At 41.0% G+C, this 57,406-nt stretch carries 60 protein-coding genes (1 of these 60 only partly in view); 24 read left to right on the top strand and 36 right to left on the bottom strand.

Annotation, left to right across the window (positions count from 1 at the left end; all coding sequences use genetic code 11):
* The 3 genes from JWR61_RS11860 to JWR61_RS11850 form a co-directional block, all read right to left on the bottom strand.
* A protein-coding gene (locus tag JWR61_RS11860) for a PAS domain-containing sensor histidine kinase (RefSeq protein WP_301928020.1) crosses the window boundary here: on the bottom strand, positions 1-1,049 show its 5' portion. The gene continues 226 nt to the left of window position 1, outside the view; the window shows 1,049 of its 1,275 coding nt (coding positions 1-1,049); it begins with the start codon at positions 1,047-1,049; its stop codon lies beyond the left edge, outside the window.
* A 44-nt stretch (positions 1,050-1,093) separates the two neighbouring features.
* Positions 1,094-4,060, bottom strand: coding sequence for a chemotaxis protein CheB (locus tag JWR61_RS11855; protein WP_301928019.1), 2,967 nt, complete (start codon positions 4,058-4,060; stop codon positions 1,094-1,096).
* A gap of 242 nt (positions 4,061-4,302) precedes the next feature.
* Positions 4,303-7,164: a hypothetical protein gene (locus JWR61_RS11850; RefSeq protein ID WP_301928018.1), complete on the bottom strand. Its 2,862-nt coding sequence runs from the start codon at positions 7,162-7,164 to the stop codon at positions 4,303-4,305.
* A gap of 527 nt (positions 7,165-7,691) precedes the next feature.
* Between JWR61_RS11850 and JWR61_RS11845 the strand changes: the two genes are divergently transcribed.
* The gene (locus tag JWR61_RS11845) at positions 7,692-8,180 is read left to right on the top strand and encodes a hypothetical protein (RefSeq protein ID WP_301928017.1); all 489 of its coding nucleotides are present in this window, start codon (positions 7,692-7,694) and stop codon (positions 8,178-8,180) included.
* A 29-nt stretch (positions 8,181-8,209) separates the two neighbouring features.
* Positions 8,210-8,596, top strand: coding sequence for a GerW family sporulation protein (locus JWR61_RS11840; protein ID WP_301928016.1), 387 nt, complete (start codon positions 8,210-8,212; stop codon positions 8,594-8,596).
* 75 nt (positions 8,597-8,671) lie between these two features.
* Here the strand turns inward: JWR61_RS11840 and JWR61_RS11835 are convergent, their stop codons facing one another.
* From JWR61_RS11835 to JWR61_RS11815, 5 genes are read right to left on the bottom strand one after another with little or no spacing between them, the layout of a single operon-like run.
* Positions 8,672-9,460, bottom strand: coding sequence for a patatin-like phospholipase family protein (locus JWR61_RS11835; RefSeq protein WP_301928015.1), 789 nt, complete (start codon positions 9,458-9,460; stop codon positions 8,672-8,674).
* Between the two features lie 59 nt (positions 9,461-9,519).
* The gene (locus tag JWR61_RS11830; RefSeq protein WP_301928014.1) at positions 9,520-9,735 is read right to left on the bottom strand and encodes a hypothetical protein; all 216 of its coding nucleotides are present in this window, start codon (positions 9,733-9,735) and stop codon (positions 9,520-9,522) included.
* A 49-nt stretch (positions 9,736-9,784) separates the two neighbouring features.
* Positions 9,785-10,171, bottom strand: a complete 387-nt coding sequence (locus JWR61_RS11825; RefSeq protein WP_301928013.1) for a hypothetical protein — start codon at positions 10,169-10,171, stop codon at positions 9,785-9,787.
* Entirely contained in the window at positions 10,168-10,644 is a 477-nt protein-coding gene (locus JWR61_RS11820; RefSeq protein WP_301928012.1) for a YbhB/YbcL family Raf kinase inhibitor-like protein, read from the bottom strand. The genes JWR61_RS11825 and JWR61_RS11820 overlap by 4 nt, the downstream gene beginning before the upstream one ends.
* A gap of 16 nt (positions 10,645-10,660) precedes the next feature.
* On the bottom strand, positions 10,661-10,846 hold the full coding sequence (locus tag JWR61_RS11815) for a hypothetical protein (RefSeq protein ID WP_301928011.1): 186 nt from the start codon (positions 10,844-10,846) through the stop codon (positions 10,661-10,663).
* A 263-nt stretch (positions 10,847-11,109) separates the two neighbouring features.
* Between JWR61_RS11815 and JWR61_RS11810 the strand changes: the two genes are divergently transcribed.
* On the top strand, positions 11,110-11,634 hold the full coding sequence (locus JWR61_RS11810; RefSeq protein WP_301928010.1) for a ferritin-like domain-containing protein: 525 nt from the start codon (positions 11,110-11,112) through the stop codon (positions 11,632-11,634).
* Between the two features lie 173 nt (positions 11,635-11,807).
* Positions 11,808-12,197 (top strand): hypothetical protein, encoded by a 390-nt coding sequence (locus JWR61_RS11805; protein WP_301928009.1) that lies wholly within the window; start codon positions 11,808-11,810, stop codon positions 12,195-12,197.
* A 38-nt stretch (positions 12,198-12,235) separates the two neighbouring features.
* On the opposite strand, the gene JWR61_RS11800 is transcribed toward JWR61_RS11805, so the two are convergent.
* From JWR61_RS11800 to JWR61_RS11700, 21 genes are all read right to left on the bottom strand, one after another.
* Positions 12,236-13,294 carry a response regulator gene (locus JWR61_RS11800; protein WP_301928008.1) on the bottom strand — a complete coding sequence of 353 codons (1,059 nt, stop codon included), beginning with the start codon at positions 13,292-13,294 and terminating at the stop codon, positions 12,236-12,238.
* 102 nt (positions 13,295-13,396) lie between these two features.
* A complete protein-coding gene (locus JWR61_RS11795) occupies positions 13,397-15,055 on the bottom strand; it encodes a PAS domain S-box protein (RefSeq protein WP_301928007.1) in 1,659 nt (552 codons plus the stop codon).
* A 658-nt stretch (positions 15,056-15,713) separates the two neighbouring features.
* Positions 15,714-16,391 carry an ABC transporter ATP-binding protein gene (locus JWR61_RS11790; protein WP_301928006.1) on the bottom strand — a complete coding sequence of 226 codons (678 nt, stop codon included), beginning with the start codon at positions 16,389-16,391 and terminating at the stop codon, positions 15,714-15,716.
* Between the two features lie 2 nt (positions 16,392-16,393).
* The gene (locus JWR61_RS11785) at positions 16,394-17,653 is read right to left on the bottom strand and encodes an FtsX-like permease family protein (RefSeq protein ID WP_301928005.1); all 1,260 of its coding nucleotides are present in this window, start codon (positions 17,651-17,653) and stop codon (positions 16,394-16,396) included.
* Positions 17,650-18,732, bottom strand: coding sequence for an efflux RND transporter periplasmic adaptor subunit (locus tag JWR61_RS11780; protein ID WP_301928004.1), 1,083 nt, complete (start codon positions 18,730-18,732; stop codon positions 17,650-17,652). The genes JWR61_RS11785 and JWR61_RS11780 overlap by 4 nt, the downstream gene beginning before the upstream one ends.
* Before the next feature lie 172 nt (positions 18,733-18,904).
* Complete coding sequence (locus tag JWR61_RS11775) at positions 18,905-19,978, bottom strand: class I fructose-bisphosphate aldolase (RefSeq protein ID WP_301928003.1); 1,074 nt, start codon at positions 19,976-19,978, stop codon at positions 18,905-18,907.
* Between the two features lie 56 nt (positions 19,979-20,034).
* Positions 20,035-20,970, bottom strand: coding sequence for a 1-phosphofructokinase family hexose kinase (locus JWR61_RS11770; RefSeq protein WP_301928002.1), 936 nt, complete (start codon positions 20,968-20,970; stop codon positions 20,035-20,037).
* 192 nt (positions 20,971-21,162) lie between these two features.
* Positions 21,163-21,618 carry a pyridoxamine 5'-phosphate oxidase family protein gene (locus JWR61_RS11765; protein WP_301928001.1) on the bottom strand — a complete coding sequence of 152 codons (456 nt, stop codon included), beginning with the start codon at positions 21,616-21,618 and terminating at the stop codon, positions 21,163-21,165.
* The gene (locus JWR61_RS11760) at positions 21,615-22,157 is read right to left on the bottom strand and encodes a hypothetical protein (protein ID WP_301928000.1); all 543 of its coding nucleotides are present in this window, start codon (positions 22,155-22,157) and stop codon (positions 21,615-21,617) included. The genes JWR61_RS11765 and JWR61_RS11760 overlap by 4 nt, the downstream gene beginning before the upstream one ends.
* Positions 22,158-22,367: 210 nt before the next feature.
* Positions 22,368-23,378: a metal-dependent hydrolase gene (locus tag JWR61_RS11755; RefSeq protein ID WP_301927999.1), complete on the bottom strand. Its 1,011-nt coding sequence runs from the start codon at positions 23,376-23,378 to the stop codon at positions 22,368-22,370.
* A gap of 360 nt (positions 23,379-23,738) precedes the next feature.
* Positions 23,739-24,578 (bottom strand): universal stress protein, encoded by an 840-nt coding sequence (locus tag JWR61_RS11750; RefSeq protein ID WP_301927998.1) that lies wholly within the window; start codon positions 24,576-24,578, stop codon positions 23,739-23,741.
* Positions 24,579-24,629: 51 nt separating this feature from the next.
* On the bottom strand, positions 24,630-25,469 hold the full coding sequence (locus JWR61_RS11745; RefSeq protein ID WP_301927997.1) for a universal stress protein: 840 nt from the start codon (positions 25,467-25,469) through the stop codon (positions 24,630-24,632).
* An 83-nt stretch (positions 25,470-25,552) separates the two neighbouring features.
* Entirely contained in the window at positions 25,553-26,374 is an 822-nt protein-coding gene (locus tag JWR61_RS11740; RefSeq protein WP_290336440.1) for a hypothetical protein, read from the bottom strand.
* Between the two features lie 273 nt (positions 26,375-26,647).
* Positions 26,648-26,950, bottom strand: coding sequence for a thioredoxin (trxA, locus tag JWR61_RS11735; protein ID WP_301927996.1), 303 nt, complete (start codon positions 26,948-26,950; stop codon positions 26,648-26,650).
* Between the two features lie 353 nt (positions 26,951-27,303).
* Positions 27,304-27,750, bottom strand: coding sequence for a hypothetical protein (locus JWR61_RS11730; RefSeq protein ID WP_301927995.1), 447 nt, complete (start codon positions 27,748-27,750; stop codon positions 27,304-27,306).
* Between the two features lie 289 nt (positions 27,751-28,039).
* Entirely contained in the window at positions 28,040-28,246 is a 207-nt protein-coding gene (locus JWR61_RS11725) for a DUF2892 domain-containing protein (RefSeq protein ID WP_290336437.1), read from the bottom strand.
* 83 nt (positions 28,247-28,329) lie between these two features.
* Positions 28,330-29,070 (bottom strand): SDR family NAD(P)-dependent oxidoreductase, encoded by a 741-nt coding sequence (locus JWR61_RS11720; protein ID WP_301927994.1) that lies wholly within the window; start codon positions 29,068-29,070, stop codon positions 28,330-28,332.
* A 148-nt stretch (positions 29,071-29,218) separates the two neighbouring features.
* Positions 29,219-29,470, bottom strand: coding sequence for a HypC/HybG/HupF family hydrogenase formation chaperone (locus JWR61_RS11715; protein ID WP_301927993.1), 252 nt, complete (start codon positions 29,468-29,470; stop codon positions 29,219-29,221).
* Between the two features lie 31 nt (positions 29,471-29,501).
* Positions 29,502-30,266: a hydrogenase nickel incorporation protein HypB gene (gene hypB, locus JWR61_RS11710; RefSeq protein ID WP_301927992.1), complete on the bottom strand. Its 765-nt coding sequence runs from the start codon at positions 30,264-30,266 to the stop codon at positions 29,502-29,504.
* Positions 30,267-30,295: 29 nt separating this feature from the next.
* Complete coding sequence (locus JWR61_RS11705; RefSeq protein ID WP_301927991.1) at positions 30,296-30,637, bottom strand: hydrogenase maturation nickel metallochaperone HypA; 342 nt, start codon at positions 30,635-30,637, stop codon at positions 30,296-30,298.
* Between the two features lie 2 nt (positions 30,638-30,639).
* Positions 30,640-30,852 carry a hypothetical protein gene (locus tag JWR61_RS11700; protein ID WP_301927990.1) on the bottom strand — a complete coding sequence of 71 codons (213 nt, stop codon included), beginning with the start codon at positions 30,850-30,852 and terminating at the stop codon, positions 30,640-30,642.
* A 178-nt stretch (positions 30,853-31,030) separates the two neighbouring features.
* Here JWR61_RS11700 and JWR61_RS11695 point away from each other — a divergent pair, with 178 nt between their 5' ends.
* The 5 genes from JWR61_RS11695 to JWR61_RS11675 all read left to right on the top strand — a co-directional run bounded on the left by JWR61_RS11695 (position 31,031) and on the right by JWR61_RS11675 (position 35,777).
* A complete protein-coding gene (locus JWR61_RS11695) occupies positions 31,031-32,164 on the top strand; it encodes a hydrogenase small subunit (protein WP_301927989.1) in 1,134 nt (377 codons plus the stop codon).
* 27 nt (positions 32,165-32,191) lie between these two features.
* A complete protein-coding gene (locus JWR61_RS11690; protein ID WP_301927988.1) occupies positions 32,192-32,593 on the top strand; it encodes a PH domain-containing protein in 402 nt (133 codons plus the stop codon).
* A 180-nt stretch (positions 32,594-32,773) separates the two neighbouring features.
* Positions 32,774-34,498, top strand: coding sequence for a nickel-dependent hydrogenase large subunit (locus JWR61_RS11685; RefSeq protein ID WP_301927987.1), 1,725 nt, complete (start codon positions 32,774-32,776; stop codon positions 34,496-34,498).
* A 16-nt stretch (positions 34,499-34,514) separates the two neighbouring features.
* Positions 34,515-35,276 (top strand): Ni/Fe-hydrogenase, b-type cytochrome subunit, encoded by a 762-nt coding sequence (cybH, locus tag JWR61_RS11680; RefSeq protein ID WP_301927986.1) that lies wholly within the window; start codon positions 34,515-34,517, stop codon positions 35,274-35,276.
* Entirely contained in the window at positions 35,277-35,777 is a 501-nt protein-coding gene (locus tag JWR61_RS11675) for a hydrogenase maturation protease (protein WP_301927985.1), read from the top strand.
* Between the two features lie 206 nt (positions 35,778-35,983).
* Here JWR61_RS11675 and JWR61_RS11670 read toward each other — a convergent pair whose 3' ends face one another.
* From JWR61_RS11670 to JWR61_RS11660, 3 genes are all read right to left on the bottom strand, one after another.
* Positions 35,984-37,336 carry an aspartate aminotransferase family protein gene (locus tag JWR61_RS11670; RefSeq protein WP_301927984.1) on the bottom strand — a complete coding sequence of 451 codons (1,353 nt, stop codon included), beginning with the start codon at positions 37,334-37,336 and terminating at the stop codon, positions 35,984-35,986.
* 256 nt (positions 37,337-37,592) lie between these two features.
* The gene (locus tag JWR61_RS11665; protein WP_301927983.1) at positions 37,593-37,802 is read right to left on the bottom strand and encodes a hypothetical protein; all 210 of its coding nucleotides are present in this window, start codon (positions 37,800-37,802) and stop codon (positions 37,593-37,595) included.
* Positions 37,803-37,999: 197 nt separating this feature from the next.
* Complete coding sequence (locus JWR61_RS11660; RefSeq protein ID WP_301927982.1) at positions 38,000-38,647, bottom strand: START domain-containing protein; 648 nt, start codon at positions 38,645-38,647, stop codon at positions 38,000-38,002.
* A gap of 297 nt (positions 38,648-38,944) precedes the next feature.
* Between JWR61_RS11660 and mgtE the strand changes: the two genes are divergently transcribed.
* From mgtE to JWR61_RS11640, 4 genes are all read left to right on the top strand, one after another.
* Complete coding sequence (mgtE, locus tag JWR61_RS11655) at positions 38,945-40,333, top strand: magnesium transporter (protein WP_301927981.1); 1,389 nt, start codon at positions 38,945-38,947, stop codon at positions 40,331-40,333.
* 134 nt (positions 40,334-40,467) lie between these two features.
* The gene (locus JWR61_RS11650) at positions 40,468-41,412 is read left to right on the top strand and encodes a cation diffusion facilitator family transporter (protein ID WP_301927980.1); all 945 of its coding nucleotides are present in this window, start codon (positions 40,468-40,470) and stop codon (positions 41,410-41,412) included.
* 561 nt (positions 41,413-41,973) lie between these two features.
* Complete coding sequence (locus JWR61_RS11645; protein WP_301927979.1) at positions 41,974-42,342, top strand: hypothetical protein; 369 nt, start codon at positions 41,974-41,976, stop codon at positions 42,340-42,342.
* Positions 42,343-42,367: 25 nt separating this feature from the next.
* Positions 42,368-42,718, top strand: coding sequence for a TfoX/Sxy family protein (locus JWR61_RS11640; RefSeq protein ID WP_301927978.1), 351 nt, complete (start codon positions 42,368-42,370; stop codon positions 42,716-42,718).
* An 82-nt stretch (positions 42,719-42,800) separates the two neighbouring features.
* Here the strand turns inward: JWR61_RS11640 and JWR61_RS11635 are convergent, their stop codons facing one another.
* Entirely contained in the window at positions 42,801-43,742 is a 942-nt protein-coding gene (locus JWR61_RS11635; protein ID WP_301927977.1) for a bifunctional UDP-sugar hydrolase/5'-nucleotidase, read from the bottom strand.
* Complete coding sequence (locus tag JWR61_RS11630; RefSeq protein ID WP_301927976.1) at positions 43,732-44,493, bottom strand: 5'-nucleotidase C-terminal domain-containing protein; 762 nt, start codon at positions 44,491-44,493, stop codon at positions 43,732-43,734. Before JWR61_RS11630 ends, JWR61_RS11635 begins: the two co-directional genes overlap by 11 nt.
* Before the next feature lie 239 nt (positions 44,494-44,732).
* Here JWR61_RS11630 and JWR61_RS11625 point away from each other — a divergent pair, with 239 nt between their 5' ends.
* From JWR61_RS11625 to JWR61_RS11590, 8 genes are all read left to right on the top strand, one after another.
* Positions 44,733-45,137 (top strand): VOC family protein, encoded by a 405-nt coding sequence (locus tag JWR61_RS11625; protein WP_301927975.1) that lies wholly within the window; start codon positions 44,733-44,735, stop codon positions 45,135-45,137.
* Positions 45,138-45,651: 514 nt separating this feature from the next.
* On the top strand, positions 45,652-46,020 hold the full coding sequence (locus JWR61_RS11620) for a cupin domain-containing protein (RefSeq protein WP_301927974.1): 369 nt from the start codon (positions 45,652-45,654) through the stop codon (positions 46,018-46,020).
* Between the two features lie 107 nt (positions 46,021-46,127).
* A complete protein-coding gene (locus JWR61_RS11615; protein WP_301927973.1) occupies positions 46,128-46,520 on the top strand; it encodes an STAS/SEC14 domain-containing protein in 393 nt (130 codons plus the stop codon).
* A gap of 133 nt (positions 46,521-46,653) precedes the next feature.
* Positions 46,654-46,941 carry a DUF1330 domain-containing protein gene (locus tag JWR61_RS11610; protein ID WP_301927972.1) on the top strand — a complete coding sequence of 96 codons (288 nt, stop codon included), beginning with the start codon at positions 46,654-46,656 and terminating at the stop codon, positions 46,939-46,941.
* Positions 46,942-47,128: 187 nt separating this feature from the next.
* The gene (locus JWR61_RS11605; protein ID WP_290336411.1) at positions 47,129-47,482 is read left to right on the top strand and encodes a YciI family protein; all 354 of its coding nucleotides are present in this window, start codon (positions 47,129-47,131) and stop codon (positions 47,480-47,482) included.
* Between the two features lie 89 nt (positions 47,483-47,571).
* Positions 47,572-48,807, top strand: a complete 1,236-nt coding sequence (locus JWR61_RS11600; RefSeq protein WP_301927971.1) for an RNA polymerase sigma factor — start codon at positions 47,572-47,574, stop codon at positions 48,805-48,807.
* A gap of 41 nt (positions 48,808-48,848) precedes the next feature.
* On the top strand, positions 48,849-50,594 hold the full coding sequence (locus tag JWR61_RS11595; RefSeq protein ID WP_301927970.1) for an alpha-glucosidase: 1,746 nt from the start codon (positions 48,849-48,851) through the stop codon (positions 50,592-50,594).
* A 120-nt stretch (positions 50,595-50,714) separates the two neighbouring features.
* Positions 50,715-51,602: an energy transducer TonB gene (locus JWR61_RS11590; protein WP_301927969.1), complete on the top strand. Its 888-nt coding sequence runs from the start codon at positions 50,715-50,717 to the stop codon at positions 51,600-51,602.
* 212 nt (positions 51,603-51,814) lie between these two features.
* Here JWR61_RS11590 and ccsA read toward each other — a convergent pair whose 3' ends face one another.
* Positions 51,815-54,331, bottom strand: coding sequence for a cytochrome c biogenesis protein CcsA (gene ccsA / locus JWR61_RS11585; protein WP_301927968.1), 2,517 nt, complete (start codon positions 54,329-54,331; stop codon positions 51,815-51,817).
* 142 nt (positions 54,332-54,473) lie between these two features.
* Positions 54,474-54,881, bottom strand: coding sequence for a cytochrome c maturation protein CcmE (locus JWR61_RS11580; RefSeq protein WP_290336406.1), 408 nt, complete (start codon positions 54,879-54,881; stop codon positions 54,474-54,476).
* Between the two features lie 188 nt (positions 54,882-55,069).
* Here JWR61_RS11580 and JWR61_RS11575 point away from each other — a divergent pair, with 188 nt between their 5' ends.
* From JWR61_RS11575 to JWR61_RS11565, 3 genes are all read left to right on the top strand, one after another.
* Positions 55,070-56,116, top strand: a complete 1,047-nt coding sequence (locus JWR61_RS11575; protein ID WP_301927967.1) for an agmatinase family protein — start codon at positions 55,070-55,072, stop codon at positions 56,114-56,116.
* A gap of 2 nt (positions 56,117-56,118) precedes the next feature.
* A complete protein-coding gene (locus tag JWR61_RS11570; protein WP_301927966.1) occupies positions 56,119-56,646 on the top strand; it encodes a hypothetical protein in 528 nt (175 codons plus the stop codon).
* Positions 56,647-56,769: 123 nt separating this feature from the next.
* Positions 56,770-57,381, top strand: a complete 612-nt coding sequence (locus tag JWR61_RS11565) for a hypothetical protein (RefSeq protein WP_301927965.1) — start codon at positions 56,770-56,772, stop codon at positions 57,379-57,381.
* Positions 57,382-57,406: the final 25 nt, after the last annotated feature.

Genomic DNA, 57,406 nt, shown 5'->3' with positions numbered 1-57,406 from the left:
TCATTATCCGCAAACGCAGTGGTGACTTCTACCGGGCTATCTGCGTGAGAATATTTAAATGCATTGCCTATGATATTCGTGATACAGACTCTCAGCAACTTTGGATCGAGGTAAACCACTTGTTTTTTGTCAGCGTGTTTGTACAACACTGTTTGTCTTCTTATATTGATATCCTCTATTACTCTTGTGGTAAGGCTTACCAGGTCGATATATTCGGGGCTATTGGTGATTGCACCATTTTCAAATTTATCCAGTGAAAGAAAATCCATTAAAATTTCTGTAAGCCCCAGTACAGCAGATTTTATTTTTTGAAAGTGTTTTTTTCTGTTCTTTTCATCATCTGCCTCATTGTATTTTTCAAGCAGTTCTGTAGATAATAAAATGGTAGCGAGCGGTGTGCGGAACTCATGCGAAGCGGTAGAGATAAAGCGTGATTTGAGCTCATTCAATTCTACTTCCTTTGACAGTGCCATTTTCATTTTTAGTTCCTGCTCTTTGCGTTCGGAAATATCATTTACTGTTGACAGAAAATATTTAAAATGATCTTCTTCGTCTTTTACAATGGTACTTGTAATAAGTGCAGGAAATGCAGCACTATCTTTTTTTATAAATTTAACTTCAATTTCCTGCGGCATACCGGAGTCAATAACAAGATTACGGTGCCGGTAAAAGTCATCCTGGCAAATTTCTGAATGCAGAAATACCGAGAAAGGACGACCTGTTGCCCAATTTGTATGTTCTCCCAACAGCTTACATGCCGCGTCATTCAGGTTTAACACGATTCCATTTATATCCAGTATAAAATAGCCCACCGGTGCATACTGAAATAACTCAGCATAATTATCAAGCGATTTTTCGAGTTGCAGCTGGGTTAAGCGTAATTCTTCATTTTGCATTTCCAGTTCAACCTTGTGTACATTCAGTTCGTGTTCAATTTCTAATGGACGTATGCTTTCCGTGCCTGCGCCCGTTACGCCGTACATTAGTTTTTTTTCTGCTTTTTTGCGTAATTCAGTAAGGCCACCCATATTTTTTCTTGCTGCTTTCATTTTCTATCTATTTTTAGAAAATAATATAGTGTACAGTGTTATTTTTACTTTTCATTGATTACCTCTTGCCAAACACCTACAATATAAGCCTTTGTTCCGTTTTCAGCAATAGCGTATCGAACGAAATTAATAAACTGTTTATAGTTCCCGTCGGCACATTTCCACCTGAACTTCATTTCCAGGCTCTGCTTTTTTGTAACGGATGCAAACGCTTCTTTCATTTTTTTTACATCCTCAGGGTGAATCCGGCTGAGCCAAAAATTCGAATTGGCTGTAAATTGTTCTGGTAAAAAGCCGGTAACTTTTTCGCAACTGCTGCCTACAAAAGAAAATTGAATAACCGGGTCGGCAATACAAGTAAACGGCACTGCAGGCAGGTACTCCATAATAAGATTCAAATGTTCATTTGTTTTCTTTAGTTTTTCTTCCACTTTCTTTTCTTCCGTAATTTCTATAAAGGTTACCAGTACCCCTTCAATAATGTTCTCTACCGTGCGGTACGGTATAATGCGCATCTGGTACCACGTGCCGTCTGTTGAGTACACATCTGCTGATTTTACTGCCAGGGTTTTTAGCGATTCTTTTACATCTTCGCTTAGCGTTTTGTATAACAGGTTGTTGGTTAAATGTGCCAGTGGCCGGTCAATGTCTGAAGGTATAAGATTGAATATTTTAGATGCAGAAGGCGTAAATCTTTTTATTTTTAAATCCCTGTCTAAAAATATAGTGGCTACTTCAATGCTGCGCAACAGGTTATTTAAATCATCATTCGATTGAGACAGCTGTTCAATTTTATCCTGCAGTTCATTGTTTACGGTTATCAGTTCTTCATTTACAGATTGCAATTCTTCTCTGGATGTTTCCAGTTCCTCATTGGTGCTTTGCAGTTCTTCGTTGGATGACTGATATTCTTCAGTCGTTATCTGCAGTTCTTCCCGCGAAGCATCCAGGTCATTGATGGCAGACTGCAAATACTCCTGCGTAATTTTTAATTCTTTTTCCAGGTCGCCTGTACCGGCATTATTTTTGGTAAGTTGGCGGGTTTTATGATTTGTTTTTTTCTGGGTTTTTACCGGCGGCTCAAAAACAACCATCAGCATTTCCTGGTCAGCTTCCTTTGAAGGCAGCGGTTTTACCACCAGGTTGATGGTTTTAAAATAGTCATTCACCTTAACTTCTACTTCATTTATATTCCATTCCTTATTATCGCTGCGTACTTTTTTAATAGCTTCTTCCAGTGGAATTTTTAAGCCCTTTTTCGCCATCTTTAAAACATCCAGCCTTGCTTCTCCACCCGGCAAATCCAAAAACTGGCTGGTATTGCCTGAAAAATAAAGTACCTCATTGTTCTTATCAATCGTAACACTTGGTGGCACATAATGATCCATCAGGTACTTTTCAATAACACCGGATACATTTATTTTTTTTACGTTTACAAGGTTTTGCGCCGCAGGGGGAAAAGCGCCTGAACGTGTTTTTGCATATGGCAACTCGTACCCCGCCATGGGCTTGCGAACCACAATATCTTTTGCCTTTTTGAACATTTTATTTTTAGCATCAAAATCCGTAAAAAGATCTCCCTGGTCACCAATGCTTTCAGATGTACCTAAAATTAAAATGCCATCTGTATTTAAACTGTAATGAAAAACAGGAATCAGTTTTTTTTGCAAATCGCTGTTGATATATATCAGCAGGTTACGGCAGGTAATTAAATCCATCTTGGAAAAGGGAGGGTCTTTTATAACGTTGTGGTGCGCAAATACCACCATTTCCCTGATCTCTTTATTTAACTGAAAACCATTTTCTTTCCTGGTAAAAAAACGTGCCAAACGTTCCGGAGAGATTCCAGCCAGGCTGCTTTCCGTATAGGTTCCGCTGCGTGCAAACTCAATGGCGTCCTGGTCTACATCAGATGCGAAAATCATTATTTTGTTGTATTCCTTGTTACGCAGCAAAGCTTCCCTAAACAAAATAGCAAGCGAATAGGCTTCTTCGCCCGTAGAACATCCGCACACCCAAATCCTTATTTGCTGCTTGTGTTTGCACAGCTGAAATAAATAAGGAATGGTCTTCTTCTCAATATTTTCAAACACCACTTTATCCCTGAAAAAAGAAGTAACGCCAATTAAAAAATCTTTAAATAATTTATTTACCTCCCCGGGATTTTTTTCCAGGAAGTTTACATATTCTTCAATTGAATTATGCTGGTTGAGTGCAATTCTTTTTGTAACCCTTCTTACAATGGTGTTGGTCTTGTAGCCAGAAAAATCGCAGCCTGTCTGATTGCGGATCAGCAAATATATTTTGTTCAGTAAGTTGTCTGGCGGAACAGCCATGTCTGTCTTTGTTCCCGGCAACAGGTTCTTCTGTTTTTTTATGTATTTAATAATTTGTGCCGGCATTTTTTCCGGAGCCAGAATATAATCGGCTGTTTTGGCATCAATTGCACTTTTGGGCATGCCGGCAAATTGTGCGGTAACCGGGTCCTGCGCAAAAGTAACACCTCCGGCAGCTTTTACTTCTCTTAAACCGGCGGTGCCCTCGCTGCCCGTTCCGGAAAGTATGATGCCTATGGATTTGTGTCCCTGGTCGCTTGCGAGTGAAGTAAAAAATAAATCAATAGGCCTTCTGACACCTCTTTTTTTTGCCGGTGAGGTTAGTTGCAGACGGCTGTTAAATATGCGGAGATCTTTATTCGGAGGAATGACATACACCGTATTTGGTTCGATTAAATCACCATCTGTTACTTCTGTTACTTTCATTTTTGTATGACCAGTCAGCAGTTCCGTAAGCAGGCTTTTATGTGTAGGATCCAAATGCTGAACAACTACGAAGGCCATACCACTGTTGGCGGGCAAGTGATCGAAAAAAACTTTCATAGCTTCAAGTCCTCCTGCAGATGCGCCTATACCTGCAACAAAGCAATCGTTTTGCTTAACGGCGGCTGTAGTTTTTTGCTTTTGAGACTGCGCTTTTTTGGATGGTGTTTTTTTGGGAATAGTTTTTTTCACAATTAGTGTATTAAATAAGTAGCCGCCGGTAAAACAGCGGAAGCAAAATAAAGCTTATTATTTTGCTGGTGAATCGGACAAAATGAAACCAATATCTGCATAGCAAGTTATTAAAAAATCAAACGGGAAAGTAAATTATCATTTGTAAACAAATGTACCAGTCCGCTTCTGCAATTATGGACACTTTAATAAAAAAGACCGTCCTGTTAAAGACGGTCTTTTTTAAAATCACATCAACTCTTTCAGGGGTTGATCTGCATTATTTTTCCTGACATTTTTTTGTTCCCTATTCTTAAAACATAAAACATGTTGGCAACCTGTTTAGCGGTCATAGTCAATTCAAAGCTTTGGCTGCCTGCTGCTATATAACCCTGGTACACAGTTTTTATTTTTTGTCCCATGAGGTTGTATAGATCAAGGTTACCATTGCCAGACACTTCAGAATTTACCACAAATTTAATCCTGGTACTGAAAGGATTTGGATATGCCTTTACAGAAGTAATCTGTTTAATTTCCGGACTGCTGGTAACCGGTTGTTTTGCTATGCGGGCGCCCTGTGAAGCACCGCAGGTAGCTGCGCCGGATTGGCAACCGTTCAAAGAAACACTTACCTGGTAACCAGAACCGGCAGGTATGTTACTGAAGGTAAATGAATTGCTGTTGGCAGCTGTTACACTGGATGAAGGGGATACACCAGGAATGGAAGCGCCGTTTTTGTCAACGATCGTATACGTAGCTCCGGCTGCCGGATTGTTCACTGTTACCTTGAACGTTACTTCTGTACAGGCAGGTGGCACATAGGTTACATCAGGCGCAGATGGGTTAGCTATGTCTGATACATCCACAGTATTACTGGTGCTGGTGCAGCTGGTAGGTGCAGGTCCGGTGCCAATTACATAATAGCCGGTACCGGTTGGCAAATTTGACCAGGTTAAAGCTGCCCCGGTACCAGCTTTTGGAGACTGCACGGGAGCGTTGGCTGCATTGTACAACTGGTAACTGATGGTATTGTCGCCGGAAGTAGCAGAGCTGACAGTACCAGTGTTTGGAGCAGATACGCAGATTGAACTTCCACTTAACACAAGTGCTGCAGGTGTAACACCAACCACTACGTTTACTGCATTGCTGTTACTTGTACAATTAGTTGGAGCAGGTCCGGTGGCGATTACGTAATAGCCGTTGCCAGTTGGCAAATTCGACCAGGTTAGGGCAGCACCGGTACCTGCTTTCGCGGCTTGTACAGGAGAACTGGTGCCATCATATAACTGGTAACTAACAGTATTATTACCTGAAGCAGATGAACTGATTGTGCCTGTATTAGGTGTAGCTGCGCAGATAGCACTTCCTGTAAGTACCAGCGCCGCCGGATTGGCAACAGTTGTAATATTTACAAGGTTACTGGTTGAACTGCATGTGGCTGAACCCGAGGCTGTGGCTATCACATAGTATCCATTACCAGCTGCAAGACCAGACCATGTTAATGCGCTGCCGGTACCTGTTTTTGCACTCTGTACAGTTGTGTTGGATGAATTATACAACTGGTAACTGATAGAACTGCCTCCTGAAGTACTGGAAGTGATTGTGCCTGTACCGGCTGCAGATGTGCAGATGGCGCTTCCTGTCAATAACAGGGCAGAGGGATTAGCCACAACGGTGATAGTGGCATTGGCACTGCCCGAGCAGCCATTGGTGCCGGTAACGGTATATGTTGCTGTATAGTTGCCGGGCGCAAGTGCGGCGGCATTGAAAGTACTGCCAGATACGTTGGCGCCGCTCCAGGTACCACCTGCGGGCGAACCAGAAAGTGCCACAGTATTGCCGGTACAAACCGATTTGTTATCGGCTGAGACTGTTGGTCCTGCGATGGTAGATAAAACCACATCGTCAGTTACTGTACAGCCAAAGTTGGTTTTTACAGTTAAGCGTATTGTTGCAGGCGCACTGGTAACATGTGCAATGGTAGTTAATGAACTGGCATTGTCAAATGTTGCAGCACCGGATACTACAGACCATGTGGAACTTTGTAGTGCATCGCCGGGGCTGGGTGTGGCTGAACCTGAAAGGCTAAAATTGGTAGTAGCTCCGCCAGAACATACGGACTGATTGACACCGGCATCTGCAACTCCTAAAACAACAGAAACAGGCTGAGGTGTAATGAAGTCGACAATGGTTGCAGTGGGAGACTGTGATTCTTTGGTTTTAATAAAAATAGTTTTTATGCCTAACTCAGTGCAGGGGTCAAAGCTTCCAAGCAAGGCGGTCAAATCTACCGCAGCTTCAGCAAACGTATTTGTTGCATAGGTTGTAGAGCCAAAGGCACCAAAGGCAACGGGTACGCTGGTGGTATTAACCGAAGCAAAAGTAGAACCTGCAGGAATAGAAGCCGTCCGGTCTACATAATCAAAACCTGCCGGCGCTTGTGTTGAAACGGGTACTGCCTGCCAGCGTTCTACAAAGAAGCCGGCGCTGCTTCCACCCTTTGTAAGGGCAAGGGTTAGCACAAAGTCATTTTTTGTACGTCCGCCATCAGGACCACTGGAAACAAATTTTTTTGTCGGGCTGCTTACAATACTCAATGTATCTTGCAGGAATTCAAAATCAATGTAAGCGTCTCCGTTGTTACTGCCCCTATCCGCGGCAACAACTATCCACTGGTGGCCATTGGCACTTTTAGTAAAATGAAAAAGGGCATTGTTGATGTCCACTTTATCACCTACAGGATTGGTAACCCATGTCCATTGATTGGGATTCTGGTCGAACTTTAAGCCGCCTGAAAAATTATTATCACTGCTGCTGGAATAAAGGTCAGTTAAGTGAAAAGTAGTGGCGGTATTAACCGGTAATCCACTCGGGCTTAACAGCACATTACCGCCGGCACCTGTAGGGCCAGGCAACCAGTCGCCGATGCCTGTAGCGGGCGTATTTGCCTGCAGGTTACCTTCAACGGCAAACCCGCCCGTTGGGATAACAACAGGCGCTGTACCAGGCCCCGGCTGGGCTAAACCATGCAAAAAAGAAAAACAAAGTAATAGAAAGACAATACAAAAACTTGTAGCATTGTACCGCTTTAAAAATTGACTGGAAAAAGTGTGAAAGAGGGTCATAAAATTAAAATTTAAAAGATGATAAATAATAAGAATGAATTGATTTATCACAAGAAATTGTAAGATAGAAATGGTTCATTATGGGGTATATAAAAACTTACTTACAAAAGTTGACCTTAAGTATTAATGAGGAGCCGGATGAGCTGTTAGATGGAGTAATTAAGAAGATAGAATGATTCTGGAAATAAGTAAAGCAAAGGCAAAACAAAAAGTAAAAGAAAAAGCAATCGTTTTTTAAGAGGTTACAGATTTAAGTACAATACTATATAAATATTTTTTGATTTACAAGCTTTCTTAAAAATAAAATTGAAAACGAAATGTCCATCAGTAAAGGTTTATAGCAGATTTTGGTGTAATAGCATAGCATTGGATTTTGATGAGGTTTTGCCTCATCCGAAATGTTTTTCAATTAGTTTTTATTATGAACATTGCTTTTGGACAATACCAGAATGTAAACAACTTTGAATCAGCATTTTCGCTGACTGAAATCATTGCGTTCTCTGGTGCGATTGTAAAGCTTTGCAGCAATGTACTGGTTCATCATAATAGCATTGATAGTGTTATTGCTTTGCTGGCTGCTGGTTGTGCCTGTGGTGCTGGAAGTGGATACCTGCGTGCCTTTTGCCAGCATGCGCTGGGGGAAATTTGCCGGCGCTGTAATCTGGTACGATGAAGCATGGAGGTTTAGTTTCAGGATGTTTTTTTTCAAAAAAACAATGCCCTTTTCGGAGATGAAAAGAAGGCCAGGTAAAGCAGCAAAATCAACACATAAAAAAGCAAGGCCCGCGAAAAAAAACAACCTTAAAAAAATAGTTGCCATCATAAAAGCATGTGAAGTAAAGGAATGGCGGCTGGCAATTGATACTGGTGATTTTACATTGAATGGTCAGTTATATGCGCTGAATTTTATACCCCTTTTTTACCATCACCTGTCCATCAATTTTACTGGTGAAAATTATGCATACCTGAAACTGCAGCACCAGCCCTGGAAAATTGTATATGCATTATTGCATTAATTATTGTTAACAATATAAACCGATCTGTTATGGCTTTAAATTTTGAAGACACATTAAAACAGCTTACTGATTTTTTAAAAACAGAAGCTTCCACTCAAACTGTAATAGGACAATCTTTTCAGTTGGGCGAATTTACCTGCCTGCCCATCATCAAATTTGGACTTGGTTTAGGTTATGGTGGTGGCGAAGGACATGGTGGTATGGAAGGCAAAAATAAGGGAGAAGGTACAGGAGTTGGTGGTGGTGCCGGGATGGGTATTGCGCCCATCGGCTTTTTAGTAACCCGGGGCGACCAGATTTCATTCATTTCAACAGAAGCAAAAAAGGGCCTGGGAGCAATGTTTGAAAAAGTGCCCGACCTGCTGGAAAAAATGATGGATAAGAAAAAGAATGGCAAGGAAGTGCCTGTTGCCTGACTACGCGGGCAGCAACCTGGCGGGCAGGTTGCTGCTTTTATTTTTCATGGAAACTAAACAACACAGGTATCCTTTTCAAGCTTCTTTTTTAGCAACTTTTTTTATTGCAGCAAGCAATTCGGCTTTGCACAATGCAGCGGTATTATATCCAATTTCAAATATTTTATCCGCTGGTCTTACATCATACATGTCAAAATCATGTAAAGGAGATTCTATAAAAACGTCACAGTTTTTTTTCTTGCTGTGCACTGCCGATGCAATGGCCATATGGAAACAACGGTCAATGATATTTTTAGCACTCAAAACTGATTTTGTACTGATGTTATCGGTCAGTTTATTTACAGACGAACCAATGATAACATCGCATATTTTTTGAAGCGGTTCGGCAGGAAAATTATTTAGTACACCACCATCTACCAATAACTGGTCACCCATAACTACCGGCTCAAATACTACCGGGATAGAAGCGGATGCAATAACTGCTTCAAACAACTTGCCTGATGAAAGTATTACCGGATCACCTTTTACAAGATCGGTAGCTGCAACAAATAATTTAATTTTTACTGCCTCAAAATCATTGTCAGCGATGGTTGTTTTTAATAATTCATAAAGGGCATGCATGGAAAAGAAACCATTTTTTCGCCACAATAAATTGCTCCAGCCAAAGTAGTTGCTTTTCTTTAATAGTTGCAGAATTTCTTCCGGGCTTTTGCCGGCAGCATACAATGCTCCTGCAATTGCCCCGGCACTTGTGCCTGCAATGGCATGTGGTTTTATACCAAGTTCTTCCAGATATTTAATTACTCCAAGGTGGGCAAAACCCCTGGCTCCTCCGCCCGATAAAACATAACCGATTTTATTCATCCTTACTCAGTTAACAGTACCACCGGCTTAATGGTGTAGTAAAGCATGCTGTAACATAGTTACAGGGTTTTAAAAAATGAATATAGGTGATATTGAGCAGCCAGGAAGCACGGCATACACATTTTTGCATGGCCCAGCACTATTTTTTCGCAAGCATTATCTTTTTCAGACTTTCGGGGATATCCCTGCAGGCACAATGTTTTTTGTGTTCCAGGTGCCAGGCTATGCGGTCTTGCAGGGTTGGATTTTTTGGCATTGGATGCTGCAAATGCCATTTTTTATTGATCGCCATTGTTATTTGTTAATGTGTGGTTTAAGGAATTGCTACACTGCCCACTTTCCTTCCAGCTGGTAAGCCAGTAAAATAATCAACAGGGCAATACCGATGTATAAAAAATGAAGCCAGTTTGCTGCATGTATCAGTATCATTTGTGCAATAATGAATCCGAGTAAAGTGAATCCGCCTGCTATAGCCCAGTGGTAGCGGTTCGCATGACGAAGCAGGTTATAAATTACCGCCGTGATGTTAATGCCGCCGACTGCCAGTGCCAGCACAATGCCCGGAACAAGAAAATTTTTAAAGGGCGTGGGTGTCAGCAGGCTAATTGGTAAATGCATCAGGTCTCCCGTGGGATTGCTGATGAGGAGCAACCCTGAGAAGAGTGCAGTGAGGGCAACAAATGCCAATAGTGAAAATAATATGACTTTCATTTTATTTTTTTATAAATGCCCGTTAATTCGCCAAAAGCAATGATGTGATCGCTCATGGATTTTTCCAGTGCTACCTTTGATGATGCAGGCGGTAAATCAAGCAGCGCATCCAGCGCATACACTTTAAAATAATAATGGTGTGTACCCGCGGGAGGGCAGGGGCCACTATAGTGAACCTGACGGAAATCATTCAATCCCTGTATGCCATGAATTTGGTTTTCTTTCAGGTGATGCGTTACCGGGATATTCCATACCAGCCAATGTACCCATGTGCGCAGCGGAGCATCCGGATCATCCATTATTATTGCCAGGCATTTTGCTTTTTCCGGTATGTGGTCAATATTCAGCGGCGGGCTTACATTGATGCCATCACAGGTATACTGAGCCGGAATGATTGTTTCGTTTAAAAAAGCGGGACTGCTTATTGCAAGCATTTTATAATCGATCGCTTTGGTTGCTTCGCTGTTTATCATGATGGTGTTTTTATTATTACGGTCCTTCCGCAGGTGGCGGAATTTCGTATGGTGGTGTTATAAACGGATCTTCATCCGGGATGATATCAGGGTCTTCTTCAGGAACAGGCAATTCTCCGGGTTCCTGAACAGGCTCTATTTCCGGCCGTTTTTCGGGCAGAGGATTTTCGATGGGTTTACCCGGTTGTCTTTTTATTGGCATCTGTAATTATTTTTATTGGTTAAACGATGGTTGTTGGTTATCATACAAATAGCGTACAAGTTTTATTGAAAACCGGTATCATTATATCCTAAAAGAATATTTTTTTGACCGGTAATACAATGCCAGTTGTCAACTTATATTGTGATTGTTGTCAGTATTTGTAGTTCTTTTTTTCACTGAGCACAATCAATATTTTTATTGATAGCAGTCATTTCTGTGGCTTGTGCTATCAGGTAGTTTTGTTGTAATAAAAAACGTCTGACATGAAAGAAAATATAGCTATCATCAACAACCTGCATCACCTGATGGATTACGATGCCCGTAAATTTATTACTGCAGAAACGGTGCTCAAGAATAGTTTACATAACTGGATCAACACCGCAGGCTCGCTTAAATTAAAAACTGTTTTGCAAAAGTATTTTGACTATGTGCAGCAGCACATACAGAAGATGGAAGAATTTTATAAAGAAGAAGCAATAGTTACGGCAGGCCTTACCAACCGCGTTATGCCAGCCTTTATTGCAGATGCGGAAGAGAAGCTTGAAAATTGCACCGACCCAACAGTAAAAGATGCGTGTTTGCTGGCATGCGTACAGGCAATCAATCACTATAAAATAAGTGCTTACGGCACTGCTGCTGCATTTGCAAATGCCCTTGAGTTGGAAAAACACGCCGTATTTTTCAGGGAAGCAGCAGTAAATGAAAAGCAGATAGATGACCGCCTGTCGCAGCTGGCAGAACACGAAATAAATACCAGTGCAAAAATGCCGGGGGTGTTGCACCAGTAAATGAAATGTTGCGGTTAGTACAGTAAACAGTTGTAGTATTTGCAATTGATCCGATATACTTTAGGCATACAGCAGCACAGGTTTATTAAAACCCACGGCTTTAGGTAAATTGCTGATGGAGGTGTAAAACCAGTTTAAGCATTTTTTAAGTAAATAATTAAACCGGTAAAAAAATGACAGATAAATTTAAACAGGTACAATTTGAGCAGGATACGTGGAAACGTTTACTCGGCTTTATGATGGATGAAAATATTTATCTAAAAAATAGAATTGCAGAAATTCTGAAAGATAATCCCGACAGAAGTTTGCTTGACGATGTTGAAAATTTTCAAAGCCGTTTTATAGTGGAAGATGAAATGATCAGTATACTGCGGAATGATATTGCCCATATTGAAAAGCTTTATGCCGAAGGCGAGACAAGTAATGGAAAATTGATAGCTGAAATTAATAACCGGCTACAACGGCTCCGTGAGGATATAGCGCTCGCCGAGTTTCAGTTTAATAAATTAAAAATTGAGTTCAATACCTATCTGACACAAATATCAACTATAAGTAACAGCTGAAAAAGTAATTTTCCACCTGTGCAATGGCGGTATTTTTTCTAATTCACCAGGGACTGTAGCTTTTTTTCATTGATAATGCTGATATGACCTTCTTTAATATCAATCAGTTTTTCACTTCTGAAATCACTCAGTGTTCGGATAAGCGATTCGGTTGCGGTACCGGCAATGCTGGCAAGGCTTTCCCGGTTAATATTTATCACAAATGATTTATCGCTTGCCTGGCTGTATTTTTTTTGCAGTGTCAGTAAAGCTTCCGCTACTTTTTTTCGCAGGGAATTGTATGCAAGCCCCAGCAGTTGTTTTTCTTTTGTTGAAATATTATTGGCCAGTAAGCGGATGAACTGCTGAGCTACTTCTTTATTGTTGTGAATCAATTCTTCAAAATCTTCTTTTGGAATGGGCGCCAGTTGTGAATCTTCCATTGCTACAGCGGTGTCTTTATACACCGTGCCCTCCAGCAGTGCAACATAGCCTAAAAAATCGCCTGTACTAAATAAATCTGTAACCAGTTCTTTCCCTTCTTCATTGCGCTTGAACACTTTTACTTTACCTTTCACAACATAGTATAACCTGTTTGGATGGTTCCCTTCTGAATAGACAGTTTGCTTCTTTTTGTAATTGTTATAGGAGCGGTCTTCAGCCAACGCCTGTAACATATTTTTTCCGGAACTTAGTTTCATCAGGTCTTCTAATCCTTCCAGGCCGGGTGAAAATTCCCTTTTCAAAAGATCCAGTTTTCTTAAACGGCTGTCAACTGAGTTCAGTAACTCAGTACCGCTGAAAGGCTTGGTTATATAATCATCGGCACCTAACTCCATTCCTTTTCTGAAGTCGTTTCGCTCTGATTTTGCTGTTAAAAAAATGAATGGAATATTTTTCATCACTTCGTTTTTATGAATGGCATGCAGTACACCATAGCCATCCAGTACGGGCATCATAATATCGCATATAATCAGATCCGGAGTTTCAGCCATTGCTTTTTCCAGCCCGATTTTTCCGTTCTCGGCCGTGGTAACTTTATAGTTGGAAAGCTCCAGAATTTCGGCAGTATTATTTCTAATATCTGCGTTGTCTTCTATTAACAGTATTTTTTTCATAACCATATTTTTAATTCTTTGTAAGTTGTAATGGCTTTAAAAATGTATAAGAAATCAAACAATTTTGACAGCCAGAACTGATCCACATTTTACTGGCTGTTATCACGCCATTTTTATATTATTTTCTTCCTGTTTTTTAAAAGTGATAATAAATTCCGCTCCCTTTTCTAACTTGCTCTTCCACGTCATACTTCCATGCATTAGTGCCGCATACCTTGAAACGATATGCAGACCGAGGCCCGTTCCCTGTATATTGCGTGCATTGGTTCCGCGAAAGAAAAGTTCAGTTATATGTTGCTGGTCTTCTTTAGAAATGCCAATGCCATGATCTTTTACTGAAAGCGAAATCGTTTGTTGAAGGTGAATGGTTTTAATTTCTATCGGACACTCACTACCTGAAAATTTGTGAGCATTGGATACTAAGTTAATAATTATGTGCTTAAGTAGCGATGAATCTAAAAATACGTTTTTGTCTCCTTTATGAATATAATAAATTCTTTGATGTTGATTCAGGTTGTTTTTCAGTTCCGCTATCGTACTCATCAGGAATTGCTTAATATCAAATTGGGTAAAATGTACCGGCACCTTTCCCGCTTCAATTTTTCCTGCATTCAGAAAATCGTTTAAAATATTATTCAGCATATCAACGGCTGAAGAAATGCGGCTGAGGTGCTTTTCCCGTTTTGGCTGGTCTGCTGTGCTGGTATAATTTTGTATAAGGTAGGCAGAAGATGTAATAGCGCTGAGTGGCGTACGAAATTCATGCGACGCCATTGATATAAAGTCTGACTTAAGTTCATTCAGTTCTTTTTCTTTTTTTAAAGCTGCTATTAAATTTTCCTCAGCCTGTTTTCTTTCAGAGATGTCAACGGCAATTCCCATAAAGCCGGTAATACTTCCAGCCCTGTCTTTCATGGCAGTAATGGTTAACATAACTGGAAATGTGGAGCCATCTTTCCTTACGAAAGTATATTGTTCTTCGGCGTGCATATTCCTGGTTGCTTTTTCTACCAGTACCCTGAAGTCATCGTTTATTACAGTGCCAAATTCTTGTAATAATTCAGCCCGCCTTTGTTGTATTTCTTGTTTGACATGAAAAAGTACGGGTTGTTTTTTATCTATCACTTCCGCGTTGGTGTACCCGGTGTTAAGCTCTGCCTCGGGGTTAAACAATTTTATAATACCCTTTTTATTGGTAGCAATAATCATAGCGCCTGCATTGTTAAGTACTGCTTTTTGAAAGGCAGCAGCTTCTTCCAGTTCGGTATTGATTATTTCCAGCCGGTGTAGTGTAGCTTTTAAGTCATGGGTGCGCTTTTCCACCAGCTGTTCCAGTGCATCTTTTAAGAAGCCGGAGGCGATTGCTGTTTTTTTACCGGCACTGATACTGTTGAGAATACTGATTACGTATTTTTCGCCGTTGACATTGTAAATACTTAAAGCCACTTCCAGAAAAAATCCGGATCCATCTTTTCTTTTTGCAACCATGTTAAGTCCGGCAACTGCAGGCAGTCTTGTTCTTTTTAGCCGGCCGGCTTCTGTTGAATGCAGTATGATCTGATCAGGCTTATGGGGCATTATCAAATTAACAGGTTTGCCCAGGAGTTCTTTTTTAGCGAAGCCAAATGCTTTAAGTGCAACCGGGTTGATTGATGCAATTGTACCTTCGCTGTCAGTAATCACAATGCCTACGCCTGCGTTTTTTTCAAAAGCGTCCAAATGAGTTATCTTTCTGATATTCTTTCCGGATACTACAGGCATAACAATCTTTAGAATCTACTAAATTGCCGAAACTATTGATTACTATTCATGATATTAATCAGCCACGGAGTTGACCCTGCGCATCCTTTTCCAAAAGCAAACACCCGCCGGCTACATTTCATACACCTGACATAAATCACATAATAGCATGACGGATATTGTTTTTTTACAACGTTGACGCAGTTACTTTTACCATGGTTTTCAAAGAGTATTGAATTTTAATGCGGGGCTGGATTTCTATCCGGCCTCTTGGTTTTTAAACACTTCAGATCATTTGTTGAATGTTGCAGCCGGCTGCTAACGCTGCTTTCAATCAGCATTATTTATGATAGCAGTTATTTTTTTACAATGTTGTTCCCTTTATTTTTATCCCGGTTTCTCATTAGGTATATTTAGATAATTACGGGCCGGATTTCTATCCGGCCTTCTTTATGCGCCCTGGGTTTTTTTAAAAGCAAGTAAAGTACTGTTTTCAATCAGTGTAAGAGTTGACGATTGTTATTTTTATTTTATAGTCTTCATGTTATTTTTATACTGGTTTTTCATAGGATATTGGATTTTAGTACGGGACCGGATTTCTATCCGGTCCCCTTATTTACAGGTAGCGTCTCTTACTGACGTCGCCTGATGCTATTTTTCTTTTTAAAGGGCTTGGTGGTTAAGTAACAATATTGCCGTCTTCCATATGAATAATACGGTTTGTCCTTTCTGCAAAACCTTCATCATGCGTTACAATCAACAGCGTTTGCTTAAATTCTGTTGCCAGCTCCTGGAAAATATTGAAGACTATTTCGCTGTTTTTTTTATCAAGATTGCCGGTTGGCTCATCTCCCATTATAATCAAAGGATCATTTATAAGAGCCCGGGCAATGGCTACCCTCTGTTTCTCCCCACCGGAAACCTGGTTGGCATTTTTGTTAGCCAGCTGCTGGATGCCCAGCATTTTCAGGCGTTCCATGGCACGGTGCTCCACTTCTGCTTCTGAAAATTTATTTAATTTAAGCCCGGGCAGCATTACATTCTTCAGCACAGAAAATTCATTCAGTAAATAATGAAACTGAAACACAAAACCTATTTTCTGATTTCTTACGAGCGCCAGCTGTTTTTCTTTTTTATGAGTCATTGTTTCATTGTCAATCAGTAATTCCCCTTCGTAGTCCGTATCCATGGTACTTAAAATATACAGCAGCGTGCTTTTGCCGCAGCCCGATTTACCGGTTACAGAAACAAACTCTCCCTTGTTGACAGAGAATGTAATATTATTCAGAACTTTAACCGTTACAGGGTCGTGAAAATATTTGTTGATGTTTTTAGCCTGCAGTATTATTTCGCTCATAATTATTTGCCTCTGATGATGATTACGGGATCTATTTTGCTGGCTTTTCTTGAAGGAAAATAGCCGGCCAGGTAAGTGGTGATCAATGAAAAAGAAAAACCGATGGAATAATATACCAGGCTGTAATTGATGGGGTAGGTGGTAACGGTGGGTAATGCCGTCATATTAAATGGTATCCTGCCTATGCCGGATGATAACAGAAAGCCAAACAGTAATCCCGCCAATCCGCCAAAAAAGCCAATGGTGAGCGCAATTACCATGAATATTTTTTTAACATCGCTGCCTGAAAATCCGGTGGCTTTTAAAATGGCGATGGAATCCATTTTTTCATAGATCATCATGTTTAAAATATTGTAAATGCCAAAACCTGCGACAATGAGCAACGTTATACCCACAGCATAGGAAATGAGTGTCCGGATAAAGCTGCCAGTCTCAAACTGTGAGTTGGCAGTTTGTATATCTTCTGCATCGCATCCATATAATCCGGCATATTCTTTTGCCACTTTTGGCGCCTGGTTAAGGTCGGTTATTTTTATCTGTATATCGGTAATATAACTGGCCGGTTTGCCCAATAGCTTTTGAGCAGTAGTGATGCTTGCAAAGGCCACGGATTTATCATATTCTGAAATACCAGATTGATAGAGGCCCACCACTTTCAGTTGAAAAATTTCGCCTTTAGCTGTTGTTACCTGTATCACATCGTCTATATTGGCGAGCAATTTTGTTGCAAGGCCTTTTCCCAGTACAATGCTGTTGGCTACATTTTTTATATCCGTTCCCCTGCCATCAACAATGTAATCATTGAAGTGAAAAAAATTGCTTTCTGCCTCCACATCAATGCCATTGACAGATCCGGTTATATCAATTGTGCCGGCATTAAAAAATACCTGTGCAAATATTTTGGGTGCAATGCCAACTACCCGTTTGTCACGCTGAAGGCTTTCTATTATTGTAGTACTGTTGTAAATTTCCTGCCGGCTGCTGCTTGATTTTATAGAACTTATAAAGTTGTGATAGTCTTTGTATGCAACAGCCGAATTAACCGGCTGATCCTTGCTTGGCTTGATATCGTTGTACAGCCGTACGTGTGGTGTTCTGTTTAAAATTAATCCATCCAGCAGCTTATTAAGCCCTGTCATAAAACTTAGCAAGGTGATAAACATGGTGATACTGAAAGTGACACCTACGGCCGCTACCAGCGTTTGTTTCCACCTGGCAAGCAGTAAGGATTTGGCAATGCTGAAAATTAATTTGTACTTCATTTTGCCGGCTTAAGAATAACGTCGTTGGCAGTAAGTCCGCTTACAATTTCTACCTGCTGATAGTCCTTAAGCCCGGTGGTAATTTTTCTTTTTTCCTTGCTTTGCATCAGCACATGGTCATCATCCAGTAAATAAGTACGCGGTATCAATAATGCCTGTTCTTTGGTTTGAATGATGATGTTTGACTCGGTGGTGAGGTTGGGAAAAAGTGTGGCGGGCTTTGTTACAAATGTGGCTTCAACTGTAAACGATTTGGACCGGTCGTTCATGATCGGGTTTATTTTTGAAATAGTGGCTTCAAAAATCTGCCCTTTGTAACTATCCAGTTTTACCATCGTTTTTTGACCCAATCTTATTTTTGCAATATCATATTCATCTACCTGCAGTTCCAGTAAAAAATTATCCGCGTCACCAATAATCGCAACCGGGCTTTGAATATTTACTGTTTCACCCGTTTCTTTTAAAACATTGTACACCTTGCCGCTGATTTCACTTTTAATGATAAAATCGCCGGCTATACTGTTGCTGATCTGTAAGTTTTTTTGCGACTGCTGCGCAGCAAAATTCAGTTGTTTTTTCAACTCATTCAATCGTAAAACAGCGGCTTCGTAATTGTTTCCTGAAGTCTTAAAAGCAAGCTCCCGTTGTTCCAGTTCGTTTTTTGTGCCAATACCCTGGCTCCACAAATTGCGTTGTCTCTGAAGCTGCAGTTCATCATTGTCCAGCTTGTTTTTTGCCAGTTCTGTATTCAGTTTCAGCTCATCCAGTTTATCCTGGTTGGCGCTTACCGAGGCGTAATCTGCAGCCAGTTTGGCATTGTCAATATTCAGCCGGGCGGTTTCGTTCTGTACGATCATTAGTGGGTCGCCTTTTTTTACCATGTCTCCTTCGGTTACCAGTATCTTTTTAATTAAACCATTAACGGTTGAAAAAACCTGGTATTGATTTTTTGTTTTTATGATACCGGAGGCATAGACCGACTCCGTGATATTCTGAACAACAGGACTTGTTTTTTCGGTTCGGTCTTTACAGGATGTTATCAGCGTTGCAGCGAAGGAAAGAAAAAAAATAAGCCTCATAGATATTTTTTTACGGCATTATGGCCGTTGATAAAAACCAAAAGTTACACAATTTATTCAGCCGCTTCATTACTTTATGTTGTATGAATTTGGATCGGGCTCGTTTGTTTTACCAAACCTTAACCGTTGCAGCATTTGTTTTATTAAGCTGCAGAAACAATTTGCAAAAAGATCATGCAACAGTAATTGCTTCGTCCAGGTAAACATCCTGTATGGCATTCAGCAGCGCAATGCCCTCTGTAAACGGCCGCTGAAAGGCCTTTCGGCCCGAAATAAGGCCAGTGCCGCCAGCACGTTTGTTGATGATCGCCGTTAGTACCGCTTCCTTTAAATCAGTTTCGCCTGCAGATGCACCGCCGGAATTGATCAGCCCCGCCCGGCCCATAAAACAATTGAGTACCTGGTAACGGCAAAGGTCTATCGGGTTAGCAGTAGTAAGTTCTGTATACATCCGTTCGTCCCATTTTCCGTAACTCATGCTTTCTGAATTCAGCATTTTATAGCCGCCATTGTTGGCCGGTAATTTTTGTTTAATGATGTCTGCCTGTATGGTTACGCCCAGGTAATTGGCCTGCCCGGTAAGATCGGCCGAAACATGATAATCGGCATCGGCTCTTTTAAAAACCCGGTTTCTTAAATAACACCATAAAACAGTTGCCATTCCAAGAGAATGCGCTTCCTCAAAAAGCTGGCTTACTTCCTTTATCTGCCGGTCGCTTTCTTCACTGCCAAAATAGATAGTGGCACCAATGGCCGCTGCACCCATATTCCATGCCTCCCGTACCGACCCGAATATTACCTGGTCGAACTTATTGGGGTATGTAAGTAATTCGTTGTGATTTAGTTTTACAATAAATGGTATCTGGTGCGCATATTTTCTGGAAAGCATAGCCAGGCCGCCAATGGTGGAAGCCACAGCGTTACAGCCGCCCTCTATTGCAAGGCGGATAATATTTTCCGGATCAAAATATATTGGGTTAGGCGCAAAGGAAGCTCCTGCACTGTGTTCAACGCCCTGGTCAACGGGTAATATTGAAAGATAACCTGTGCCACTTAACCGTCCGTGTTTATAAACAGACGCCAGGCTGCGCAATGTTTGATTGCTCCTGTTGGACTGGCTCAGCACCTTGTCAATGAAATCCGGCGAGGGCAGGTGCAATAAATCTTTTGTAACCGTTTCGCAGGTATGAGAAAGCAGGGCTGCATTTTTGTCGCCAATCAGGGCGGTTATTTCGTCGGTAGTCATGATTGTATTTTATGTTAATTAACAAACGAACTTTTCTAATATTTATACAGGCACATTTATTGAACAGCTATTTTGAGTTGATCAAATATTAATTCCACGTCCTCTTTATTACATAATTGTGTTCCTTCATTTAACGTAGCCGCAGTACCGCAGGCAACGCCAAACTGCACAGCTTCCATGAGTTCATGTCCATTTGAAAGATGCCAAACAATTCCGGCTACCATGCTGTCACCCGCTCCCACAGTGCTTTTTCTTTTTACGTCCGGCGGAGTAATAATTTCCGCCAGTTCTTTTGTAACCAGCATGGCACCTTGTGCCCCCATGGATATCACCAGCACTTCACATTTGCCGGCAGCAATTATTTGTCTTGCAACAACTAAAATGTCTGCTGGCAATAAAGCTGTTTTCCCGGCCAGCGTGCATAGTTCCCCAAGATTCGGTTTTAAAAGATACACACCTTCGTCTGCAGCTTCTTTCAATGCTTCGCCGGAGGTATCTACAACAAATTTCGCTCCCTTATTTTTGGCCAGCCTTGCCAGTTGCGCATAAATGTTAAGCGGTACGCCCGGTGGCAAACTTCCACTGGCGACAATAAACCCAATGTCGTCAATATCTTTTACAGCCTGCAGGCATGCTTTCCATTCCGCATCATTCAACGGTGTGCCAGGCATACCAAAACGGTACTGGTTGCCGGTGCTGTCATCGTATACGATAATATTTTCCCTCGTTTCATTGGATGAGTTGATGATCACAACCGGAATATCTTCTTTTTCGAGGAGGTGATCGAAATAACGACCGGTGTAGCCGCCGGAAGGGTAAATGGCTGTTGCAACGCCACCCAACTTTTTGATGGCCCGGGCTACATTAATGCCACCACCGCCCGGCTCCAGTTTGGGAGTGGCGCACGCCAATTTTTTTTCAGGAAGTAAAGCAGCGACGGAAGTACTTTTATCAATACAGGGGCTAAACGTAATCGTAACAATGCGATGCATAAAGTGTAGAATTGTTGATAAAGTTAGCGCAATTCTCCGCCAGTATTATGACATGAATCAATCGAAAAGATGAATGACATCACCCCCTGAATATTAATGACAGCGTATTTGTGTACCCGTCAAAATACTGCTTTCGCCATTGCTTTTAAAAGTTGCTCAATAAAATAAAAAGGAAACTTTATGAACGGCAGGCTAATCATTTTCGTAGCGGCCCGTTTTTTCATCAATAACAATCCGGAAAAATACAGGACGGTTTTTTACATGCCATTTTACTTGCGTACCGTTAACAGTGGTATTATGCGCCAATACCGGCTGATTTATTTTTTGTTGTAAATTTTTTTCGGCAAACATTTTCATCGCTGTATAACGATCCCGTTCTTCTTCCAGTTCCTGAAAAATGCCTTGTACCATCACACTTTTCCAATGTGTAAAATCAATACATTCCTCAACCTGCAAGCACACGCGGTTATTTTTTCGCATCATATCCAGTTTTGCACCGAGCGTTGAATGGCAAAAAATAAAATGATCATCGTATACATAATTAACAGGATACACATAGGTGTTGTAGCCGTCAGTGCAACCTAAATGGCCAACTACCTGTATTTTCAAAAGCAACTCAACTTCGCCTGCTGATAAAACGCCAATCATATCATGCTGGTTTTAGCAATTACCCGTTTTTTTAAAGTTGTTCCTTTTGAATATGGATTCAATACGGCTAATTTTTTATCATAATCTTTTACAAAAAACAAGTCTTTGCCTTTGCCCTGTAGCACCTCAAATCCTTCTCTTTTTAAATAAATAGACTGCATGATTGCGCCGCCGGGAAATTTGGGGTTTAGAAAACCTCCTTCTCTCAGTACACGCCAATAAGGAGTAATTTTTTTTTCTCCTTTCATTTTGTCTTCTTCGGCTGCATGTGCAGCTATATTTAAAAAAATGCCGGTGGTCAATGGGCAAGTCAGGTCTGTGTTAAACTTTTGTGCCAGGAAGCTGCGGATAGTATTTACTGTTGCGAGTTGGCCCTTCGGTATTTTTTTTATAACGCCATCAACAAGCATGGGCGTTGGTACAAGCATCTTTCCGTGTCCTATTTTGCTGGCCCATTTCTCGGGGACTTCTACTATTTTAGGGGCTATTGCTTTTTCAAGTTTTATTCTCCATCCGGAGAAATTTTTCCCTGCTTTCATTTGATTTGTTTTGCGGTTCAAAGAGGTTGAATTACATACTGGAAGCTGTTCATGGCAGCAAAGTTTCATCATTCCATGTGTTCACAGATAAAAGTAATAGCAACCATTATTATAAACAATGATGGCCATCAGTTGATTATTCATTTTCGGAAGAGGAAGGATAATGAAGCAACCAGCCCCTGAAGAAATAACAAGCGCTTATTAGCTGCGTTAATTTCCTTTTATTCTTTTGATTAATGCTTCAACCGTTTGGCTCGTCCATCCCTGGAAACGGCCGCGTTGCACTACGAGCTTATTTTCAGCAGGGTATTGCAAAAAATAATGAAAGGCGAATTTTTCTTTTGGATTTTGCCAGCCAATTACCTGTCCAAAACGGAGGTCATTAAAAAGCAACGTGTCATTCCTTTTTTCTACCGTATAAAATTGTTGCGAAAAACGAATGAGTTGCTGTAGATTTTCCTGCTGTAAATAGGGTTGAAGCAATGAATCGTTTCGGGAGAAATACTGAAGACTCATTTCTTTTTTACTATCGAAAACAGAACGGTACCCAACGTAGTATCCCTTGCCATCGCCAGCCACCACAAACCATAGCCAGTTTTGCAAGGGTGCGGGCGTTGTAAAATATTGTGTATAGTGAATATGTTGACGCTGTAAAATATCTTTTACATTACGGTTGATGATAGATTTATTGAACAAACAATACACCAGGTAAAGGGCACCCAGGCCAAGCCCTGCCTGCCACCATTTTTTTCGGCGGTTATTACTTTTTCTAATACCTATCAAGGCTCCGCAGGCAATTGCCGGCCAGATGGAGAAAAATGGATCTGCAACATAAATGGCATTGAAACTGATGCGCCGGTGATTAAAAGGTTCAAACCAGCCAACACCGTAGTTATTAAAGGCATCAATAAAAATATGGATGAAAATTACACCTCCAAAAAACAACAACCATTTTTTTAAACGGATATCATGCGGCCTGTGCAGCCGTTCAGCCGCCCACGCAAACAGGGGTGTAATAAGCGCACAAAACAACAGGGAGTGTGTAAAGCCGCGGTGTGCCAGCAAAGCGGAAGTGGTATCTAACCAAAAAGAGGAAACAAAATCAATATCGGGAATACTTTGGGCCAATGCGCCCCACAGCATGGCTTTTTTACCCAGCGTTTTGCCTGCAAAAGCCTCGCCCATACAAGCGCCCAGGGCAATATGTGTAAGTGAATCCATTGATTTGGCTACAAGTAAGCTGCTGCCGTTAACTCCTTTTTTTTATTAAACAAACCAAATTTACCAGACTTTTTTCAATACCTGCGTTAAGGTGTATTTCAATTTCTAAAAAATGCGGTCAACGTTTGGTTGCTAACTGCTGTTTAGAGGCAGCTCAAAAAATTGAGTAGCTCAAAAAAGGTACTAACCATCATTCATCTTACGTGTAAATAGTCCGCGCCGCGATCGGGTTTATAGAAATATAGACGGTCTATGCATACTTTAGTATCAGAAGCTTCAGCAAGGACCTCCGTTAGGGTGCCTGATTATTATTTGCCTTTAGCTAACATTTTTGAATAGATATTCACTGGAACAGCATGGCTATTTATTATGGGCTATAAAAAGTGGCAGCTTTATTTCCTTCATCAGGGTATCTGCCATACTTTCCCGCAGCCAGCGGCTCACACTACCCCTTTTGTAGGCGCCCAAAACGACCAGCGCTCCGGTTGCCTGTTTTTTTAACCGTTTTACAATTTCATCTTCCGGCCAGCCTTTAGCAATGGTATAGCTGGCATGGGGATAGTGCCTTTTCATAAACTCCTTCATCAGTTTATTATCGGGTACATGCAGCGAAGTGTCAGCAGGTTTTACTGAAATTACTTCTGTTTCCAGTTCCTTTAAATGCGGCAGCAGGTAGCTGAACATCTTGATGGCGTGCACTGATGTTGGTTCACCATCAAAGAGCAAAATTATTTTATTGATAGGCTGATAAGTATCCTGTACCAGTAATACCGGGCATTGCGTATCGGTCAGCAAGTCGCGGATAAAACGGGTAGGCACTTTCTCGGGGTAATGTGTCAATGTTTCTTTTGCATTAATCACCAGCAGGTCGGCATAAATGCTTTCATGTTTCAGTTCCAGTATAGGTGTGTTGTGGTCGTGGTGTATGGCATAGGTAAGACCGGATTTCCGGCAGGCGCTTTCAAAATTTTCGGCCGCTGCGGTACGGGTGGCTTTATCTTTTGCTTCCAGTTTTTTAAGCTTAGTATTGTTTACACCTTCTTTTGTAATAAGGTCGTAAATTTTATAACTGGTGTAAGTAGGGTCGTCTAAAAATATTCCAAACAAATGCATCTTTTCCTGCCGGGCAATTTGCACAGCATATGCTTCTGTATTTTCTGCATAATTAAGTCCGTCAAATGCGGCGATTATCTTTTTCATATACATGGTTCTGTTTATAAATGATTGCAATATGGTTTAGGCCGTAACGGTTTACCGGTGTGTTATAAAGATGGGGTGGGCTACCGTTTTAATAAGCATATCCGCATGACTGGTTTGTATAAACTGTGATAAGGCATTTCTGCCGTACGATCCCATCACCAGGAGCATATTTTTTCTGGTAAACAAAGCTTCAAATAAAATGCTATCCGTATTTCCTTTTTGCGCTTCAAAGTGAAGGTCGGTATAATGATCCTTCAGCCATTCTTTAAATTTGTATTTATCAGGATCATGCCATTCGCCGGCTTCATTTATCTGAAGTATAGTTGCCTTTTTATTGCTCAGCTCCGGCAACAGGTAGGTGAATTGTTTGATGGCAAACAATGATGATGCGGATCCATTGTAGGTGAATACAATTTCATCAATTCCGTCAAAGCGTTCTGGTGCAATAATCACCGGGCATTCTGCTTTTGTAAGAATATTTTTTACAAAACTACTCGGTGTGCCTGCAAATTGTTTTGTAAAACTCAGCGCCCCATCTGCTACAAGTATATCTGCAAAACGGGTTTCTTCCAACAGGTCTGTCTCTGGCACACCCCGGTCACGGTGCAGCTGAAAGCATACTTCCTGCTGTATGCAGCTTTCTTTAAAAAGCCGGACATTGTTCTCAATCAGTTGTACTTTGGTTTGATATTCCTGCGAAGCCTCATTTATCTCCCAGTTTACATAGGCCCTGCCATAAGCTTTTTTCAAGACGGGTTTTTCATCTGCTACCAGGTTTTCTAAAAACACCCCTGTTACTTTCGATCTTGTTAACCTGGCGAGATAACAGGCAAACTCCAGCGAATTCTTATTTACTACCCTGGCATCAATTGCTAAAAGAATCTTTTCCATTGTTAAAATATTTTCAGGTAACGTATTCTGCGGTTACACAACGCTGGCAATTGCCGGTAGTATAGCAAAATCCGTTCTGCAAGTTATTTATGAGCGATAAAGACGGGCAGCTTATGATCGGTTATTATGTCCTGGATAAAGCTGTTTTTAAAGAGCTGGGATATGCCGGACCGTCCATAAGAGCCGCTTACCAGTATGGCCGATTTTGCCTGGTTCACCCAGGAACTGAAGTTTTTTTTGGGATCTGTATTCAACTTAAATAAAGTGAGATCGCTAAAATGCCGGGCCGCCAGTTCTTCAATCTGTATCTTATCCGGGATATCTTTTGAAGCGTCTTTGTGGGCATATACCAGCATCGTTTTTAACCCGGTTAGTTCTGGAAAAAGATACGCAAACTGCTTAATGGCAAATACGGCTTCATTGCTTCCGTCATATGCGAGGATAATGCTTTCGGGAAAATCATATTTTTCAGGCACCAGCAACACCGGGCAGGCAATATCGTGCAGGGTATCGCGTAAATATTCATTGGGCATATGTGTGCCCATGTTTTTGTAAAAGCTTTCAGTGCCAATTAATAACAGGTCTGCAAAGCGGCTTTCTTTTTTTAACTCCGGCAGCGCAAGATCATAGAAATCTTTGTGTACCCTGAAGTCGATATTGTTGCTGATGCATTGTTTTTTAAAATGCTCAATATTTTCCATTACCATTTCTGCATCATCTGTTTCCAGTTGGGGAATAAATGGCACGCTTACCCCACCGGCATAACTCCAGAGGTAGGCAATTTCAGCCTGTGGCAAAAAAATACCAGTAAGTAAAACTGGTTGTAGCTCATTTAACCTTCGGGCAAATTCAAAAGCACCTTCGGAAAAATGAGTATTGTCAAATGCGATGATTATCTTTTTCATACAGCTTTTTTTTGCTTGTTAAGTACTTCAATATTGCATGAAAGTAAAACGGCAGGCAGTGCCAACAAATGATAGCAGATAATAGAAAAGGTGATTTTGGTCAGTAATTGAGGGAAGGAGAAAAACAGTCAGGTAAGATAACAACGAGGGCTTAGCTAAATTATACAGTCAATCAAAAATGCAGCCATCGCCTCTATTTTAAAAGTAGAATGGCTGCAGTGTTGTATGTATACATTTATTGGCAAATTGTAGCCTGTATTGACAAGCTGCGGATCAGGAGTTAACGGTAAATTTTTGAATGATGCTTACGAGGCCCGATTTTTGGACAACGCCACTTTGCCGCCACAGCGGTTTGCCATTTTTAAACAGGATCAGGGTTGGCACACCCTGCACCTGGTATTCGCTGGCTGCAGCGGGATTTTTATCCACGTCTACCTTAATGATGGTAGCCGTGTCACCAATTTCTTTTTTTACTTCTTTTAAAATGGGCGCCATCATTTTGCAGGGGCCACACCATTCGGCTGAAAAATCTACCAGCACGGGTTTGTCTGATTGTATCATTTGATTAAATGTCATAAAGAAAATTTTATTTTTAGCAATCGCGTTACTATCATGTTTAATAGTCTGGTCAGGCGGATTTTTGTACTGCAAAATTAAAACCAAAGTGTAGCATAGATTGGTAACAATAGTTACATTTTGAAAGCGTTAACGGACTTATTTATGAAAGAAGGCGTCCATTGACGAACAGAACACTTGTTTCTTAAAACATCAATCTAGACATTTAAGCGGATAAAAGTAAATGCAACGTTGGATAAGCTGCATTTACTTTTGTTTTTCCATGAACTGACAGTGGATATAAAATGGGGTGCTTAGATACCGGACTATGGAGCCGGTTATCAATGCCACTTTCTTAGGTACAGCAATCGGGTTTAATTATAGAAATTTTGGGACAATGAATTTGAAATCACCTTAAATTCTTCGCTGTTGCGAATGATTTGATACCGGTTATTAATGGCCCTGATATTTGGGTTAGACATATGCTTCTCGTTATACGGTGCCAGCATATCTTTTTCTATTACATTTCCGGTACCGTCGACCGTGCGGGTGAAAACGCGGTAGTGGAAATGCCAGGGGTTTAAATCGCTGTTGGAAGCATCGCCATTGGAGGTATCACTGGTGTAAGAGTCATTAAAGCCCTCAAAAATAAGTTCGTTTAAATGGCTGGAATGTATCTGCAGCTGATCTGTTATATTAATAAACTGATTCAACTCCGGATCGTCGTGTACAATGCCGCTATCCCAGATTGTTTCGCCATTTAAAAAAACCACCAGCCTGTTATCAACATGTTTTACGTTGATCCAATATTCTTTTTTCATTTGTTTAAATTTTTAGATCCTGGTAATTGGGTTATCTTAATTATGGATGTAAAAATAGAAAATGGCGGTGTGGCAATGCATGATGCATATCATTAAAGTATGTGATATTTATTTTTGTGAAATCATAAAAATATAGCTGCTGGGTAATAGGTTTTTAATGCAAAGCCTTTGCCGTGTTGTCGCAGCAAAGGCTTTACATTAATGTTATCTGTACTAGTTTATGGCTGCACAGATGTGCAAGGCATCCGGGAGGTGCTATGGCGCATTGACAGCCAGACACGGGCAGCGTTTATTTTTTGGCGGTGCAGGTGTTTAAACCAAGGATGGTATATAGCGGGCAAAAACTTACGAGGCTGGTCAGCACAAAAATTGCAGCCAGCACAAGCAACACTATACCAAAAGTGCCGGTAACGGTATTGGTAAAATACAGGGCGGCAAAAATTGCAGCTGCAATTAAACGAACAATACGGTCGGTAGTACCCATATTCTTTTTCATATCAATTTGTTTTATTTTGATGTAAGATAAACTGCCGAAAAAAGGTAGACGGATACTTTTGTTACACTTAACGGAGGCTTTAATTACCTCGCCAGGTAACCACCATCTACAGGGTAATAGCTACCTGTTACAAAAGCAGCTTTATCACTCGCAAGCCACACAATCAATTCGGCAACCTCAGCGCTTTTACCAAGTCTGCCAACAGGATGCAACGTTATTACCTGCTTTTTCATTTCTTCGCTCAGCGAGCCCAATAACGGCGTATCGATAAAACCCGGACCAACTGTGTTGATACGTATATTTTGGGCAGCGTATTCTACAGCGGCAGTTTGGGTAAGACCAATGATACCATGTTTGGCAGCAGTGTATCCTGCAGCACCGGCAAAACCCACCGAGCTTAAAATAGACCCTACATTGACGATACTGCCACCACCGGTTTTTAGCATTGCCTGCAACTGGTATTTCATTCCGTAAAAAACGCTGTTTAAATTCACCGCTATCACTTTATTCCAGCCTTCAATGCTCATGTCGGCAGCTGCGTTCATTTCTCCGCTTATCCCTGCATTGTTTACCGCCATATCCAGGCGGCCAAATGTGGTTACTGAAAAATTTACCAGCGACTCCATTTGTTCCGGTACTGAAACATCCGCTTTAAAAAAAGCTGATTTTCCTCCGGCTGAACGGATGTCTGCGGCAACGGCTTCGCCCGCAGCTTCCTGAAGATCTGATATAATTACACTGGCGCCTTCCTTTGCAAACAACAGGGCAGTAGCTTTACCAATACCTGACGCGGCACCGGTAACAAGAGCTGTTTTATCTTTCATAACTGTAGTATTTAACTGATACAATGCGGCAATATACCGGTGCCAAATTTATCAGAAACGCCTTGAAGTTTTAATGATTGCAAATGGATAAAAAATTGACTTTGGTCAGCGAACTTTACGTTCCTGCAAATGCAATTTGCCGTCATGACTAGTCCTGATCCAGTTCTTCTACCTCTCCCATATCTTTCAGGTAACTAAAAACCTTTGCAGCTTCTTCTTCATCAACTATACCAATGGCTGCTCCGACATGTACAAGTACATAGTCGCCTGTTTTCGCCTGCGGAACCATGCATAAATTGATTTCTTTTATTATGCTGCCAAACGAAACTCTGCCAAAACGGAAGGTATCATCCAGTTGGTTGCTGATGGAAATTATTTTACCCGGTATGGCTAGGCACATGAATTTGATTTTACTTTTTATACAGTTATAGTTAGGCTGGCATAGCTGCGACTGCTTTTAATTTTAACCAATTGTACCAGGTTGTTAATCCTTCACCGCTGGTACAGCTTAGCTCAATAATTTCCAGTGCAGGATTTATTTTTTTTGCGTTGGCTTTTACTTTTTCAATGTCAAAAGGAACGTAGGGGAGCAGGTCTGTTTTATTGATGATGCAAAGGGTGGAAGAATGAAACATGTCAGGATACTTTAGCGGCTTGTCGTCGCCTTCTGTTACGCTGATGATGACCACTCTTTCTTTTTCACCCAGGTCAAACATGGCGGGACAAACAAGGTTGCCTACGTTTTCAATAAAGAGCACGCTATCCTGGACGGGTTTCATGCCTTGTACTGCGTGCAACACCATGTGTGCATCTAAGTGACAACCCTTGCCGGTATTGATTTGTACCACTTTTGTTCCGGTGGCGTGTATGCGGTCTGCATCGTTGGTGGTTTGCTGATCGCCTTCAATAACGGCGAAATTCAAATCACCTTTAAGATCAGTCAATGTTTTTTCCAGCAGGGAGGTTTTGCCGGAGCCGGGAGAACTTACCAGGTTCAATGCCAGTATATTTTTCGCATCAAAATAGCCACGGTTTCTTTCTGCAAGCAGGTTATTCTCGTGCAGGATATCCTGTTCAACATCCACTACTTTTTTATGGGAATGTTCGTGAAGATGATGGTCTGAATGATCGTGTTGATGACCGTGTTCATGCATGGTGATGGTTGCACCGGTATCACATCCGCAGGTTGCACACATAGCTGTAATTTTTAGTATTGATTTTATTTTTACGAAACAACCAGTGATTTTACCCGCAATTCTTTTCCGGCTGTTATCCCTATTAAATACCCACCACAAAAAGGGCAGGCATCGTATAAATTTTCTAATTCAAAAGTATGGTCGCAGTCAGAGCAATGGCCTTTTCCTTTTATTCTGTTTACTTTTTTTACCGCCCGTTCTAAAATTGTTCGCTTTACTCCCTGCTTCCAGGCAAATTCAAACGCATTCATTTCTATCGTGGATAAACAACCAATGTCGAGTTCAATCTCATCAATAATGACAGCGTCTTTTTTTGCAGCCTGTTCCAGCGCAATATCAACAATGCTCATTACAACAGAAAGCTCATGCATAGTTATTTAATTTTTACTGGTTGCTTTACTGCGCTCGTGTACCGGATGAATATAGCAGCGGCAACAATAATGCTGAGCGAAACAATCACGTGTACCGGCTCAGTAAAATAATGAGTGATGGTAAAACCTTCAGTTGAGCCATGGCCAGGATGTGCTTCACTGATAAAAGGCCCGCCTGTAAAAAGCAAGACTAAAATGGCAATCATTTTTTTCATATAGTTGATTTGCAGATAAAGAATTAAAAGTATTTAAAACCAAAGCACATAAACATGAGCGAAGTCATAAATATTACTGAAGATAATCATGAGAATAAGGCTGTTTGAAAAATAGCTTTATGACTTTATAATAATTCTTCCGCATATCATTACTTCATCAACAGTTAAACTAACCAGTATGATTAACGATGCTTCCGCCAACACCCAACCAACCTACTACGAAGAAGTACAACGAAAGGGTTATACCCGCCGCGACTTTATTGGTTTTGCGACCATGATGGCTGCTTTTATAGGGCTTGAAAAATCTGCCATCGGGCAGGTGGTGAAAGCGCTGGAAACTAAACCCCGTGTGCCTGTTATCTGGCTTCACTTCCAGGAATGTACTTGTTGCAGTGAAAGCTTTATCCGTTCATCGCACCCGATCGTGGCTGATATTCTGCTGGATAAAATATCGCTTGATTATACAGAAACACTGATGGCGGCATCCGGCTTCCAGGCGGAAGAAGCGATGAAGAATACGATGACGAAATATAAAGGAGAATACATTCTTTGTGTGGAAGGAAGTGTACCAACTGGCGCTGATGGTGTATACTGCATGATCGGCGGAAAGACCTCATTGCAGATATTGGAAGAAGCTGCTGCCGGTGCAAAAGCGGTAATTGCCTGGGGCAGTTGTGCCAGCAACGGTTGTGTACAATCTGCTAAACCCAACCCTACCAATGCTACTCCCATTCATAAATTATTAAAAGGAAATATTCCGTTGATAAAGGTGCCGGGCTGTCCTCCGATTGGAGAAGTAATGGCCGGTGTAATTGTGCATTTGGTTACGTTTGGTAAAATTCCTGAGCTTGACAGAATCGGCAGGCCCAAAGCTTTTTACAGCAAAAGGGTACACGACAGTTGTTATCGCCGGCCTTATTATGATGCCGGTTTGTACGTGGAAAGTTTTGATGACGAGAACGCAAAAAAAGGATATTGTTTATATAAAGTGGGTTGTAAAGGACCATCAACTTACAACGCATGTGGTGTGATGAAATGGAATAACGGAACGAGTTACCCAATACAAAGCGGTCACCCCTGCATTGGCTGCAGTGAAGAAAATTTCTGGGATAACGGAAGGCTGTATGAAAGAGGAAGCGCCTTCTCAGGTTTTGGAATTGAATCAAGTGCAGACACTTTGGGCAAAGTTGCTTTAGGCGCTACCGGCACAGCTATCGCGGCACATGCCATTGCTACCAATGTGCGGAAACACAAACTCATTTTTAGCCTGGAAAAAGAAGGGAAGCAGAGTGAGAAAGAATTGGAAGAATAGTTTAGAAAGCAGCTAAAAATAATGGCTATGAAAAAGTTTAGTTCTAAAATCGGACTTGAAATTTTTCTTCCGCTTGCAGGTGTACTGCTGTTTTGTATCTACGAGACAAGCATACATTCTGACTGGGCCGGCCTTTTTATAATTGTAATGTTGATATTGTTTTTTGTGTACCTGGTGAGATCAACGAGTTATGTTATTTCAGGTGAAGTGTTGCAGGTGAAGTGTGGTTTTTTTTATGAGAAGATCATTGATGTAAATAAAATAAAAACGATTAAAGAAGTATCTGATTTTTTTGGTTCGCCCGCTACCTCTATCAAAAAGGTGGAGATAAAATACAACGATAAAGAAAGTGTTGCTATTTCGCCAAGGCACCAGGCAGATTTTATTACGACACTGCCGCATATAAATCCAGCAATTGAGATTAGGTGAAATTGAAAAATAAATGCTTTTTAAATTTAAGCGTAATAAATAAAAGGAATGAGTACATGAATCGAACGCCTTGTTCAATTATGATTAAAAGTACAAGAGCCGATAGCTATCGGCTGCGGCGCCAGTGAAGGTTAATAGAAATTCAACTGTTTGGCAAATAAAAAAAATTAAAAACGCTATATGAGTACAAGAATAGTTGTTGACCCGATCACCAGAATTGAAGGCCATTTGAGGATTGAAGCCGATATTGAAAATGGCAAAATAAAAGACGCTTTCAGCAGCGGTACTATGGTTCGTTTACTGGAAGAGATTTTAAAAGGCAGAGATCCGAAAGATGCCTGGGCTTTTGTGGGCAGGGTTTGTGGTGTGTGCACTTCTATTCACTCTTTAACCTCTGTGCGAACTGTTGAAGATGCACTTGACATTACTATACCACCTAACGCAGAGTTGGTGCGTAACCTGATGTTTTGCTCCTTGTACATGCATGACCACGTAGTGCATTTTTATCACCTGCATGCGATGGATTGGGTGGATGTGGTGGCTGCATTAAAGGCAGACCCGAAGAAAACGTCTGAACTGGCCCAGAGCATTTCCAAATGGCCAAAAAGTTCACCGGGTTATTTCAGTGATATCCAGGAAAGGATTAAAAAATTTGTTGCCAGCGGACAGTTGGGCATTTTCGCCAATGGTTACTGGGGACACCCAGCATACAAGTTACCTGCCGAAGTAAATTTAATTGGCCTTGCGCATTACCTGGAAGCACTGGAATGGCAGAAAGAAATTGTAAAAGTGCAGGCAATATTTGGTGGTAAAAATCCGCACCCGAATTTTTTGGTTGGTGGTATGGCATGTTCTATCAGCCTGGATGATGTAAGTGGCATCAATGCAGAAAGGCTTGCCTATGTCGGCCAGTTGTTGCAGGATGGTAAAGAATTTATTGAGCAGGTATATATTCCCGACCTGATGGCGATTGCTTCGTTTTATAAAGACTGGGGAGCCATCGGCGGTGGCTTGGGCAATTACCTGGTGTATGGCGACTTGCCCACCAATGGTTACAGGGATCAATCTTCTTACAAGTTTCCGGCAGGTGCAATTTTAAATAAAGACATCAGCAAAGTATATGATGTTGATCTGCGCAAGGAAGAAGAAGTGCAGGAATTCATCACCAACTCCTGGTACGATTATAAAGATGGGAAAAAGAAGGGACTGCATCCATGGAAGGGAGAGAGCAAAGTAAATTACACAGGTCCAAAACCACCTTTTGCAAACCTGGATACATCCAAAGAATATAGCTATATAAAAACGCCGAGATGGAAAGGCAATGCCATGGAAGTTGGTCCGCTGGCACGTGTGCTGGTAGGTTATGCAAGAGGCAGGGAAGATTTTAAAGCCGTTGTTGACAAAGCACTTATCGACCTGAATGTACCTGTTGCTGCCTTGTTCTCAACCCTGGGCAGAACGGCCGCCCGTGGACTGGAATGCATGCTGGTATCGCAATGGGCGCAGGAATTTTACGACCAGTTAATTGCCAATATTAAAAACGGGGATACCCGTATGGCAGAGATGAGCAAGTTTGACCCTGCTACCTGGCCAAAAACCGCACTGGGCGTAGGTCACGCAGAAGCGCCAAGAGGTGCGCTGGCACACTGGATCAATATTGAAGATACTAAGATTGCCAACTATCAGCTGGTAGTGCCTACAACCTGGAACGCATCGCCACGAGATGGCAACGGTAAGTTATCTGCCTACGAAGCCGCGTTGATTGATACGCCGGTGGCAGATGAAAAACAACCACTGGAAATTTTAAGAACCATCCACAGTTTTGATCCCTGCATGGCCTGCAGCGTTCATATTTATGATGAAGATGGAAAGCATATCAGCCGCATCAGCGTAGTAGGAGACTAACCAATAAACTCTTTTTATGGCAGACAAATATTTGCATATTCAAAAGCTTCGCCGGGTATATGTTTGGGAACAACCGGTACGTATTTATCACTGGCTGAACGCCCTGGCTATATTATTATTGATTGCAACGGGCTTTTATATTGCCAACCCGCTGGCATTACAAAGCCAGCGGGAGGCAACCAATCAATATACTATGGGGTGGGTACGATATATTCATTTTATTGCGGCCTATATTTTCTTTTTTAATTTTTTATTCAGAATTTACTGGGGTTTTGTTGGAAACAAATATGCCAACTGGCGGCAGTTTTTGCCTATCTCAAAAAAGTTTTTTAAAGAGATGTGGTATGTGTTCCGGATGGATATACTGATGCTGAAAGGTAAAGAGCACATGAGCATCGGGCACAATGCCATGGCGGGTTTTATTTACTTTCTTACTTTTCTTGCCTTCCTTGTTCAATGCCTTACCGGCTTCGGTTTGTTTGCACCTACCGCTACCTGGTGGTTGCCAAAATTATTTGCCTGGGTACCCGTTATTTTTGGCGGTGATATTATGACGAGACAAATTCATCACTGGAGTATGTGGTTTTTTATACTGTTTGCTGTAGTGCATGTGTACCTTGTTTTTTATCATGATTATGTAGAAGGCCGTGGTGAAATAAGCAGCATGGGAGGTGGATGGAAATTTATTGAAGAAGAAGTTTTTGAAAGAAACCATCACCAGACACCTAACCCTGAAGCTAAGACAACCGACCCTAAAATTAAAAAAGAAAACAAATAGATGACTCCGGAAAAACGCATACTGATATTGGGAATCGGCAATTATTTAATGGGTGATGAAGGCGTGGGTGTGCATGTAGCCAACAGGCTGCAACAGCAAAGGCTGCCACCCGGCGTTGACGTAGTGGATGGCGGTACCGGCGGCTTTCATTTGTTGGGTTATTTTGAAGGGTACGAAACCGTGATATTGGTAGATGCCACGCTGGATGATAATCCGCTTGGTACGATCCGATTGATAAGGCCACGCTTTGCGCAGGACTTTCCGAAAGCCATGAGCACGCACGATATAGGTTTGAAAGATATGGTGAGTGCCCTGCAGCTGCTGGATAAAATGCCCGTTATCCATTTGTTTGTTGTAAGTATTGAAAGCCTGCAGCAGCAAGGAATTGATCTGACAGCACCTATCGAAAAGGCGATGCCTTTACTGATGGTAAAAATATTTGACCTTGTGAATAAATTACAAAAAGAAACAAAGGAAACAAACATGCTTACCGTTGTTTAGTGCTTATTGCAATACCTGTTGAAAAAACGGGAGCCAATTCTTTTATTGTATGCAGTACCCCCCGTTTAAATTTCTTTAGTTCAGTTTTTTTCGGCTTCGTTTTTTGTCCACTTCCAAACACCTGGCGTTCATCGCCGGGTGTTGTATTTTAGGCCAGTCATATTTCGAAATCTTAAAGAGCAATTACAGGATAGCGGTTTTGCTGCTTATCGTGTTATATTTTCAAAACCTTTTCTCAGTGCAGTTACAATCATATCACAATGATCTTTTGTGATTGTCAGCGCTGGCCTTATGGTAATTATGTTTCCTTCAATCAGTTTAAAGGCAACACCTTCATTCATGCAAAAATACATCAGCTCTTCTGCTTCTTTACAGGCTCTTTCTTTTGTTGTTTGATCTTTTACCAGATCAATCCCCATGTGCAACCCCTTGCCCGCAATATTTCCAATTAAGGGATACAGCTCTTTAAGTGCCAGCAACTGGTCCATTAAGTAATCGCCCATGTCTGCGGCATTTTGCACCACCGCATGTTCTTCTAAATAATTGATAGTGGCAAGGCCGGCCGTTGCGCATAACGGATTTTTTTCGTGTGTAAAATGCCCGATGGAGCGATGTTGTAATACATTGTACTCTTCTCTGGTAACAATACCAGCAAAAGGCAGCAAGCCACCACCAAGCGTTTTACCAAGTACCAGCACATCGGGTGTAACAAAGTGTTCGCTGGCAAACAGTTTGCCCGTGCGGCCAAACCCTTCAATGATCTCATCAAAAATCAGCAGCATGCCATATTGATTGCACAGTTCCTGCACCTGCAGCCAGTAATTCTTTGACGGCACAACCGGTGTTGCCGAAATGGGTTCTCCAATAATTGCAGCCATATCAGGGTTGCGCTGCAGGATAATTTTTATCTGGCGCAGGTATTCTTTATCAATAGCTTCTTCATCCGTCCAGCCCCAGGGATTACGGTAATAGTTGGGGAACTCCACATGAAAATTACCCGGCACCATCGGGCCATTGCCGGTGCTGAAATGTTCTTCTCCACCAACGCTGGATGCCTGGAAGCCGGTGCCATGGTAAGCATCCCAGTAAGAGATTGTCTTCCATTTCCCTGTTACCTGTTTGGCAAGCATCAGGGCCATTTCAATGGCTTCAGAACCTCCGGGGCAAAACAAAACCCTGTCCAGTCCGACGGGTGTTACTTCCACCAGTTTCTTTGCCAGTTGTATTGCGGGAATGTTAGTATAACGGCGAGGCGTAAACGCAAGTGATTGCTGTAATTGTTCTATTACCGCCTTTATAACATCCGGATTGCTGAAGCCGGCATTGTGTACGCCATTGCCATGCAGATCAAGGTATGCTTTGCCATTAAGATCGTGAATAAACGGCCCTTCTGTTTTACTCAATACATTCATCACCGGAGTGCTCAGTGCCTGGTGCAAAAAATAGCTGGCGTCTTCTTTTATCCAGTGCTTTGTCTGCTCATCCAGGCTATCTGAATAGGCCTTGCGCAACGGGCTCGCGTTGATGTCGCCCTGTTCTGTCGAAATAGGTTGGTTCATTAAGTAATCAATTGAAGTGGGAACTATAACAAACTTCAGCTATTATTTAATTAAAACAACAGGTTATCGCTTTTTTTATTTTCAAACTGCACTTATAATGGGTATGGTAGCAGGAGATAGCCGGTATAATTGGTAACACCAATGAAAGTGAAGCAAATTGGGGGGACAGGCTTGTGGTATTAAATAAAAAGGCAGTTGGCTGCTGCAACTGCCTCCGGTGATTAACCCACCTTGTTTGTAATGAAAAAGTGAACCTTTATAATCGTGCAAAAAATGAATCTTCGAATATATAATTCTCAATGTCGATTTTGTTGTATCGGTACCTGTCGCTTTTATAGGCCAGGTAATTTACAACGCCTTTCAAAGGGCCTGTCATTACCAGTTGCCGGAAAAATGCTGCTGGCAATTCGATGATTGCCGCGGCTTCCTTTTCAGTGAGCCAATTTTCTTTTTCAGTTTTAGTCATGGTTGGATGGATTTTAGGATAATCTATTAATAGCTTTTTAACTACTGCGCTCTCGCACGTTTTTATGCCAGTTTAAAGCCTGGTATAAAAGTAACATTGCATACGTTGAAAATACTACAAACAAGAGCGAAACAGGTGTAGTTAAACTTCGAATTTTAGAACTTGTTTAATTTTTTGCTGTGTTATCAGGTAAACACTTAATTATCGGATAAAAAAGAGAATTTCGCTTCAGCGTAGGGAGCTAATTTCATTTTTTCACGCAGGTTAACAAATGATTCGTAAGGGCCGTTGCTGGCGAACATATTCAATAACCAGGCGGGCACATTATTCCCGGGATCAACCTCAATGGTATACTCTACTTTCAGCTGGCTGCTGCTGATTGGGGTAACTGTCCACTGTGCATTGGAATAATTAATTCTTACCAGCTTATCTTTTGCAGGCAGATAATCGTTCACATTTTTTGCTTCAATGGTTACTACTTTATTAAAAGCGTTTTGGGCAATGTTCATCCTGACAACCAGGTCGCGGTTTTCAAAAGGCCAGGGGCAGGCAATCTCGCTGTAATACAAAACGTCTCCTTCGCCCATCTCTTTCAGTAACTGCGATTTGTTGGTTTTATATACCCATTGGTACTGATTGTCAACATCCAGCAAAACAGCTGCCAGCTGTGATACTTTGCCATCCAGCACGCATTCAACCTTTAACTGATCAAATTTAAATTTGTCCGATTTTTTGGAAAAGACTTTAATACCATTTTTATCCTTCTTCAAATTCCAGCCATCCTGGCTTTTTGCGGTGGCAAGTAACACCAGGCTCAATAATAAAAAAATGGAAGTAAATTTCATATTACATTGGATTGGTCAACACTTTATAAGTGGGTGGTTTTACAAATGTAAACTTCAAATGATTACCCTTGCATAAACAAAGCCATTCATTTGAACTAAAATGTTAAAACATTTCCGTTGATTGAAATTGCAGCCGGTATTCCTTTTTTACGTGCTTCTTTCAGGCAAAGATATCGAAGCAGGGGCTTGCGGCTAACTTAAATTAGAAAGTGGTACACCTACCTGCTGTTTGCAATTCAATAACATCATTTTGGCTACCTTCACGCCAATTTTTTTAATTGCTCCAATCTTTTATTTATGATGCATTTAAATTTGAAAGAAATCAGCAAAAAAATAATAAAAGGTGATTTCAGCAGCCTGTTGCATTTTGGTGTAAACAGTAAAAGTGTGCATCCTGCTGAAGTGGCAAAAATGCTGTCATCGGTACCGGATGACAATGCTGTCCAGGCTTTCCGTTCGCTACCTACCAGTACGCAGACAATGGTTTTTCCCTACCTGGATAATTTGTTGCAAAAAAAGATTGTACATAAACTTACTACGTCACGAGCTTCTTTTATTTTAAATCAGCTGATATCGGACGACCGGATCGCCTTTTATTCGTCACTGAAAGGGGTGGAGCGTTCTGCTTTTCTGGCATTGCTGAATGATAAAAACAGGGATGCGGTGCATGATATTTTGGGTTATCCTGAAAACAGTGTCGCCCGTTTGATCAATACAGATTTTGCTACGATTGTACCGGAGATAACCATTGACGAAGCACGCAAGTATTTAAGAAAAAATCACCAGGATACAGAAGCCGCCAATGTAATTTATGTGGTGGATAAGGAAGGCAAACTGGTGGATGATATCCCTGTTCGCCGTTTTGTATTGAATGATCCCGAAAAAAAAGTAAGTGAGATACTGGATGGTTTTTGTGTAAGCCTTAAAATGACCGACACTAAAGAAGATGCGGTAGCCAAATTTAAAGAATACGACAGGGTAGTACTGCCTGTTACCAATGCGGATAATGTATTGCTGGGTGTGTTAACGGTAGATGACGTACTTGATGTGGCTGAACAGAGAGACACGAAAGAAATTCAGAATTTTGGTGGTGTGGAAGGGCTGGATTATCCTTATGTAAAAACTGCTTTTTTTTCGCTCATCAGGAAAAGAGCAACCTGGCTGATTATTTTATTTGTGGGCGAAATGCTGACTGCAACTGCTATGGGCTATTTTGACCAGGAAATTTCCAAAGCGGTGGTACTGGCCTTGTTTGTGCCGTTGATTATCTCAAGTGGTGGCAACTGTGGTTCACAGGCGGCCACACTGATTATCCGTGCAATGGCGTTAAAAGAACTGACTGCAAAAGACTGGTGGTTTGTAATGCGGCGGGAGATTTTATCCGGCCTCACACTGGGCTTTATTTTAGGGACTATCGGTTTTATTCGGATTACTGTTTGGCAAAAGCTGCATTTGTACAATTACGGTGTACATTGGTTTTTGCTTGCGGTTACCATTTTCCTTTCGTTAATCGGTATTGTTATGTGGGGTACATTAAGCGGTTCCATGATACCAATTTTGCTTAAAAGATTAAAGTTGGATCCGGCCACCTCATCTGCTCCGCTGGTGGCAACATTGGTAGATGTAACAGGCCTGGTGATTTATTTTACCATCGCGGCCGTTATTTTAAAAGGCACTATTTTATAAAACGAAATGCTGAATTGATCCGGTGACAGAAGAAAAGGATACGGCTATAGAAGAGAAGATCTTTTGATAACATTTCGATAATTAATATTGCAGAAACATAATTAACTTACTAACGTTCATTTGATATTTTACCAATGGCACACGAACATAAAGATCATCATTCACATGCTGGACACAGTCACAGCCACGTGCCTGAAATAACCAGCATCAACAAAGCATTTATTGTTGGCATTGTGCTTAACCTGGCCTATGTTATTGTACAGGTGATAATTGGATTAGAAATAAATTCCTTGTCCTTATTGTCAGATGCAGGGCATAATTTTTTGGATGTCGCGGGGCTTGCGCTGGCGATGGTAGCGTTTAAATTATCGAAATCTAAATCAACAGATAAATATACTTACGGGTTTAAAAAATCGTCTATTTTAATTTCATTGCTGAATGCGGTGATATTGCTTGTTTCGATTGGTGCCATCGGCTATGAAGCCATTTTTCGTTTCAGTAACCCCCAGCCATTACCCGGTAAAATTATTTCCATCATTGCCGCCATCGGCATAGTGATCAACGGCGTATCTGCATTTATGTTTTTCCGCGACCGGGAAAAAGACATCAACGTAAAAGCAGCCTTCTTACACCTCGCTGCTGATGCATTGGTTTCGCTAGGCTTGGTTGCGGGCGGCATTGTTATTTATTATACCAACTGGTACTGGATAGATCCGCTGCTCAGCATCATTATTTGCCTTGTAATTATTGCCAGTACCTGGAGTTTACTGCGGGATAGTTTGCGGTTATCACTGGATGGCGTACCCAATAATACCGACCTGCATAAAATAAAAGAAGCGGTATTAAAAACTGCCGGCGTTAAAGATTTTCATCACCTGCATGTATGGGCCATCAGTACCACTCAAAATGCATTGACGGGGCACATCGTGATAGCAAACGAACTGTCTAACGCACAGGTAAGTGAGCTAAAGCATACAATAAAACATAAGCTGGAACACCTGAATATACAGCACGCGACATTGGAAACAGAAACTGACATTTGTGCTGAAGATGTTTGCGGTGAAGCGCATCATCATTGATGTTAACATGGAAGAACAAAACAATTTACAGCTTGCAACTTGGTAAGCTATTGCTTGCAAAATGAATCAAAATAAGGCAAATAAGTTTCTGGCCATTTCAATGGTAATCAGTATACTTTCAATCGCCGCAACTTTATTTATCAATTATCTTATAGCGCAGGAATATGCCAGATCAGGTGGCAAAACGAGCGCCCTGTTCGGGTTAAAGGAATTATACCAATTTGGATATCAGTATTACGTAGTTGCATTAGGGGGCATTTCAATGAGTCTGGTTTGGGTGACTGTAAAACGCTGGCATGCCTGTAACTTTACTGCATTTCTTTTGAGCATAGTCGCCATCACAATTGTATTCTTGAGAATTTGGAGAATATTGTAATGTCCACCATAACTGGGGTATAAGAAGGAGGTATCGCATAATAGACGAGAAGTGTTCATCGAAAAAATCCCCAGGTTTCATTAAATTTATTCTTAGTTAACCGGCAACGGAATTTATTAACAACTTCTGTAGGGGGTGTTTAATTAAAATTTTAGTAACATTCATCACTTTAAAAATTACCAAAAATGAAAAAGATATTATTATCTGCTTTGACGGCATTTGTTTTTACAACTATTACTGCACAACTCCGGGATACCAGGTGGAAAACTTCGTTGCAGCTAAGTAATGGGCCTACCACTACGGCGATTGATTTTAGAAAGGACACTGTTCTGGTGTATACCGTTGCTGACAGCACCATGATTGAAAGAATGACTTATACAAAGTCAGACACGTCACTTACCTTAATAAAAATTGATGGACAAAGTGGTTGCGACCCTACCCCTGGAAAATACGGGTTTACCATCAGTGGCGCTAAGTTAGCTCTAAAACTTTTGCAGGACGATTGTTACGACCGGTATTCTGCAATTCAGAATACGGAGTGGATAAAATATTAATTCACAACATTAATTTGAAGCGTCAATGTTACCCGATAAACAATTAATAGACCGGGTTAGAGAAATCATTGCCATTACCTATAAAAATGTAGAAGAGAAAAAAATGTTCGGTGGCGTGTGTTTTATGGTGAACGATAAAATGTGCGTTGGTGTGAGGCCGGAGAGATTGATGGTAAGATTTGATCCGGCTGTAGCGGATGAGGTAATGGAAAAAGAAGGCTGCCGGCCAATGGATTTTACAAAGAAAGTAATGAAAGGATATGCCTGGGTTGATATTGAAGCCTTGGGTACTAAAAAGAAACTGGAGTATTGGATAAAGCTGGCATTGGAGTACAATAAGCTGGCGAAGCCTTCTAAAAAACAAAAGGGTCAATAGATTGACAGGCTGCTTAAGCCGGATCTTTTGTTTACTGGATCTCCATACCGTGCTGGCAACGGTTGGTTATAAAGTGCCCCGTTTATTCAGCTTCCCGTTTACCAACAACCAACGTATGTGCAGTGGATAAATTTTTACCCTTCAGTTTCGAAAATTCAAAATCTAACCTGCCGAGTATAATGCCCGCCCAGCCTACCTGGTTAATTAAAATATCGGCTCCGTTTTTATTTTTTGCCAGTACCGGTGCATCTAAAAAAGTATGGGTGTGTCCGCCAATAATTAAATCCACATATTCAGTTTCCTTAGCCAGTAAAACATCGCTGATTTTATTTTCGGCCGGCCCATATTTGTATCCCAGGTGACTTAAGCAAATTACCAGGTCGCAGCCTTTTTCTTTCTTCAGCATGGCTGCGGTACGGTTTAAGTTGGCTACGGGGTCAAGATACTTGGTGTTGCCATACAGTGCATCTGGCACCAGGCCTTTCATTTCAATACCCAGGCCAGTAACACCAATTTTTAATTTCCCTTTGTTGAAAATTTTATAGGGCTTGTATTTAGATTCCATCGGTGTGCCACTGAAATCATAGTTGCACAGCAATACGGGAAAGTTGGCAAACTGTAGTTGTGTGGCAAAGTTTTCGAGTCCGCCATCAAAATCATGATTGCCCATTGTGACTGCATCGTAGTTCATGGCAGCCATTGCCTTCATTTCCGGCTCGCCTTTGTATAAATTAAAATAGGGGGTACCCTGAAAAATATCACCTGCATCCAGCAGCAACACATGCTGTTCTTCACTGCGGATTTTTTTTATCAAATCAGCCCTGGCTGCAACACCACCCAAGCCCTGGTTTTTACCACCATCCATCGGGAAGGGATCCAGGCGGCTATGCACATCGTTGGTATGTAAAATGGTCAGCCTGGTAATGTCAGCTGCACCCTTAGTTTCGCCCAGCAATGAATTGGAAGTAATGAGTGCCGCTGCTGCAAGCGAGGTTTGTTGTAAAAATTTTCTTCTACTCTGCATTGGTTATCCTGTTTTCGTTGGAAGCGGTAATTTGCTTTCCTTCTTTGTGTAGTTTGAAAAAATATTGTAAGATGGAATCCCGTAAAAGATAGCCGATATTTTGTTGGGGAATGTCTGCAAACATTGTGCAGTCATCACCGCCATTCGCTACATAATCAGGCAAGGCAAAAACGTATTCTTTTTGTTCATCAAAAGGTTTGCCCGCAATCACAATGTTAACAGCAGTCTTATTTTTTATCTGGAAAGAAAGTCCGGCACAGGGCCATCCATTTCTGCTGGCAACATGATTTAAAAATTGAGAAACAATTTTGCCGCTCAATTTCAAAACAACAATATTGTTGTCAAATGGCGACAGTTCAAATATCTTACCCCGCGTGATGCTACCCGGAGGAATGGACGACAGCCTGATACCGCCATAGTTCATAAAAGCAGCATCAATTTGTGTATTAAATTTTTCTTTTGACATAGCTAGCATTGCATCGGCCAGTACATCACCCAGCGGGCCTTCAGGCTGCTTTTTTTCAAGCATGGTGGCAGCAACAGCAATTTCATCATTCATGCTTTTATTTACACTGTCAGCGTATGGCTTTAACAGCGCATTGATATCCGCATTGCCGCTTGTTTTTGCAGCATCCGCCTGTGTTATACGGTAGTCTTTATATTGAACCGATTTAGCCTGGTAGCTGGAGTGACAGGATAAAATGAGTACAGAAATAGCAACAAAATGGGAGAATAAAAATAACTTACGCATGAAAAGAAATTGATAGCAGCAAGGTAGCCAATTTTAAAATACCTTAAAAATAAAGGGTGGTTATTTTGTTCCCATTTCGGTATTTTCGAGATCGAAGTATTTACCGGAATACGCATGGTAAAAAGTGCCCGGCCTGCAATAAAGTTGCAGTTGAAAAGTCCTCCAAAAAATACAAAATAGTCATTCAGAATATTGGGGTTACAGCATATATTACATCCTTTCTTTGTAAAATAAAAAATATGACCTTAGAACACGTTGCCATATGGACGGATCAGCTGGAAGCGCTGAAAGATTTTTATATCCAGTATTTTAATGGTGTTGCAAATGATAAATACACCAACGAAAAAAAGCAGTTTCACAGTTATTTTATAAGTTTTAAATCCGGTGCCCGGCTGGAAATTATGGAGATGCCCGTCATTCCGCCCAATTTAAATGACACCATTGTAAAACAACATCGTGGAATAATTCACCTGGCATTTGGTGTGGATACTATGCAGGCTGTGGAAGAAAAAGCGGCGCAGTTAAAAGCGGCCGGCTTTGTTATTTTAAGCGGCCCGAGAAGAACCGGCGATGGATACTATGAATTTGAAACGCTGGATCCGGATAATAACCGGCTTGAAGTTACTACTCTGTTTATTGAATGATCAATTTGGATGGTGCGGAACTTTTGATAAACATTGCTGCGTTGGCGGTATGTGACATCAACGTTCTTACTTCGTTCAAATCAACCGGTGTTTTTTCGGGTGTTTGTAACAGGTTGTGTCTCATTTGCATGCACAGCCATTGCCCGTCGGCGATCCGTGATTCAGGTTTTTATATCAACGGTAAAAACAATTTCTTTTAGTTGTTATATTATTGGGGGCTTTTATTTTGCAGGTAGCCTGGAAAGTGGAAACGCCCATGACTATTTCAGGATGAAATATTTTTATGAGCTTGGAATTAAGGACCATCATGTTATTTTATACCAACCGGCATCAGGGGAAAAGAACATGATGTGTATTTTTTAGGTAAAATAGGCTCAACTGGAGTGCCACCAAGAGTTTAAATAATGTTGATCTTTATAAAAAACACCCGGTAGAAGCATCGGACATTTATTGTAAAACCAAAAAATAAATGCGTTCGTTAACGTACTTTGTTTATCAATTAATCATTTGTATCATGGCAATCGAAAAAGTAAATATCCGGCAAAAAATGGATTCGTTTGCCGATTATTGGAATCCGCGGATTGCCGGTAAATTAAATGGTCAGTTAGTTAAGCTGGTAAAATTTAAGGGCGAATTTGTATGGCACAAACATGACGAAGAAGATGAAATGTTTACGGTAATAAAAGGCGAATTTAACATGGAGCTCAGGGATAAAACAATTACACTGTACGAAGGCGATTTTATCATCATTCCAAAAGGTACAGAACACCGGCCCGTAGCAGAACAAGAGGTGGAAGTAATGTTGTTTGAACCGGATACTGTTTTAAATACAGGCAATGTAATTGATGAAGCGTTTACAAAACATCAGCTTGGAGAAATATAAAGTGCGAGTTGTCTATGGTCAATAATGAATAACTTCAGCGCTGTGTATTTCATTCACTATTCACAACTTACCACTCACTTGAATTCAACACTTCACAAGTAACCTTTATGATTGAGCCTCCGGCAAACAGAGAAATATTCGAAAGTGATATTGCCCGCTATTGGTGGGAGGATGGCATATTGGTGTCTCTTTCTAAAAGTCCCAAACGAACCGTGGAGAATATCAGGAGCAATGCAGCATTGATCCGGCAGATTACCGGCAATCAGCCAGTGCCGTTGTTAATCTATTTGTCCAATTCACCGGTACCCGATAAAGCGGCAAGGAAATTTGCTACCGAAACGCTGCCTGTTATTTACTCAGCAATGGCAATGGTTTCAAAGCCGGGGCTTTCAAAATTTATCATGAATATTTTATTTGCGGTAAAACCGCCACCCATACCGATGAAAAGTTTTTCGGATGATATTGCAGCCAGGGAATGGCTGAAGCAATATATTCAATAGCAGATTTTATTTGTCAATAAAATAGTGTACGAGGTAAAAAAATCGAAATAAATAGCTAATTCTGCTGGTTCAATTTTTTGTAAACAATGTAAAATGACAATAAATTTATCTACTTAAAAATTAAACTACTATTATGGCAGCTTATGTTATTGTTGAAGTAACTATTACCGATCCGGCGGCATATGAAGAATATAAAAAATTAACGCCAGCGGCCATCGCAGCTTACGATGGCCGGTTTGTAGTAAGAGGAGGGCAGGCTGCATCTCTTGAAGGCGACTGGAATCCAGAACGGATAGTGGTACTTGAATTTCCTTCTGTTGAAAGGGCAAAAGAATGGTGGAGTTCCGGCATCTACACTACTGCTAAGGCTATAAGGCAAAGAGCGGCAACTACTAAAATGATTATAGTGGAGGGAGTTTAAATTTGAATGTCTTTACTGCATATTGTTAATCATGACCTGCCAGGTATGGTTATGGTTGCAGGGCTATTGGCGGCAGGTATTTTGCGCCCGTTCAAAGGGTAAATTTTTTTTCGGATGTCCTGTTTATTTCTTTTCGTTTGTTATAGAAGAGAACATCATTATTTAAAACACTTAAAATCTAAAAATCATGGACGAATTCTTATTAATTATGCGGCACCAGGATGGAAGTAAAATTGCTTCGCCTGAGCAAATGCAGATCTGGATGAAACAAACGATGGACTGGATCGGAGGTATAGCAGCGCAGAACAAATTTGTCAGCGGTACAGGTTTGCCTTTTGATGATGCGAGAGTGGTGCACTCCACCAGGATGGTTACTGACGGCCCTTTTGGCGAGATAAAGGAAACCATTGGCGGGTTTATGACCGTTAAGGCAGACTCTGTTGAAGAGGCGGTGGAATTTGCCAAAGGGTGCCCGGTGTTGCAGGGCGAAGGCAATACTGTGGAGGTTAGAAAAGTTGCTAAAAGAGATGGCGTGCATTAAGTTAATTAAAACATGTTTCACACAAAGTACAATGCTGTGTTCTTTGTATCCTTTGTTACTTTGTGTGAAACTATTTGTGCCGTTTTTTTATGGAACAACAACAGCTGATACCGCATTTATTCAGAACAGAATACCGGAAGATAACAGCGGTACTGTGCAGGTTGTTTGGCATTGAACATATTGAAATAGCGGAAGACCTCGCCAGCGAAACTTTTTTATCCGCCCTTGAAACCTGGACCTACAAAGGCATTCCCGGGAATCCAACAGCCTGGTTGTATACGGTTGCAAAGAACAAGGCCAGCAATTACTTTCACCGTCATTCAACATTTACTGAACACATTTTATCCCGCTTAAAATATACAAGCCCGGCAACGGAGGAGATTAATATTGATTTATCTGACCAGAATATTACCGACAGCCAACTGCAAATGTTGTTTGCCATTTGTAGCCCTGTAATTTCTCCTTCAGCACAAACAGCATTGGCCTTACGTATTCTTTGCGGCTTTGGCATTGATGAAATTGCAGCTGCTTTTTTAACCAATAAGGAAACCATCAATAAACGGCTGCAAAGGGCCAAAGAAAAATTAAGGATTGAAAAAGTGGCCATCGAATTTCCCGGAGCACATCAATTAGCCCAACGTCTGGAAACAGTTTTAACTACTTTGTATTTGTTATTTAACGAAGGCTACTATTCAGCAAGTAAAGATGCGGTCATCCGCAACGAACTTTGCCTGGAAGCAATGCGGCTTACATTGTTGCTTGTAGAAAATGAATCAACGAATCTGCCTGCCGTGAACGCTTTGTATGCTTTAATGTGTTTCCAGGCATCCAGGTTTGAAGCAAGAAAAAGTGAGAGCGGGGAACTCATTTTATATGCAGATCAAAATGAAACATTGTGGGATTATGAATTGATTTCAAAAGGTGGTTATTTTCTTCACCGGGCATCAACAGGTAACGATCTTACAAAATATCACCTAGAAGCCAGCATTGCTTACTGGCACACGATCAAAACAGATACGATAGAAAAATGGGAAAATATTTTACAGCTTTTTAACCAGTTGCTTCAAATCAACTATTCGCCCATTGCTGCACTTAACAGAACCTATGCGCTTTCGCGTGCAAGAAGCAAAGCCGAAGCCATAAAAGAAGCGGAAAAATTGGTATTGCCAGGCAACCACTTTTATTTTGTACTGCTGGGTGAGTTGTATACTGGCATTGACAATGCTAAGGCAAAAGCTAATTATGAAGCAGCACTTCGCCTTGCAAAAACACAAACAGACAAGCAAGCGATTGAAAATAAAATTGAGCATTTAAAAGGGGCATAAATTATAATTTGTAACTCGTTACGACTGCAAAAAATGATTTTATGAGATTGTATCTTTTGTCATTAATCTTTGTTTTTACCTGTCTGTTCAGCTGCACCCAAACAGCCATTTGTCAGTCGGATATACCGGAATCCAATGTAAAAAAATGGTGGAAGGAAGCCATCGTATACCAGATTTATCCGCGTAGTTTTAAAGACAGTGATGGCGACGGTATCGGTGATTTAAAAGGTATTATTTCCAAACTGGATTATATTAAAAGCTTGGGTGTTACAGCAGTCTGGATCAATCCAATTTACAGTTCTCCCAACGATGACAATGGTTACGATGTAAGCGACTACCGTGGCATTATGAAAGATTTTGGTACCATGGCCGATTTTGATGCTTTGCTGAAAGGCCTGCACCAGCGGGGGATTAAACTGGTAATGGACCTGGTGGTAAACCACAGCAGTGACGAACATGAGTGGTTTAAACAAAGCAGAACTTCCAGAACCAGCCCTTATCGTGATTATTATCATTGGTGGAATGCAGAACGCGGTAAGCCGCCTTACCGTTACAGTTTGTTTGACGTAAATCATGATGCCTGGAAATATGATTCTCTTACCAATGCATATTACCTGCATTATTTTTCCCGCAAACAACCCGATTTAAACTGGGAGAATCCGAAGTTGCGTCATGAAGTGTACGACATCATGAAATTCTGGGCTGATAAAGGTATCGATGGTTTCAGGCTGGATGCATTTGGTTTTGCGGCTAAAGACACCAGCTTTCCGGCATTGCCCGAAGGTTATGAAAAAAACTTTATGCCATACTATTCCATGCAGGGTAACTTACATGGTTACCTGCAGGAAATGAATAAGGAAGTTTTCAGCAAATACAATGTAATGAGTGTTGCAGAAGGTGCGGGCAATTCATTTAAAGATGCGCATAACCTGGTAGATGCCGATCGCAATGAACTGAACATGGCCTATCCTTTTGATGCAGTCGACATGCCAAAGCCGGAAGGGTACAGCCTGTTGCGTTTTAAGGAATTGTTCAGCCGGTGGGACAGTGCGTTTGCAAACAAGGGCTGGGTAGCTGTTTTTTTAGCCAATCACGACCAGGCAAGAATGGTAAGCAGGTTTGGAAATGACAGTCCGGAATTCAGGGAACTGTCGTCTAAAATGTTGTCCACATTTATTATGACCATGCGGGGAACACCCTATTATTACAACGGTGATGAACTGGGAATGACCAATGCCGGCTTTGACAAAATAGAGGATTATAAAGACATGGCCGCGCTGAATGAATACCAGCGGCTGAAGAATACCGGTGGCGATATTCAACTATTTATGGAGCAGTTGAAGTTCGGATCCCGTGATAACGGCCGCACACCCTTTCAATGGAACGGCAGTACCAATGCAGGTTTTACAAGTGGTACACCCTGGATAAATGTGAACCCAAATTACAAAGTCATCAATTATGCTGCAGAGCAAAATGATCCCAACAGTGTGTTGAATTATTTTCGCAAGCTTACAAAACTGCGTAAACAAAACCAACTGCTGGTGTACGGAAAATATAATGAACTGGATAAAACCAATCCTGACGTGTACGCCTATACGAGAGAATTGGCAGGACAAAAAATGCTGGTGTTGCTGAACTTTACAAAGACCGCTGCCCGCGTAAACCTTTCCTCCAACATATCAACAGCACAACTGGTTTTATGTAATTATGACAAAGTGCCTCAAAAAAATAAGTACGCATCGGTAGTTACATTGCGGCCTTATGAAGCGCTGATTTATAAACTTTAAAAATATCCAGGTATTTATAAGCATCAAAATACATTTCTATTTTAGCACGTTTGTTTTGATTTGTTGAAATTTTTTCTTTTAAACCTGCCTGTCATCCTAAATATGCATTCGCACCAATTAATGAAGAAGTATTTGTTGTTTTTCACAATTATTTTGTTTGCTACAATTTCAAATTGTCACGCTCAGTATGTTTATTATTTTGATGACCAGCTCGCAATCACAAAAGCTTCTAAAGCAGTTGTCATTGGAAAGGGAGGTAAAGAAGATGATGGGTTATTCCGTCTTGATTATTTTTTAAAGAAGGGCGGCAGCTTATTGATGTCGGCACATTATACAGATTCTTCGCTGTCTAAAATGCAGGGGGAATTTTCAAAGTTTTACGCAGACGGATCCATACAAGAGCAGGGTACTTATTTAAATGATGAGCAAAGCGGTCTTTGGGAAAAATGGGATTCTGCCGGCAGGAAGAGTGACTCTTCAATATTTCAGACCGGTAAAGCTGTCACAAAATCGGTATTCAATTATTACAAAAATGGACAGATGAGTTACTACTCGTATGAAGATAGCTTGACGGACATCTTAAAAAGAATGTCTTACAATGAAAAAGGGGAATTGAAAACAGAGGTTTATTTTAAGGGGCAAAATGGGATTTTAAAAAGTTATGATTCAGGACGGGTGATGATTGATTCTCTTTTTACAAGAGAAGAAAAAGAAGCACAGTTCTCAGGAGGAGAAATTCTATGGCGAAGATATCTTGAACAAACATTGAACGCTTCAACACCTGTGAATAATGGAGCACGGAACGGAATTTACCAGGTTATAGTTCGCTTTATTGTTGCAAAGGATGGCAGTATCAGTAATGTAACTTCAGAAACAAAGCATGGTTATGGTATGGAGCAGGAGGTAATTAGAATAATACAAAACGGGCCGGCATGGGAACCTGCTATTCAATATGGCCGCAAAGTGAATGCATACCGCAGGCAGCCTGTAACATTTGTTGTACAATAATGTTACAGGCTAACATTATAACACGTAAATTATTGTTTGGAATTTGTACCGGGTTCCAATAAGTGTCTAAATTGGAATGGGTGTAGAGCTGCGATTTAATTAAAAAGCTATTTTCGGGTTACTTTATGCAGATGGATGCAGATTAAGGATGTTAAAAGCAATATACGTTTCTATCCGCACAATCAGCGTCATCCGTGTTTCTATCCTGCGATTTAATTCGCCAGCAAAAACATATAAAACATTCCTGCAGCGACAAGCAGCAGCGTTATGGCACCTGCTTTGGAAGACATATTCGCCCTGCGGATCATGCTCATAATTAAGCCGATGGCCATTACCACGAGGCCAATCCATACCAGGTTGATGTAAGGAAATATATAGGCCTTTAGTGTTACAAAATCAATCATCTTTTCAGATTCTTTTACAGCGATTTTAATTTTTTTCTGATCAGAGCTCACACCGGCAAATTTGATGTACAGGTTTTGACCGTACACTGTATCATCTATTTGATTAATGCCCATGCTGTCAATCAGAATCATCGGAGCGGCTTTGTACAATTCATTTTCGTTACTGGTAATGCTAAGGTTAGCAGTTACCGCGGGGCCGGTTAAGGGAATATTGAATTTGTTGCTGGCAGGGTTTTTAATTACATCATCCAGCACCATATATCCCTTTGAATAAAAGATGGTATCGCCATTGGTTACTTCATGTACCTTAAAAGAACTGGTATCTTTTTCCCTGTCAGGACTTAAGGCGTAGGAGATATACGTAAATACATCATGCGATAAATAATTTTTTGTATCGGGATTACTGCTCATGTTGTTGTTTTTCATGAGGTATACATCCGGGTTTAATACAAAAGATTCAGTAATTTTTTTTGTAGCGCTATCTTTTTTCTGAAACAACAAATGGTAAAAACGTTTGCCGGTTTCAAGGCCTGCACTATCGTATAAATAGGTTACATCATAAGGCCCCATTTTTTTAGGTACCTGCTTTATCAAATTAATATTTTCTGATGCAATATCCTGTTGTTTGGTAAGCGGATCAATACCCATCGGGATATTAAAATCTTTAAATTTTTCTACGCTGATCACCTCCTTATTACCTGCGGAAATAAGCATGCCCGCAATCATTAAAGTAAAACCCAAATGTGCTATAGAACCGCCGGCTCCTTTTAATTTGCCATTCAGTCCGCTCCAGATATAGCTTGCATTTGCAACCACAGAATAAATAGAAGCGAACAAGGCAAAATACAAAGCAACCAAAAATCCCGGACCTTGTTTGTAATAAGTTAGCGGATAAATGACAGCCAGCAAACCGGTAATAACTGCGGCAATAAGGGTGGGCAGTGCAATCTTTTTTAACGTGTATGAAGACGGTGTGCTTTTGTACTTCAGATATTGGGTAACGGCGCTCAGTAAACCGATAATTACTGCAACCAGTACCATTACTTTATTGTAAGAAAATTCAGCATCTTCGGGCGGTGCCATCTTTGTACCTAATACCGCGTTAATTACCGGCACCGATGTTTTGGCGATAATAAACAGGGCTGACAAAAAGAAAACCAGTGACCCGATAAACATCCAGAACTCACGGCTGCTGCTGGCCTCCTCTGTATGGATGGCCGGGATTTTTTTAAGGTTGATAAAAAACAAAGTAAGTGAAGCAATTGTAAATACCGCCATGAACGAAAAGATCAGAATATTCATCGCTTTGCCTGCTTCAGTAAATGCATGTACAGACGTATCACCCAATACACCGGTACGGGTTAAAAAGGTGCTGTATAAAACAAATATAAAAGAAAGAATGGTAAAGAGGTAACTGGCCCTTAAAGAGTGGCCGGTAGCTTTATAAATTACCATGGTGTGCAGTCCGGCAATTAATATCAGCCATGGAACAAGCGATGCATTCTCAACCGGGTCCCAGGCCCAGTAACCACCAAAAGATAAAGATTCGTACGCCCATTTGCCACCCATCATAATACCCACACCCAATACTGCAGCGCTGAACAATGCATAGGGCAGTACTGGTTTTATCCAGTCGCCAAAACGTTTGGTTTGTATGCCTGCATACGCAAATGCAAAAGGTACGATTGTAGAGGCAAACCCCAAAAACAACACCGGCGGGTGAATTACCATCCAGTAATTACGCAATAAAACATTTAATCCAACGCCATCTTTAATTAAACTCAGGTAGTCGGATCTTCCAAAAATAGGTCCGTTGATTTCGTTGCGGGTTAATACAAAAGGACTGTTGCCAATCTTGGTGCCCAAAATGTATAACCCCATAATCATCATGGCTAAAAATACCTGTGCAAAACTCACCACCGACATTACCGGCGCTTCCCATTCTTTTGTTTTATTAATCAATATAATTCCCAACACACAATGCCAGATAGACCACAATAAAAAGCTACCACTCTGGTCTTCCCAAATACAGGCCAGCAGGTATTTATATTCCAATTCTTTGGAAGTATGTTTATAGGCGTAGAGGTATTCTAAATAATGGTTGGAGCAGATGTAAAAAATACAACCGAACACCGCCAGTACAGCGGCACATTGTATAAAAAAACTAACCCTTGCGTATTTAATCCAGGAATATTTTTCCGCAGCGTCCTTTTTGGCGGCTGCGATGGCGTAAGCAATGGTAGCAAGCAAAGAGGCTGTAAAAGCAACCAATATAAAAATATGACCTGTGGTTCCTATCCACAAGTGTTCTCCTTCAAATTGCATGGGTGGTTTGTTTAAGTATTGATGCTAAAGCCAGGTGGACCTAGGTTGAAAAGTAAAAATTAAAAAGTAAAAAAATGAAAATGGTGCATTGCAATGAAGAGCCGTTAAAACTTATAACTTATCACGCAAAACTTATAACCCGTTAAGATTTTTCTCCAACTGTTTTCTCAAGCTGTTTTTTGTCGTCTTTATACTTACTGGGGCATTTTAACAGGATGTCGCTGCATTCAAAAACATCGCCCTGCATTTTGCCTTTTAACACCATTCTTTCACTTTGTTCCAGCTCTGCAGGTTTTGTGTTATGGTAAACAACTTTGGTAACATTACCCAAGCTGTCTTTGGCAATAAAAGACAAATAGTTGGGGTTTTTTGCCGGATCATAATCCAGCGGACTTGTTCTGTCCAGTTTGGCGATTAAATGAACAAATTTGCCTTGTTTTTGCCGGGCGGAGGCAACCGTATCATAGGTCGAAAAATCCACTGAAAGCATAATCAGGGTTCCGATGGCAATGGCAATGACTACTAAAAGAATAATGTGCGATTTTTTCATGACGTTCACTTTAACGCCGCAAAGGTAAAGCAAAACAAGCTGCGACGGCCATAATTTAAATCAGCAAAAAGTATGATTATGCTGGGTATCTTGTTAACAATTTCATCGTTGGTTTGTTTGGTATCTGTTATCTTTGCCGCCGTTTTGCATGTGTAAAAATGACACAATTCATTCAATAATTATTACTGATGACAGACCTCTCTCATTTTGATCCCAATTCAGTTGGCAACCCCAACAATAATATTTTTGGTTTACCTTTTACAGAAGAAGATGCGAGGCTGGTGATAATACCGGTTCCATGGGAAGTTACAGTAAGTTACAATGCAGGTACAGCAAGGGCTCCCGAACATGTTTTCAAGGCTAGCCTGCAGGTGGATTTGTTTGATCCTGAATTAAAAGACGCCTGGAAACAGGGTTTTTTTATGCGTCCCTGCGATAAAAAAATTCTGATGAAAAGCGATTACCTGCGCAAGGAAGCAGAGTTATACATCAATTATATTTCAGAAGGGGAAGAGGTAAACGACAATAAGTTCATGAGCAAAACATTGCGGGAAGTAAATGCCGGCAGTGTTTTCTTGAACGACTGGGTATACGAGCAAACGAAAGATTTGCTGGACGCGGGAAAATTAGTCGGATTACTTGGCGGAGATCACAGCACACCGTTGGGGTTTTTTAAAGCCATCGCAAAGAAACACGGAGACTTTGGGATTTTACAAATTGATGCCCACTGTGATTTAAGAAAGGCGTATGAAAATTTTAATTATTCTCATGCATCGATCATGTATAATGCGCTGGAAGAAATTCCGCAGTTAACCAAACTGGTTCAGGTGGGCGTAAGAGATTATTGTGAAGAAGAATGGGATTATATAGCGCTTAATAAAGAAAGGGTAGTTACTTATTTTGATAAGGATATCCGGGAGCGCCAATATGAAGGGCTAACCTGGAAGGAGATCGCAAATGAAATAATCAACCAGTTACCACAAACTGTATTTATCAGTTTTGATATTGACGGACTGGACCCCAAATTATGTCCGCACACAGGTACACCTGTGCAAGGCGGTTTCGAAACCGAGCAGGTATTTTATATCTTTAAATTATTGATGCAAAGCGGCCGTAAGATAGTGGGCTTCGATCTGAATGAAGTAGGCGTTAGTCATGATGAATGGGACGAAAATGTTGGCGCCAGGTGTTTGTTTAAATTGTGCAGTATGCTGGTTAGTTGTAACCCGGCTTAATCATGTACGTATTTACCATAAAAGATAATGGCGGCAGCATTAATGCAGTAGTAATAAGAAGCTTGTTGGCCCTTGGCGGAATTGCGTCGCTTCTATACCACGGCCACGACTATCTTTATATCAATATTATCGCCGCGGTGGCTTTGTTTGCCGCAGCGCTTTTTGTAAACCGGCTTTTGACGCAATACAAAATTCCAGTATTGGTTTTGATGACTGCCGGGGCGTTTTTTGTGCTTGCTGCAACACTCTTTATTCCATTTGCTGCATTATTAATTGCATACGGCTTGCTGGCAAAAAAATTGTATACAGCGCCTGTTGTAAAAATCCATTCCGGGGGAGTACATATCATAAAGCCGTTTGGCAATACCGAACACGCCTGGACCGAATTCAACAATATTATCTTAAAAGACAACCTGCTTACGCTTGATTTTAGGAACAATACATTGTTACAACTATTGGTTGCCGAAATCAGCTATGGCACAGACGAACAAAGCTTTAATGAATTTTGCAGCGGATTCATTGGAATATAACTTAATTTCTTTCTCATTCTGAGTTGTTTAGATTTGGTTAGTTGCTATTTAAGTTTCAATCTAAACTTCCGGTATTTTTTATGGATTTTTTAACGGTTTGCATCTGTACAAAAAACTACCGCTATGCCATCTCAATTTTCCCTCCGCGTAATCCATCCGGCATTTGAATTATTGAAGCATTCAGCGCCGATGTTGCACTTTATTGTCGCCTCTATTATCTTAGTCAACGGCTTGCACCATTTTAACAACCACCATATCAGCCGGCTGATATGCTATTGCCAGCTGCTGATTGCAACAGATATCTACCTGCTGTTATTTTTTATTACCCTTGGCATGCTGGCTGATGTAATTTATCTCAACTGTATTTTTCGGTTTATTGAAGCAGCAACGCTGCTTGGCATTGGGTTTTTGCTGATAAGCGATGGGCACACCATATTAAGTGCGCTGCATTTTTTACTGGCAGCGGGGTACGCATTGATTTTTTACAGGGAATACCGCATACAACATTCTGAAACAATCGATATAAAGCCAACAGGAATTACCATACCGAACTTTAAAGCGGATACGGAAATAGGATGGCAGGATATAAAAACGGTTGTACCCCGCTACCATTCCATTTTTATAGAAACTTTCCGTAATAAAAAAATACAATTTCAGCTGCGAAATAATTTGAATATGGAAGAATTGCAGCTGATTGATGATTTCTGCAGGCGGCACCAGCTTTCGGCAAGATGATACTGACCCGGAACCACAGTAGTTT

Source organism: Ferruginibacter sp. (genome assembly GCF_028288465.1).
Classification (GTDB): domain Bacteria; phylum Bacteroidota; class Bacteroidia; order Chitinophagales; family Chitinophagaceae; genus Ferruginibacter.
Note: the sequence above shows the minus strand (reverse complement) of the source record. Positions and strands in the feature narration are given on the sequence as shown.

Bases quoted from the DNA above. Each gene is read 5' to 3' on its own strand.
- JWR61_RS11685 (WP_301927987.1), top strand. From the start codon at position 32,774: ATGAGTACAAGAATAGTTGTTGACCCGATCACCAGAATTGAAGGCCAT.
- JWR61_RS11800 (WP_301928008.1), bottom strand. From the start codon at position 13,294: ATGAAAAAAATACTGTTAATAGAAGACAACGCAGATATTAGAAATAAT.
- JWR61_RS11670 (WP_301927984.1), bottom strand. From the start codon at position 37,336: ATGAACCAACCTATTTCGACAGAACAGGGCGACATCAACGCGAGCCCG.
- JWR61_RS11705 (WP_301927991.1), bottom strand. From the start codon at position 30,637: ATGCATGAGCTTTCTGTTGTAATGAGCATTGTTGATATTGCGCTGGAA.
- JWR61_RS11600 (WP_301927971.1), top strand. From the start codon at position 47,572: ATGGAACAACAACAGCTGATACCGCATTTATTCAGAACAGAATACCGG.
- JWR61_RS11630 (WP_301927976.1), bottom strand. From the start codon at position 44,493: ATGCGTAAGTTATTTTTATTCTCCCATTTTGTTGCTATTTCTGTACTC.
- JWR61_RS11610 (WP_301927972.1), top strand. From the start codon at position 46,654: ATGGCAGCTTATGTTATTGTTGAAGTAACTATTACCGATCCGGCGGCA.
- JWR61_RS11850 (WP_301928018.1), bottom strand. From the start codon at position 7,164: ATGACCCTCTTTCACACTTTTTCCAGTCAATTTTTAAAGCGGTACAAT.
- JWR61_RS11820 (WP_301928012.1), bottom strand. From the start codon at position 10,644: ATGATAAACAGCGAAGCAACCAAAGCGATCGATTATAAAATGCTTGCA.
- JWR61_RS11575 (WP_301927967.1), top strand. From the start codon at position 55,070: ATGACAGACCTCTCTCATTTTGATCCCAATTCAGTTGGCAACCCCAAC.
- JWR61_RS11695 (WP_301927989.1), top strand. From the start codon at position 31,031: ATGATTAACGATGCTTCCGCCAACACCCAACCAACCTACTACGAAGAA.
- JWR61_RS11790 (WP_301928006.1), bottom strand. From the start codon at position 16,391: ATGAGCGAAATAATACTGCAGGCTAAAAACATCAACAAATATTTTCAC.
- JWR61_RS11725 (WP_290336437.1), bottom strand. From the start codon at position 28,246: ATGAAAAAGAATATGGGTACTACCGACCGTATTGTTCGTTTAATTGCA.
- JWR61_RS11785 (WP_301928005.1), bottom strand. From the start codon at position 17,653: ATGAAGTACAAATTAATTTTCAGCATTGCCAAATCCTTACTGCTTGCC.
- JWR61_RS11595 (WP_301927970.1), top strand. From the start codon at position 48,849: ATGAGATTGTATCTTTTGTCATTAATCTTTGTTTTTACCTGTCTGTTC.
- JWR61_RS11740 (WP_290336440.1), bottom strand. From the start codon at position 26,374: ATGAAAAAGATAATCATCGCATTTGACAATACTCATTTTTCCGAAGGT.
- JWR61_RS11760 (WP_301928000.1), bottom strand. From the start codon at position 22,157: ATGAAAGCAGGGAAAAATTTCTCCGGATGGAGAATAAAACTTGAAAAA.
- JWR61_RS11795 (WP_301928007.1), bottom strand. From the start codon at position 15,055: ATGCCTGTAGTATCCGGAAAGAATATCAGAAAGATAACTCATTTGGAC.
- JWR61_RS11715 (WP_301927993.1), bottom strand. From the start codon at position 29,470: ATGTGCCTAGCCATACCGGGTAAAATAATTTCCATCAGCAACCAACTG.
- JWR61_RS11805 (WP_301928009.1), top strand. From the start codon at position 11,808: ATGACAGATAAATTTAAACAGGTACAATTTGAGCAGGATACGTGGAAA.
- JWR61_RS11580 (WP_290336406.1), bottom strand. From the start codon at position 54,881: ATGAAAAAATCGCACATTATTCTTTTAGTAGTCATTGCCATTGCCATC.
- JWR61_RS11590 (WP_301927969.1), top strand. From the start codon at position 50,715: ATGAAGAAGTATTTGTTGTTTTTCACAATTATTTTGTTTGCTACAATT.
- JWR61_RS11815 (WP_301928011.1), bottom strand. From the start codon at position 10,846: ATGCCAATAAAAAGACAACCGGGTAAACCCATCGAAAATCCTCTGCCC.
- JWR61_RS11845 (WP_301928017.1), top strand. From the start codon at position 7,692: ATGTACTGGTTCATCATAATAGCATTGATAGTGTTATTGCTTTGCTGG.
- trxA (WP_301927996.1), bottom strand. From the start codon at position 26,950: ATGACATTTAATCAAATGATACAATCAGACAAACCCGTGCTGGTAGAT.
- JWR61_RS11810 (WP_301928010.1), top strand. From the start codon at position 11,110: ATGAAAGAAAATATAGCTATCATCAACAACCTGCATCACCTGATGGAT.
- JWR61_RS11690 (WP_301927988.1), top strand. From the start codon at position 32,192: ATGAAAAAGTTTAGTTCTAAAATCGGACTTGAAATTTTTCTTCCGCTT.
- JWR61_RS11720 (WP_301927994.1), bottom strand. From the start codon at position 29,070: ATGAAAGATAAAACAGCTCTTGTTACCGGTGCCGCGTCAGGTATTGGT.
- JWR61_RS11840 (WP_301928016.1), top strand. From the start codon at position 8,210: ATGGCTTTAAATTTTGAAGACACATTAAAACAGCTTACTGATTTTTTA.
- JWR61_RS11745 (WP_301927997.1), bottom strand. From the start codon at position 25,469: ATGGAAAAGATTCTTTTAGCAATTGATGCCAGGGTAGTAAATAAGAAT.
- JWR61_RS11605 (WP_290336411.1), top strand. From the start codon at position 47,129: ATGGACGAATTCTTATTAATTATGCGGCACCAGGATGGAAGTAAAATT.
- JWR61_RS11665 (WP_301927983.1), bottom strand. From the start codon at position 37,802: ATGACTAAAACTGAAAAAGAAAATTGGCTCACTGAAAAGGAAGCCGCG.
- JWR61_RS11650 (WP_301927980.1), top strand. From the start codon at position 40,468: ATGGCACACGAACATAAAGATCATCATTCACATGCTGGACACAGTCAC.
- JWR61_RS11635 (WP_301927977.1), bottom strand. From the start codon at position 43,742: ATGCAGAGTAGAAGAAAATTTTTACAACAAACCTCGCTTGCAGCAGCG.
- JWR61_RS11620 (WP_301927974.1), top strand. From the start codon at position 45,652: ATGGCAATCGAAAAAGTAAATATCCGGCAAAAAATGGATTCGTTTGCC.
- JWR61_RS11565 (WP_301927965.1), top strand. From the start codon at position 56,770: ATGCCATCTCAATTTTCCCTCCGCGTAATCCATCCGGCATTTGAATTA.
- JWR61_RS11755 (WP_301927999.1), bottom strand. From the start codon at position 23,378: ATGGATTCACTTACACATATTGCCCTGGGCGCTTGTATGGGCGAGGCT.
- JWR61_RS11730 (WP_301927995.1), bottom strand. From the start codon at position 27,750: ATGAAAAAAGAATATTGGATCAACGTAAAACATGTTGATAACAGGCTG.
- JWR61_RS11835 (WP_301928015.1), bottom strand. From the start codon at position 9,460: ATGAATAAAATCGGTTATGTTTTATCGGGCGGAGGAGCCAGGGGTTTT.
- JWR61_RS11570 (WP_301927966.1), top strand. From the start codon at position 56,119: ATGTACGTATTTACCATAAAAGATAATGGCGGCAGCATTAATGCAGTA.
- mgtE (WP_301927981.1), top strand. From the start codon at position 38,945: ATGATGCATTTAAATTTGAAAGAAATCAGCAAAAAAATAATAAAAGGT.
- JWR61_RS11625 (WP_301927975.1), top strand. From the start codon at position 44,733: ATGACCTTAGAACACGTTGCCATATGGACGGATCAGCTGGAAGCGCTG.
- hypB (WP_301927992.1), bottom strand. From the start codon at position 30,266: ATGTGTGCAACCTGCGGATGTGATACCGGTGCAACCATCACCATGCAT.
- JWR61_RS11700 (WP_301927990.1), bottom strand. From the start codon at position 30,852: ATGAAAAAAATGATTGCCATTTTAGTCTTGCTTTTTACAGGCGGGCCT.
- JWR61_RS11830 (WP_301928014.1), bottom strand. From the start codon at position 9,735: ATGGCATTTGCAGCATCCAATGCCAAAAAATCCAACCCTGCAAGACCG.
- JWR61_RS11675 (WP_301927985.1), top strand. From the start codon at position 35,277: ATGACTCCGGAAAAACGCATACTGATATTGGGAATCGGCAATTATTTA.
- JWR61_RS11765 (WP_301928001.1), bottom strand. From the start codon at position 21,618: ATGATTGGCGTTTTATCAGCAGGCGAAGTTGAGTTGCTTTTGAAAATA.
- ccsA (WP_301927968.1), bottom strand. From the start codon at position 54,331: ATGCAATTTGAAGGAGAACACTTGTGGATAGGAACCACAGGTCATATT.
- JWR61_RS11615 (WP_301927973.1), top strand. From the start codon at position 46,128: ATGATTGAGCCTCCGGCAAACAGAGAAATATTCGAAAGTGATATTGCC.
- JWR61_RS11825 (WP_301928013.1), bottom strand. From the start codon at position 10,171: ATGAAAGTCATATTATTTTCACTATTGGCATTTGTTGCCCTCACTGCA.
- JWR61_RS11660 (WP_301927982.1), bottom strand. From the start codon at position 38,647: ATGAAATTTACTTCCATTTTTTTATTATTGAGCCTGGTGTTACTTGCC.
- JWR61_RS11750 (WP_301927998.1), bottom strand. From the start codon at position 24,578: ATGAAAAAGATAATCGCCGCATTTGACGGACTTAATTATGCAGAAAAT.
- JWR61_RS11780 (WP_301928004.1), bottom strand. From the start codon at position 18,732: ATGAGGCTTATTTTTTTTCTTTCCTTCGCTGCAACGCTGATAACATCC.
- JWR61_RS11640 (WP_301927978.1), top strand. From the start codon at position 42,368: ATGTTACCCGATAAACAATTAATAGACCGGGTTAGAGAAATCATTGCC.
- JWR61_RS11770 (WP_301928002.1), bottom strand. From the start codon at position 20,970: ATGCATCGCATTGTTACGATTACGTTTAGCCCCTGTATTGATAAAAGT.
- JWR61_RS11775 (WP_301928003.1), bottom strand. From the start codon at position 19,978: ATGACTACCGACGAAATAACCGCCCTGATTGGCGACAAAAATGCAGCC.
- JWR61_RS11645 (WP_301927979.1), top strand. From the start codon at position 41,974: ATGAAAAAGATATTATTATCTGCTTTGACGGCATTTGTTTTTACAACT.
- cybH (WP_301927986.1), top strand. From the start codon at position 34,515: ATGGCAGACAAATATTTGCATATTCAAAAGCTTCGCCGGGTATATGTT.